The 54,624-nt window shown below is 59.7% G+C and carries 57 protein-coding genes and 1 pseudogene (1 of these 58 only partly in view); 34 read left to right on the top strand and 24 right to left on the bottom strand.

The features are described from left to right. From fimI to FUU19_RS20145, 3 genes are all read right to left on the bottom strand, one after another. Nucleotides 1-457: the 5' portion of a type 1 fimbrial minor subunit FimI gene (gene fimI, locus FUU19_RS20155; protein ID WP_060441103.1), read on the bottom strand. The gene continues 83 nt to the left of window position 1, outside the view; the window shows 457 of its 540 coding nt (coding positions 1-457); it begins with the start codon at nt 455-457; the stop codon falls past the left edge of the window. Nucleotides 458-526: 69 nt separating this feature from the next. Next, complete coding sequence (gene fimA / locus FUU19_RS20150) at nt 527-1,075, bottom strand: type 1 fimbrial major subunit FimA (protein WP_089186389.1); 549 nt, start codon at nt 1,073-1,075, stop codon at nt 527-529. A gap of 430 nt (nt 1,076-1,505) precedes the next feature. Beyond that, nucleotides 1,506-2,066, bottom strand: a complete 561-nt coding sequence (locus tag FUU19_RS20145) for a tyrosine-type DNA invertase (protein ID WP_072271062.1) — start codon at nt 2,064-2,066, stop codon at nt 1,506-1,508. A gap of 577 nt (nt 2,067-2,643) precedes the next feature. Between FUU19_RS20145 and FUU19_RS20140 the strand changes: the two are divergent. Then, a pseudogene (locus FUU19_RS20140) lies at nt 2,644-2,763 on the top strand (transposase); the annotation flags it as partial. Nucleotides 2,764-3,027: 264 nt separating this feature from the next. Here the strand turns inward: FUU19_RS20140 and FUU19_RS20135 are convergent. The 3 genes from FUU19_RS20135 to FUU19_RS20125 form a co-directional block, all read right to left on the bottom strand. Next, nucleotides 3,028-4,689, bottom strand: a complete 1,662-nt coding sequence (locus FUU19_RS20135) for a DUF2534 family protein (protein ID WP_230507334.1) — start codon at nt 4,687-4,689, stop codon at nt 3,028-3,030. Between the two features lie 71 nt (nt 4,690-4,760). After that, on the bottom strand, nt 4,761-5,177 hold the full coding sequence (locus tag FUU19_RS20130) for a DUF2946 domain-containing protein (RefSeq protein WP_230490012.1): 417 nt from the start codon (nt 5,175-5,177) through the stop codon (nt 4,761-4,763). A 112-nt stretch (nt 5,178-5,289) separates the two neighbouring features. After that, nucleotides 5,290-5,742 (bottom strand): GNAT family N-acetyltransferase, encoded by a 453-nt coding sequence (locus tag FUU19_RS20125; RefSeq protein ID WP_080440182.1) that lies wholly within the window; start codon nt 5,740-5,742, stop codon nt 5,290-5,292. 98 nt (nt 5,743-5,840) lie between these two features. Here FUU19_RS20125 and FUU19_RS20120 point away from each other — a divergent pair, with 98 nt between their 5' ends. Beyond that, entirely contained in the window at nt 5,841-6,575 is a 735-nt protein-coding gene (locus FUU19_RS20120; RefSeq protein WP_230490011.1) for a class I SAM-dependent methyltransferase, read from the top strand. Between the two features lie 62 nt (nt 6,576-6,637). Here the strand turns inward: FUU19_RS20120 and FUU19_RS20115 are convergent, their stop codons facing one another. After that, nucleotides 6,638-7,135, bottom strand: coding sequence for a GNAT family N-acetyltransferase (locus FUU19_RS20115; RefSeq protein WP_141967070.1), 498 nt, complete (start codon nt 7,133-7,135; stop codon nt 6,638-6,640). Between the two features lie 85 nt (nt 7,136-7,220). Here FUU19_RS20115 and FUU19_RS20110 point away from each other — a divergent pair, with 85 nt between their 5' ends. Next, complete coding sequence (locus tag FUU19_RS20110; RefSeq protein WP_049209584.1) at nt 7,221-8,147, top strand: LysR substrate-binding domain-containing protein; 927 nt, start codon at nt 7,221-7,223, stop codon at nt 8,145-8,147. Here the strand turns inward: FUU19_RS20110 and FUU19_RS20105 are convergent. Further along, nucleotides 8,142-8,657, bottom strand: coding sequence for a DUF1543 domain-containing protein (locus FUU19_RS20105; protein WP_038872776.1), 516 nt, complete (start codon nt 8,655-8,657; stop codon nt 8,142-8,144). The two genes, FUU19_RS20110 and FUU19_RS20105, sit on opposite strands and share 6 nt — an antisense overlap. Before the next feature lie 120 nt (nt 8,658-8,777). Between FUU19_RS20105 and FUU19_RS20100 the strand changes: the two genes are divergently transcribed. Continuing rightward, a complete protein-coding gene (locus FUU19_RS20100) occupies nt 8,778-8,960 on the top strand; it encodes a YodC family protein (RefSeq protein WP_025303973.1) in 183 nt (60 codons plus the stop codon). Between the two features lie 32 nt (nt 8,961-8,992). Here the strand turns inward: FUU19_RS20100 and FUU19_RS20095 are convergent, their stop codons facing one another. Beyond that, nucleotides 8,993-9,271: a GNAT family N-acetyltransferase gene (locus FUU19_RS20095; RefSeq protein WP_049209586.1), complete on the bottom strand. Its 279-nt coding sequence runs from the start codon at nt 9,269-9,271 to the stop codon at nt 8,993-8,995. A 1-nt stretch (nt 9,272) separates the two neighbouring features. Beyond that, on the bottom strand, nt 9,273-9,503 hold the full coding sequence (locus FUU19_RS20090; RefSeq protein ID WP_089196194.1) for a (4Fe-4S)-binding protein: 231 nt from the start codon (nt 9,501-9,503) through the stop codon (nt 9,273-9,275). Nucleotides 9,504-9,695: 192 nt separating this feature from the next. Between FUU19_RS20090 and FUU19_RS20085 the strand changes: the two genes are divergently transcribed. After that, a complete protein-coding gene (locus tag FUU19_RS20085) occupies nt 9,696-10,109 on the top strand; it encodes a DoxX family protein (RefSeq protein WP_016929826.1) in 414 nt (137 codons plus the stop codon). A gap of 50 nt (nt 10,110-10,159) precedes the next feature. Here FUU19_RS20085 and smrA read toward each other — a convergent pair whose 3' ends face one another. Beyond that, nucleotides 10,160-10,732: a DNA endonuclease SmrA gene (gene smrA / locus FUU19_RS20080; protein WP_230490010.1), complete on the bottom strand. Its 573-nt coding sequence runs from the start codon at nt 10,730-10,732 to the stop codon at nt 10,160-10,162. A gap of 184 nt (nt 10,733-10,916) precedes the next feature. On the opposite strand from smrA, the gene FUU19_RS20075 reads away from it, so the two are divergent. Both FUU19_RS20075 and FUU19_RS20070 read left to right on the top strand, forming a co-directional pair. Further along, nucleotides 10,917-11,252, top strand: a complete 336-nt coding sequence (locus FUU19_RS20075; protein ID WP_004928976.1) for an MbeD/MobD family mobilization/exclusion family protein — start codon at nt 10,917-10,919, stop codon at nt 11,250-11,252. 67 nt (nt 11,253-11,319) lie between these two features. Further along, nucleotides 11,320-11,766: a DUF1198 family protein gene (locus FUU19_RS20070; protein ID WP_025303978.1), complete on the top strand. Its 447-nt coding sequence runs from the start codon at nt 11,320-11,322 to the stop codon at nt 11,764-11,766. 26 nt (nt 11,767-11,792) lie between these two features. Here the strand turns inward: FUU19_RS20070 and FUU19_RS20065 are convergent, their stop codons facing one another. The 3 genes from FUU19_RS20065 to FUU19_RS20055 form a co-directional block, all read right to left on the bottom strand. After that, nucleotides 11,793-12,131 (bottom strand): DUF2002 family protein, encoded by a 339-nt coding sequence (locus tag FUU19_RS20065; RefSeq protein WP_038872785.1) that lies wholly within the window; start codon nt 12,129-12,131, stop codon nt 11,793-11,795. 102 nt (nt 12,132-12,233) lie between these two features. Further along, a complete protein-coding gene (locus tag FUU19_RS20060) occupies nt 12,234-13,406 on the bottom strand; it encodes an MFS transporter (protein ID WP_230490009.1) in 1,173 nt (390 codons plus the stop codon). A gap of 94 nt (nt 13,407-13,500) precedes the next feature. Next, nucleotides 13,501-14,505 (bottom strand): helix-turn-helix domain-containing protein, encoded by a 1,005-nt coding sequence (locus FUU19_RS20055; protein WP_197834638.1) that lies wholly within the window; start codon nt 14,503-14,505, stop codon nt 13,501-13,503. Nucleotides 14,506-14,655: 150 nt separating this feature from the next. On the opposite strand from FUU19_RS20055, the gene FUU19_RS20050 reads away from it, so the two are divergent. Continuing rightward, nucleotides 14,656-15,696 carry an alpha/beta hydrolase family protein gene (locus FUU19_RS20050; RefSeq protein ID WP_197834639.1) on the top strand — a complete coding sequence of 347 codons (1,041 nt, stop codon included), beginning with the start codon at nt 14,656-14,658 and terminating at the stop codon, nt 15,694-15,696. Here FUU19_RS20050 and FUU19_RS20045 read toward each other — a convergent pair. Beyond that, nucleotides 15,656-16,552: a LysR family transcriptional regulator gene (locus tag FUU19_RS20045; RefSeq protein WP_197834640.1), complete on the bottom strand. Its 897-nt coding sequence runs from the start codon at nt 16,550-16,552 to the stop codon at nt 15,656-15,658. The two genes, FUU19_RS20050 and FUU19_RS20045, sit on opposite strands and share 41 nt — an antisense overlap. A 105-nt stretch (nt 16,553-16,657) precedes the next feature. Between FUU19_RS20045 and FUU19_RS20040 the strand changes: the two genes are divergently transcribed. Together FUU19_RS20040 and FUU19_RS20035 are read left to right on the top strand one after the other, a co-directional pair. Beyond that, complete coding sequence (locus FUU19_RS20040) at nt 16,658-18,040, top strand: MFS transporter (protein WP_149570362.1); 1,383 nt, start codon at nt 16,658-16,660, stop codon at nt 18,038-18,040. Further along, the gene (locus tag FUU19_RS20035; RefSeq protein WP_230490008.1) at nt 18,037-18,417 is read left to right on the top strand and encodes a DUF4440 domain-containing protein; all 381 of its coding nucleotides are present in this window, start codon (nt 18,037-18,039) and stop codon (nt 18,415-18,417) included. Before FUU19_RS20040 ends, FUU19_RS20035 begins: the two co-directional genes overlap by 4 nt. 195 nt (nt 18,418-18,612) lie before the next feature. Here FUU19_RS20035 and asr read toward each other — a convergent pair whose 3' ends face one another. Next, the gene (gene asr, locus FUU19_RS20030) at nt 18,613-18,963 is read right to left on the bottom strand and encodes an acid resistance repetitive basic protein Asr (protein WP_004928953.1); all 351 of its coding nucleotides are present in this window, start codon (nt 18,961-18,963) and stop codon (nt 18,613-18,615) included. A gap of 200 nt (nt 18,964-19,163) precedes the next feature. Here asr and FUU19_RS20025 point away from each other — a divergent pair, with 200 nt between their 5' ends. Beyond that, entirely contained in the window at nt 19,164-20,138 is a 975-nt protein-coding gene (locus FUU19_RS20025) for a nickel/cobalt transporter (protein WP_230490007.1), read from the top strand. A 95-nt stretch (nt 20,139-20,233) separates the two neighbouring features. Next, nucleotides 20,234-20,542 (top strand): ElaB/YgaM/YqjD family protein, encoded by a 309-nt coding sequence (locus FUU19_RS20020; protein ID WP_004928950.1) that lies wholly within the window; start codon nt 20,234-20,236, stop codon nt 20,540-20,542. 61 nt (nt 20,543-20,603) lie between these two features. Here FUU19_RS20020 and pdxR read toward each other — a convergent pair whose 3' ends face one another. Then, entirely contained in the window at nt 20,604-22,037 is a 1,434-nt protein-coding gene (pdxR, locus tag FUU19_RS20015; RefSeq protein ID WP_197834643.1) for a MocR-like pyridoxine biosynthesis transcription factor PdxR, read from the bottom strand. Between the two features lie 95 nt (nt 22,038-22,132). Between pdxR and FUU19_RS20010 the strand changes: the two genes are divergently transcribed. The 5 genes from FUU19_RS20010 (at nt 22,133) to nrdF (ending at nt 26,587) form a co-directional block, all read left to right on the top strand. Next, a complete protein-coding gene (locus FUU19_RS20010) occupies nt 22,133-22,564 on the top strand; it encodes a carboxymuconolactone decarboxylase family protein (protein WP_141967042.1) in 432 nt (143 codons plus the stop codon). A gap of 272 nt (nt 22,565-22,836) precedes the next feature. Beyond that, nucleotides 22,837-23,067, top strand: coding sequence for a glutaredoxin-like protein NrdH (gene nrdH / locus FUU19_RS20005; RefSeq protein ID WP_004928934.1), 231 nt, complete (start codon nt 22,837-22,839; stop codon nt 23,065-23,067). 9 nt (nt 23,068-23,076) lie between these two features. Then, entirely contained in the window at nt 23,077-23,481 is a 405-nt protein-coding gene (nrdI, locus tag FUU19_RS20000) for a class Ib ribonucleoside-diphosphate reductase assembly flavoprotein NrdI (RefSeq protein WP_004928930.1), read from the top strand. Continuing rightward, the gene (nrdE, locus tag FUU19_RS19995; protein ID WP_255703226.1) at nt 23,463-25,607 is read left to right on the top strand and encodes a class 1b ribonucleoside-diphosphate reductase subunit alpha; all 2,145 of its coding nucleotides are present in this window, start codon (nt 23,463-23,465) and stop codon (nt 25,605-25,607) included. The genes nrdI and nrdE overlap by 19 nt, the downstream gene beginning before the upstream one ends. A gap of 8 nt (nt 25,608-25,615) precedes the next feature. Continuing rightward, nucleotides 25,616-26,587, top strand: a complete 972-nt coding sequence (gene nrdF / locus FUU19_RS19990; RefSeq protein WP_033639549.1) for a class 1b ribonucleoside-diphosphate reductase subunit beta — start codon at nt 25,616-25,618, stop codon at nt 26,585-26,587. A gap of 62 nt (nt 26,588-26,649) precedes the next feature. Here the strand turns inward: nrdF and FUU19_RS19985 are convergent, their stop codons facing one another. From FUU19_RS19985 to FUU19_RS19975, 3 genes are all read right to left on the bottom strand, one after another. Then, nucleotides 26,650-26,853 carry a DUF1289 domain-containing protein gene (locus FUU19_RS19985; RefSeq protein ID WP_202670647.1) on the bottom strand — a complete coding sequence of 68 codons (204 nt, stop codon included), beginning with the start codon at nt 26,851-26,853 and terminating at the stop codon, nt 26,650-26,652. Between the two features lie 64 nt (nt 26,854-26,917). Beyond that, complete coding sequence (locus FUU19_RS19980; protein WP_141967038.1) at nt 26,918-27,658, bottom strand: SDR family oxidoreductase; 741 nt, start codon at nt 27,656-27,658, stop codon at nt 26,918-26,920. Between the two features lie 152 nt (nt 27,659-27,810). Continuing rightward, nucleotides 27,811-28,755 carry an MBL fold metallo-hydrolase gene (locus FUU19_RS19975; RefSeq protein ID WP_230490006.1) on the bottom strand — a complete coding sequence of 315 codons (945 nt, stop codon included), beginning with the start codon at nt 28,753-28,755 and terminating at the stop codon, nt 27,811-27,813. 206 nt (nt 28,756-28,961) lie between these two features. On the opposite strand from FUU19_RS19975, the gene FUU19_RS19970 reads away from it, so the two are divergent. After that, nucleotides 28,962-29,933 carry a patatin-like phospholipase family protein gene (locus FUU19_RS19970; protein WP_048234592.1) on the top strand — a complete coding sequence of 324 codons (972 nt, stop codon included), beginning with the start codon at nt 28,962-28,964 and terminating at the stop codon, nt 29,931-29,933. A 98-nt stretch (nt 29,934-30,031) separates the two neighbouring features. On the opposite strand, the gene FUU19_RS19965 is transcribed toward FUU19_RS19970, so the two are convergent. Continuing rightward, nucleotides 30,032-31,387, bottom strand: a complete 1,356-nt coding sequence (locus FUU19_RS19965) for a 2-hydroxycarboxylate transporter family protein (RefSeq protein ID WP_033635692.1) — start codon at nt 31,385-31,387, stop codon at nt 30,032-30,034. A gap of 326 nt (nt 31,388-31,713) precedes the next feature. Here FUU19_RS19965 and FUU19_RS19960 point away from each other — a divergent pair, with 326 nt between their 5' ends. The 5 genes from FUU19_RS19960 (at nt 31,714) to proX (ending at nt 37,805) form a co-directional block, all read left to right on the top strand. After that, nucleotides 31,714-33,306 (top strand): ATP-binding protein, encoded by a 1,593-nt coding sequence (locus FUU19_RS19960; protein WP_230490005.1) that lies wholly within the window; start codon nt 31,714-31,716, stop codon nt 33,304-33,306. A gap of 32 nt (nt 33,307-33,338) precedes the next feature. After that, complete coding sequence (locus FUU19_RS19955; protein WP_025303996.1) at nt 33,339-34,025, top strand: response regulator; 687 nt, start codon at nt 33,339-33,341, stop codon at nt 34,023-34,025. 406 nt (nt 34,026-34,431) lie between these two features. Then, nucleotides 34,432-35,634, top strand: a complete 1,203-nt coding sequence (gene proV, locus FUU19_RS19950; protein WP_197834650.1) for a glycine betaine/L-proline ABC transporter ATP-binding protein ProV — start codon at nt 34,432-34,434, stop codon at nt 35,632-35,634. Further along, complete coding sequence (gene proW / locus FUU19_RS19945; protein ID WP_141967031.1) at nt 35,627-36,733, top strand: glycine betaine/L-proline ABC transporter permease ProW; 1,107 nt, start codon at nt 35,627-35,629, stop codon at nt 36,731-36,733. The genes proV and proW overlap by 8 nt, the downstream gene beginning before the upstream one ends. A gap of 70 nt (nt 36,734-36,803) precedes the next feature. Continuing rightward, nucleotides 36,804-37,805 (top strand): glycine betaine/L-proline ABC transporter substrate-binding protein ProX, encoded by a 1,002-nt coding sequence (gene proX / locus FUU19_RS19940; protein ID WP_197822410.1) that lies wholly within the window; start codon nt 36,804-36,806, stop codon nt 37,803-37,805. Nucleotides 37,806-37,834: 29 nt separating this feature from the next. Here the strand turns inward: proX and FUU19_RS19935 are convergent, their stop codons facing one another. Next, nucleotides 37,835-38,713, bottom strand: coding sequence for a LysR family transcriptional regulator (locus FUU19_RS19935; RefSeq protein ID WP_167324557.1), 879 nt, complete (start codon nt 38,711-38,713; stop codon nt 37,835-37,837). 105 nt (nt 38,714-38,818) lie between these two features. Here FUU19_RS19935 and FUU19_RS19930 point away from each other — a divergent pair, with 105 nt between their 5' ends. The 7 genes from FUU19_RS19930 (at nt 38,819) to emrB (ending at nt 46,136) form a co-directional block, all read left to right on the top strand. Then, nucleotides 38,819-40,018, top strand: a complete 1,200-nt coding sequence (locus FUU19_RS19930; protein ID WP_141967026.1) for an MFS transporter — start codon at nt 38,819-38,821, stop codon at nt 40,016-40,018. A 121-nt stretch (nt 40,019-40,139) separates the two neighbouring features. Beyond that, nucleotides 40,140-40,886: an AzlC family ABC transporter permease gene (locus FUU19_RS19925; RefSeq protein ID WP_202670640.1), complete on the top strand. Its 747-nt coding sequence runs from the start codon at nt 40,140-40,142 to the stop codon at nt 40,884-40,886. Next, the gene (gene ygaH, locus FUU19_RS19920; protein ID WP_197834652.1) at nt 40,876-41,223 is read left to right on the top strand and encodes an L-valine transporter subunit YgaH; all 348 of its coding nucleotides are present in this window, start codon (nt 40,876-40,878) and stop codon (nt 41,221-41,223) included. The genes FUU19_RS19925 and ygaH overlap by 11 nt, the downstream gene beginning before the upstream one ends. 162 nt (nt 41,224-41,385) lie before the next feature. After that, on the top strand, nt 41,386-41,904 hold the full coding sequence (mprA, locus tag FUU19_RS19915; RefSeq protein WP_025160249.1) for a transcriptional repressor MprA: 519 nt from the start codon (nt 41,386-41,388) through the stop codon (nt 41,902-41,904). A 28-nt stretch (nt 41,905-41,932) separates the two neighbouring features. Further along, nucleotides 41,933-43,384: an efflux transporter outer membrane subunit gene (locus FUU19_RS19910; protein ID WP_230490004.1), complete on the top strand. Its 1,452-nt coding sequence runs from the start codon at nt 41,933-41,935 to the stop codon at nt 43,382-43,384. A 23-nt stretch (nt 43,385-43,407) separates the two neighbouring features. After that, nucleotides 43,408-44,580: a multidrug efflux MFS transporter periplasmic adaptor subunit EmrA gene (gene emrA / locus FUU19_RS19905; protein ID WP_063990641.1), complete on the top strand. Its 1,173-nt coding sequence runs from the start codon at nt 43,408-43,410 to the stop codon at nt 44,578-44,580. A 17-nt stretch (nt 44,581-44,597) separates the two neighbouring features. Then, nucleotides 44,598-46,136, top strand: coding sequence for a multidrug efflux MFS transporter permease subunit EmrB (gene emrB, locus FUU19_RS19900; protein ID WP_063990642.1), 1,539 nt, complete (start codon nt 44,598-44,600; stop codon nt 46,134-46,136). A 60-nt stretch (nt 46,137-46,196) separates the two neighbouring features. Here emrB and FUU19_RS19895 read toward each other — a convergent pair whose 3' ends face one another. Then, complete coding sequence (locus tag FUU19_RS19895) at nt 46,197-47,285, bottom strand: tRNA/rRNA methyltransferase (RefSeq protein WP_230490003.1); 1,089 nt, start codon at nt 47,283-47,285, stop codon at nt 46,197-46,199. A 207-nt stretch (nt 47,286-47,492) separates the two neighbouring features. On the opposite strand from FUU19_RS19895, the gene trxC reads away from it, so the two are divergent. From trxC to pssA, 4 genes are all read left to right on the top strand, one after another. After that, nucleotides 47,493-47,912 carry a thioredoxin TrxC gene (gene trxC, locus FUU19_RS19890; RefSeq protein WP_004928868.1) on the top strand — a complete coding sequence of 140 codons (420 nt, stop codon included), beginning with the start codon at nt 47,493-47,495 and terminating at the stop codon, nt 47,910-47,912. Between the two features lie 114 nt (nt 47,913-48,026). After that, nucleotides 48,027-48,716, top strand: a complete 690-nt coding sequence (locus FUU19_RS19885) for a tRNA-uridine aminocarboxypropyltransferase (protein ID WP_141967016.1) — start codon at nt 48,027-48,029, stop codon at nt 48,714-48,716. Between the two features lie 173 nt (nt 48,717-48,889). Next, nucleotides 48,890-51,538 carry a bifunctional acetate--CoA ligase family protein/GNAT family N-acetyltransferase gene (locus FUU19_RS19880; RefSeq protein ID WP_197834653.1) on the top strand — a complete coding sequence of 883 codons (2,649 nt, stop codon included), beginning with the start codon at nt 48,890-48,892 and terminating at the stop codon, nt 51,536-51,538. A 152-nt stretch (nt 51,539-51,690) separates the two neighbouring features. Further along, the gene (gene pssA / locus FUU19_RS19875) at nt 51,691-53,046 is read left to right on the top strand and encodes a CDP-diacylglycerol--serine O-phosphatidyltransferase (protein ID WP_230490002.1); all 1,356 of its coding nucleotides are present in this window, start codon (nt 51,691-51,693) and stop codon (nt 53,044-53,046) included. A 36-nt stretch (nt 53,047-53,082) separates the two neighbouring features. Here pssA and FUU19_RS19870 read toward each other — a convergent pair whose 3' ends face one another. Continuing rightward, complete coding sequence (locus tag FUU19_RS19870; protein WP_141967010.1) at nt 53,083-54,393, bottom strand: MFS family transporter; 1,311 nt, start codon at nt 54,391-54,393, stop codon at nt 53,083-53,085. Nucleotides 54,394-54,624 lie beyond the last annotated feature (231 nt).

Raw genomic sequence — 54,624 nt, 5'->3', positions numbered from 1 at the left:
CAAATTGCAAGATACGCGTTCCTTTAGTCAGCGGTTTCCAAGACTGAGGTTCTGAATTAATGGGTATGAGTTGCCCCTGTTCATCGAACAGGGCGATGCCGACGCCAGACGCAATTCCCTCGCCTTCGCCAACCGACAGAACATCAGGGTTTTTGCCATCGGCTACGCCGTGAAAGACGATACCGACGCGATCGCTGACATTGGGATTACAATCCTGGAGATGCAAACTGAACGGCACCGGATCGGCGTCATCCCCTGCATCCTTGAAACGGTTACTGCTAACCTGTCCCATGCGAACAACCAGTTGCCTGTCACCCGCCTCAACCGTACAGGCTTCAGCGATGAGCTCCCCCTGAAAGCGCATCTGTCCTCCAGGAAGCGTGACGTTCCACTTGTTGCCGGCGATAGACAGAGGAGCAATGAAAAGCAGGCAGAGTCCCAGTCTGGTTTTGAGCATCGCTTATTCCCTCTTCGATAGCTGAAAACAGGCCGTCCTGGCCTGATTAAGCATCCTTGCAGACCGGTATTACTGGTACTGAACTTTAAAGTTGGCGTTCGCGTTGGCAGTACCAGGAGTGGCAGCACCGGTGGCGATGTAACGCGCCTGGAATGGCAGAGTGTTGGTACCGTCAGTCAGAGTGGCAGCAGTACTGAAGGTTGCACCGTCGAATGCCAGCGCTTTGCCTGCACTGTCCAGCACCTGCACACCCACGTTGGTAGCACCACCCGCAGAGGAGCTTTCCAGTGCCAGAGCAGTTGGGTTCTCAGCATTGACAGCAACACCAGAGAATGCAATGGCCGCTTTGGTAGCAACGGTGGTATCGCAATCGTTCAGCTGAATGTTGAAGCCTACAGCAGAGCTGGTTTTACCCGCCTCGCTCAGCGTGGCAGTTTTGACCTGGCCCAGCTGGACGGTTTGGTCTACAGAACCGGCATCAACGGCGCAAGCAGCGTTAACTACTTCACCTTTAAAGTGAACGGTACCACCGTTAACGGTAGTAGTTGCTGCATGAGCCAGGCCAGCAGTCATCAGAGAGGCGGCAATCAAGGTGTTGATAAGACGGATCTTACGCATAAGTTCAAAACTCCATGTCTTGGTAAAAGGCCAATAATTGGCATAACAACTTGATTCAAATGAGCATTTTTTCTGTTTGTCTCGCGCCAAATCGAACACGGCAAGACAAAAAAAGTAGTCAAAATGAACCAAATTGTATCATTTGGAGTTAAATATCGTTTTTGGCATAATTACAGTTAAATGTTTCGAAATAAATATGTATTGCAGTCAAACAAGCTGGAGAGGCGATTGATGGGATAATATAAGAATGGATAAAGTATGGATTGCGACTGCAAAGAATTTTGCACTCTCAGATGTTTCTGCTGCGGTTGGCTAGTTAGGTAACTAATAAAAGCGGATATTCTGTTAAAAAAAAGAATCCAAGAAGAATTGACTTGGCGCAAATTATAGACGAAACTAATTACAATTTGGTTCATTTTGACTAATTCCTCTACAATTCCTTTTGCCAAACCTCTGCAAACCGACGATGATTGCTCGAGGTATATAACACTGTGTGTTGAATGTTTCTATGTCCCAAATAGTCCTGTATCAGCCGCGTATCTGTCCCCCTGTTAGCCAAAGCATATCCGCATGAATGCCTCAACATATGTGGATTAAGAGAGACGGCGATACTTGCCAAGGAACCGAACTTCTTCATCATGTTATAAACTTGTTGGCGAGAAAGAGGACCGCCTTTTTGCGAGAGAAATATCCAAGGTGATTCGCAGCCACGCCATGTTACTCTTTCCTCTAGCCAAGCTTTTAGAAGCTTTATCTCTGAAGCCAAAAGTGGATGCGTTGTTTTTAAGCCGCTTTTTAGCCTGTTTACGTGCACGACTTTATCAATGAGATTGATATCCGAAAATTTTAAGTGGCAGAGCTCACTAACCCTGAAACCATGAATAAAACACATTTGAATAAAACACTCATCTCGCTTAGGGAAACTTCCTTTACGAGATGCCTCAAGCAAGCGATCTATTTCATTTTGTGTAAGATATTTTCTTTTCTTCACAGAAACACCTCCATATTTTAGGCCGTGTGAAAAATTACCGTCGATTTTCAAGCTTCTTGATATCAATAGTATTATCTCAAGTGAAACATAGTTAGGCAATATAATTAAGGTATAAATCAAGATAGTTTAATCCGTGTATTAATATCACAGCCTATTTATTGAACGACATAACTTAATTGCGGACACCATCTATTTTTCAAGCTATCTTTTCCATGCATAATAACTTTTAAATAAAAAACGAATCACATTCCAATATGGAAACATCTGATTTCATCATGTCAATAAAAATGACTATACATACTACTTATCACTCTCCCGTCTATTAAACCCGACTAAGAATGTATTTCACATCAGCATTGACCTGTTCGCGTCGTTGGCTAATACACTGCGACCTGGGTGATCCGCTAATACGTTCTTCTATTTATCTCATATACTGAGCACAAAAAGATTGTGTGGTGTGGAAGTGGCTGAAGTGAAAATCTCAAAGCTCCTGTGCAAGTGTAAGCATCCAGTAAATCGAATTATTCAATTTTAGAGATCTTTCGGCATATAGAATGTGTCCTTTAAAGAGATCATCATGCGCAAAGCCCATTTTACTGAGCATCAGATCATCCTCGTACTGAACTCCGTCGAAGCAGATTGGACCGTCAAAAATGTTTGCCGCGAAGCAGGAATATCTGAGGCCTCGTACTACAACTGAAAAGCAAAGCGCGGCGGGAATTCACCCTATGATATTAAATAAATAAAATATTTTAAGGAGGAAATAAAACGAGTATGCTTACATTTTCTGGTATTAGGTTTCTTTGTTGTGCAATTTCCTCGCGGTTATCGCCTTGTCCCTTCGTTATTCAAACGTCATCGTTCGCTTCCTTTCAGTGGCGATTACCCTTTGGTGAGCTGATACGTGCTTAAGCCACATTCCCAAATATCCGGCATGCCCGCAGGCATGCCGGACGCTACCTCACCGCCCCTCTTTCTCTCCCAGGAAGAAATACCACAGCGGAATGGAAAGCAGCAGGGTGAACACCAGCGTATACAGCAGCACCATCAGGCTCTGCATGATCACCATCTGGGGGCTCCAGGCGCCGATTGGCAGCTGGAATTGCTCGACGGTGCCACCGAGGATCGCCCGGCCCATCACGCAGCCAACCGCCACCGCCACGGTCGCCACCGCCGCGCGGAACTTGCGCACCTCGGCGCGGCGGGCGGCCGCTTCCGGCGTTTCGTCCCGGTGGCTTTGCCGTTGGCCGCGCCAGCGCCATACGTCCACCAGCAGCAACGCCGCGAGGCTCACGCCCATTACCGGCAGGCAATAACCCAGCGCCGCTGCTACCAGCAGCGTGCCGGCGCGCGCCGGCAGGGAAAGCGCCAGCCAGGCGGCGACCAGCGTATGCACCGGATGCTGCGCCCCCGCCGCCGGGCGGCGACTCCACCACATGCGGTAACCCAGCACGATCATCAAGCACAGCCCAAGGCCAAACGCCGCCAGCAGCAGCTGATTCGGCAAGCCGAACAGAATGCCCATGTGGGCGTCGATGCCCCAGCGGGTCAGCTTGGCGATGAGCGGGAAGGTGTCGAACCGCACCTGATCGATGACGGCGAAGCTTTGCGGCGCGATGGCAACCGCGTCCACCTGCGTCGGCCAGCTGCGATCCACTTCGGTTACCGTCCAGGCTTTGCCCTCGCCTTTCGGCTGGCGCAGCTCGACCTTGGCGGCGTCGATCCCGGCGGCGCGCGCAGCGTGCAGCGCCCGCTCCCAGTCGCCGTTCAGCGCATTGGCCTGCACGGCAGGGTTCATCTTCATGCCCGGCATCATCCCGCGGTGCTCGGCGTGCGGATCGGCCGGCATCTGCGGCGCATCGGCCTGCAGGCTAGTGTTGACCTGCGGCGTCAGCCAGCCCAGGTTGGCCCGCAGCGCGTCGATGTTGCCACCGGCCCACTGCGACCAGGTCAGCCCGGTAGCCGAGAAAAACAGCAGCCCGGCCAGCAACGCCACGCCCAGCGTGATATGCCAATGGCGGCTGGCGGCGAAGCCCCCTTTTGCTCTTTTCAGCCTGCGCTTCGGCCGCGTCGCCAGCCACAGCGCCACGCCGCCCAGCGCGGCCACCCACAGCCAGGAGGCCGCCAGCTCGCTGTAGTTGCGCCCCAGATCGCCAAGCAGCAGGCTGCTGTGCAACTTATCCAGCCAGGTGCGCAACGGCAGCACGCCGGAGGTGCCGTATACCGTCATATCGCCCTTGATCGCCAGGGTGTAAGGGTCGACAAACAGCGCGCGCGACTCGGAAGCACCCAGATCGGCGCCCGCGAACTGCACTCGCGTGGTGTCCATTACGCCGGGTGCCGAGCGCACGGCGTAAATGCGTGCCTCGTCACCCACCGCGCGGCGGGCGGCGGCGATCTGGTCAGCCAGCGATCTCGCCTGCCCGTGCGGTTCAGTGAAAAGCGCATCGCGATACAGCGCCTCTTCAAGCTGCGGCGTCAGCACATACAGCGTGCCGGTCAGTGCTGCGACAAAAATAAAAGGAGCGACCAGCAGGCCGATATAAAAATGCAGCCGTCTGATCAGGTTCAGCATCGCGCCACGCGGCGATGCGGCAGGTGGAGTTTTAGTTATTGAAGACATGGCCTTTCTCGTTTTTCAAACTGTGCGCGCAGGCAAACCGTCCGCAGCGATACGGACGGCGTTACCCATGATCAAGCAATAGGGAAAAACGGTTGGCCGGGCGGCCCGCGCGGGCTCGGCCGCAGAGTCAGGCGCCGAAGGGGCGGAGAAACGATGCGCGGCGCGCAAGGCAGGCGCGCGATGCGCGCCATCAGCCACAGCAGCGGGACGAATGCCCACAGCAGCAGCGGCACGTGGATCAGCAGCTCGCAATAGCCGCAGAAAATCATCTCCGCAGGATCCATGCCGTGGTGGCCGGCATGCTCGGCGGCGGGCATCGCCATCGCGTGCATGTCGTGCGGCATGGCGGCTGCCGGCTGCGTCATGCCGCCCATCATCGGGTGGTGCATCAGCGATTTCGACACCACCGGCGCCACAAACAGCAACAGCACCGCCATAATGGCGATGCAGGCGGTAAAGCGTTGCTGTAGCTGACGTGGCACTCTCATCGCGGCGGCGAATTAACCCGGTCGGTGGCGAACAAGCGGCCAGTGTAACCCGCGATGCGCGATGAGGTGAAAGAAAAGTCAGGTTTGTCTTACGCGCCCCCGACGGCGGCGATCACAGCACCCGCGAATAGACCCGCGAGGCTTCGCCCCAGGGGTGATACCCGAGCCCGTTATAAACGAAGCCGTTGCGCTCGTAGTAGCCCTCCAGATCGGTGCACAGGTGCAGCTGCGGGAAGCCCAACCGGCGGGTTTCCGCCGCCACATGCTCAATCAGTTTGGCGCCGTAGCCCCGGCCGCGCTGCGTTTCCTCTACGTAGAGCGCACACAGCCAGGGATACAGCTCGCCACGGCTGATAAAGTCGTTGGTGATGAGCCCCGCACAGCCGAGGATCTGGTCATTTTCCATCAGCAGGTACCACTGCGGCAGCGGGTTGGCGGCGCCGAGGCTGCGGTTGATGGCGTCTTCATACATCATCAGCGTCTCTGCCGTGGCCCAGTGCCGCTGAAAATACGCAATGGCGCGCGGCGCCAGCTCGGGCGCTTGCCGCACCGAAATCATGTCCATCGTCATTCCCGTTATCCATGTTGTCAGCGTAGAATTATGCAGCAATATGCAGGGTATGGCAGCAGCATTCCGCCGCCGTCATTCACTAAAGAGTCATCATGACGCAAAACATCTATGACAATCAGGCTTTCTTCGACGGCTATGCGCAGCTCAGCCGCTCGCAGCACGGCCTGGACGGCGCGCCGGAATGGGCCGCCATCCGCCGCATCCTGCCGGATTTGCAGGGCAAAAGCGTGGTCGATCTCGGCTGCGGCTACGGCTGGTTTTGCCGCAGCGCGCGCGAACAGGGCGCCGCCGACGTGCTGGGATTGGACGTCTCGGAAAAGATGCTGGCCAAGGCGCGGGAGATGACCGCCGACGCGGACATCGAATACCGTCGGCAGGATTTGGCGCAGCTGCAGCTGCCTGTAAACCGTTACGATCTGGTCTACAGCTCGCTGACGCTGCACTACCTCGAGGATTTGTCCACCCTGTTCGCCACGGTGTATGCCGCGCTGAAACCTGGCGGGCAGTTCATCTTCACCGCCGAGCACCCGATCTACACCGCCCCGGCGCAGCAGGGCTGGCTGACCGACGGCAACGGGCAGAAATCCTGGCCGGTCAACGGTTACCAGCGAGAAGGCCAGCGCGTTTCCAACTGGCTGGCGGAAGGCGTCATCAAGCAGCACCGCACGCTCGGCGGCTATATCAACCCGCTGGCGCAGCAAGGGTTTATCATCCAGCATTTGAACGAATGGGGCCCCAGCGCGCAGCAAATCGCCGCTAATCCGGCGCTGGACGAAGAGCAGGAGCGCCCGATGATCTTCATTCTCGCCGCCCGCAAACCCGCCTGATTGATCCGCAGTAAACCGTTCACACCACCACAGTTGGGGAGGCCGCCTCCCCCCAACGGCTATTATGCCGGCAACGCCACCCCGTGCGCCGCGAAGTGCGTCAGCGCCTCGCCTTCCATACGATAGCGCACCCACTCGCCCTGCGGCTGCGCGCCGATGCTGAGGTAGAAATCGATGGCCGGTTGGTTCCAGTCCAGCACGCTCCACTCCAGGCGGCCGCACTGCCGTTCGCACGCCAGCTGGGCGATGTGCCGCAGCAGCTTTTTACCTGCGCCCGCGCCGCGATGCTTCGGCGCCACGTACAGGTCTTCCAGATAGATGCCGTTTTTACCCAACCAGGTGGAGTAACTCATAAAGAACACCGCATAACCCGCCGGCTCGCCGTTCACCGTACAAATCAGCGCTTCGGAACAGGCGCCCGGCCCAAACAGGCTGCGTTCGATATCTTCCACGCTGGCCAGCACCTGCTCGCGCGCCTTTTCGTACACTGCCAGCTCGATAATCATATCCAGAATCAGTTTGGCGTCGCTTTTTTGCGCCGGGTAAATCTCAATGGTCATGGCAAATCCTGAGTGTGTTAATGACTGTGCTTGCCAGCATATCGCGCCTCCAATACTGTATGAACTGCATTTTCATCAACAGGTAATGAATATTATGCATCTGGATTTGAAACGCCTCGATCTCAACCTGCTGCTGGTGTTCGAAGCAGTGTATCGGCTGCGGTCGGTGACGCGCGCCGCGGCAGAGCTGGCCCTCAGCGCGTCGGCGCTGAGCCACGCGTTGATTCGGCTGCGCAAGGCGCTGGCGGACGAGCTGTTCTACCGGGTCGGCAACGACATGCACCCGACGGTGTATGCCGACAGCCTGGCCCCGACCGTCAGCGAAAGTCTGGCGCTGCTGGCCAAAGGGCTGCATCCGCGCCCGCGCTTCGTCCCCGCCGAAAGCCGGGAGAGCTTCACCTTCGCCATTACCGATTACACCGCCTTCGCGGTGTTTCCCGCGCTGATGGCGCAGATGCAGCGCCTGGCGCCCGGGCTGTCGTTTCAGCTGCGCTATTCCGAGCGCAAGGTGGCGCTGAACGATCTGCTGGCGGGGCGCATCGACTTCGCGCTGGGCTTTACCGAAACTGACGGCGAAAGCTACCCGGAGATCGACGAGGTGAACTGGCTGGAGGATGAGTATGTGGCGATTTGTTCACCCGCCTTCAGCATAAAATACGGCGAACTGACGCTGGAAAACTACCTGCGGGCGCGCCATCTGGTGGTGACGCCGTGGAACGAACAGCGCGGCGTCATTGACTACCAGCTCGATAAGCTGGGGCTGCAGCGCGATATCGCCATCCGCACGCCTTCGCTGCTGGGGGCACCGTTCATCGTCGCCGACAGCGAACTGGTGATGAGTATGCCGCGTTACGCCGCGCAAAAATTACGGCAGGCGGTGGCGCTGGATATCCACCCCCTGCCGTTTCCGGTGCCGCCGTATCAGATCAAAATCTACCTGCACCGCAAGAACGGCCGGCCGGAGGCCTGCCGCTGGTTGCGGCAACAGCTGCAAGCGCTGGCGACGTTATAACGCGGGTTCGCCGATCGGCAGATACCCCTGCCACAGCGGCCGGGCCGGTTTGCCGTGCGGGTTGGCCCGCAGATGCACGTGGTAGCCCTGCAGCGCCTGCAGCAGCAGGCAGTCGTCCACCTCGGCCAGGTCATCCTTGTGCTGCTGCGCACTGTCCGTTAGCAGCACCCGTTTGGCTTTCTCCTTCGCCTCGTCGGCGGAACGCGCCACAAACAGGCCGAACTGGTGCAACTCCGCCAGCTCATCGCTGCGATAACCGCCCACGTTGACGAAAAACAGCTTCTCTTCACCGGCGAATGGCGCAGGCTCCAGGCTCACGTCGTAACCGTCCGCCCAGTCGATGCGCGCATAGCCGTCGACATGCACCTTGCGTTTATCGCCGAACCACTTTTCACGCAGCAGCGGATACGCCTCTTCCGGCCGATCCGCCGCCGCGAACTGCACGTCGTGCAACTCAATATTGGCGCCCGGCGCCGTACCGCCCACATAAAACATCAATAATCCCGGCATGTTAGTCTGCTCTCCTTAGTGATAATCGCTGTATAAATTAATACATAACGAAACTCCTGCCAACGGCGGCGGCATTCTGTGTTATCAATAGATGAGGTTTAATCTGTTGTGGAGGAACGCATGGCATTCAATATCGGTGATTTTGTTCAACGCACCACCGGCGGCCCAAAGATGACCGTGGTAGCGATCGACGGCGAAACCCTGGTTTGCAGCTGGAATGAACTGGGCAAAGAGCAGCGCACGGAAGTGCAGGCCAGCGACGTGGCGCTGTACCACGAAGACGGCGATTTCGGCGTCTGCTGAATGACCGGGGCGCGCCGCGCCCCGTTATCGCCTCAGGCGCGAATGTCCTGATAGGCTGGGGTGGTATCGAACTCATGCTTGGCGAACGGGCATAGCGGAATGATTTTACGCTGCTCCGCACGCATTTTCTCCACCACCAACGCCACCAACTTTTTGCCGATGCCCTGCCCCTTCAATGACTCATCCACCCAGGTGTGATCGATAATGGTCAGTTTGTCGCCGCTCGGCACGAAAGAGATCTCGGCGATCAGCTTGCCTTGCTCATCATTGATATAAAAACGCTTCTCGTCTGCCAGTATTTTATGTTCCATATTATTTCTCCCTATATTTAAGTGCGCCGCTGGGGCAGGTGTCGATAACGCGTTTCACCTCGGCTGGCTCGGCATTGTCCGGCATAATCCACGGGCGGCGGTTCAGGGTGAATATAGCCGCGTTGCCGCGCACGCAGTTGGCGGAATGGCGGCATAGCGCGCTGTTAAAATAAACGTCAATCTTGTCGCCGGAATAACGGCGGTAACCGGCGGCAGTCAATTCCTCGTCCATCTTGGCCTCACATTGCCTGTTTTATTGTTTTTGCTCCAGGCTCAAGTATAGGCAATGCCACCGGCTTCACCACGCGTCTCGCTCACCGAAAAAAGTGGCGCAACCGCCCGTCACCGCTAGAAAAAACCGTAAATTGTTCTAATCTTTAATCAGCAAGACAACATCATTCCGACAGTGGCTAAGGAGTTCGAAATGGGTGATAGCTCAAAAGACGGCGTAATTCTGCTGTCCCGCATATTACTGATGGTTCTGTTTATCATTTTCGGCTGGATGAAACTGGTCAACTTCGGTGCGACCGTCACGGCGATGGAAGGCTATGGCACGCCGATGCCTTATTTGGCGGCGATCGTTGCCGTGGTGGTGGAGTTTATTTTCGGCATCGCGCTTATTCTCGGTCTGTTTACTCGCCCTATCGCGGTCATTTTCGCCCTGTACGTGTTGGGCACCGCGTTTATCGGCCATCCGTTCTGGAAAATGACCGGCATGGAAATGATGGGTAATGAAATCAACTTCTTTAAAAACATCAGCATCATTGGCGGCTTACTGTTGCTGGCGGTAACCGGCGCCGGCCGTTATTCGCTGGACTATAAAATATTTAATAAATAATTCATCGATGGCCGGCGATATTCGCCGGCCATTTTATTTCGGCTATCCCTTCAACGGCTGCGCTTGGCGTGGCGCTCAAAGTTTTCCGCCTTGGCCTGCGCCGATTTACGCAGCGTGACATAGCAGGCGCCCTCGCCGCCGTCGCGCGGTAAGGCGCGGCAAAACGCCTGTACCTGTTCAAACTGCGCCAGCCATTTGGCGATGTAACTGCGCACGATATTCGGATGGCTTTCGTTCTGCCGCCCGCGGCCGTGCACGATCAGCAGCGAACGCAGGTTTTGCGCCTCCGCCTGCACGATAAAGCGAAACAGCGCCTGCCGGCTGGCTTCGACCGACTGACGCAGCAGGTTCAGCGACGCCTGCGGCGGATAACGCCCGTTGCGCAGCTTGTCCAACACGCCCTGTTGAATGCCTTCCCCTTTAAACTCCAGCGGCTGTTCGCAGGGGATCACCTCGAGAAAATCGGTACTGAGGAAGTTTTCCTGCATCAGCCGCTGCGCTTCGCGCCGCGCGCTTTTGTCCATCGCCTCCTGCGGCTTGAGGTACAGCGTCTGCCGTCCGCTCGCCAGCGGCACCACGTCCGCCATCGCCTGTTCAAAAAAGTCTTTTTCCTGCTCGCTCATCTTCCACCTCTCTTGAACGGCAGCCTTTACGGCCGGGAATGGGGTCGATTGTAAGACGCCTTGGCGCGGTTGCAAGCCGGGAATTGTCAGCGGCATTTGTCTCATTTGTCGTCAACGGGTGAGCTTGCGAACAGTTTTCGCTATACTGCTAAGCCATCATTGAGTGCCGCAAAGGATCGAGCCCATGACAATGCGCGAGCTGGAAATCCAGTTTCAAAATGCGATGAATGAGTTGCAGAGCAGCTTCGAACGGCAACACCGCGAATGGCAGCAGAGCTACCAGGCGCTGCAGCAACTGCTGGAAGAAGCCAAACAGCGCGAAGCCGCACTGCGGGCGCAGAATGAACAACTGGCGCGCAAGCTGAGCACCGCCAGTTCGGTACCGGAACAGCATGCGCTGGTGAAGCAGATCAAAATGCTCGGCGCCCATCTGGACGCGCTGGCCAAAGACGCGGCCACCTTCAATCACCACCTGCGCCAACAGAGCGCGGTCGGTAATTTCAGCGGCGAACAGCATTGATAGCGGGCGCTGTCGCACAGCGCCTCCCGCCCCTCTTCTGGCGTATTGAGAGTGTAATAAAGCCTAAATGACCTGGATCATCCTCGCCGCCCTGATCGTCGTATTCATTATCGGTTACCGCATCCTGACGTCCGACACCCGCAAAGCCATCGATTCGCTGGCCCATCTGCTGAGGGTCAAACCAATGCTGATCGAATCGATGATCCAGGAAATGGGCGGCCGCCAAAGCCAGACCTTTATTCGCATGCTGAACAACGGCTACACCGAAGAGATGCACCAGGCGGCTTATCTGCTGTTCATCTACCTGACGTTCATCAAACAGGCGGACGACGAACAGATTGCCCTGTGGCGCGACGTGCTGCTGCGCGCCGGGCTATCGCCGGAGCTGCACGCCGAGCACACCGAAGCGGCGCTGTTTTACTTCGCCGAACTGGATATCGATGCGTTTGAACTGGCGCAGTTCCGTCGCGCCTACAACGAGCGTTTCAACCGCGAAGCGTTGGCCCACGGCTGATCGCGTCCCCCAAGGCGGGGGACCGATTACAGGAACATGCTGAAGAGGTAGCGCGACAGCGCTTCGCGCGAGCTGAAGCCGTGTGCGATGCCGTAACGCAGGTTCGGGGCGTCGCCGCTTAAATCCAGGGGAAACTCCAGATACTGCTCGCTGGTGCGCACCGGGGAGGTTGGCGTGGCGAAATGCACGCTTCTCTCTTTCAACGCCGGGTGGATCACCAACGCGGTTCTGCCCATCCGCGCTTCGCGATTCACATACACGTAGTGTGCACCCTTGCGGTAGCCATAGGCCTGATCGGTGACATAATCACGCTCAAAGCCGGTATTCTCCAACACTTTAGCCACTTCATCCGGCCGTAAATACATCGATTCCTCCTCTCATTCTGGACCGCTGAGCGACCTTACCGTAATCATTCACCGAAACAATGATTTTCTGGGGAGGAATCCGGGTTTCGGACTATTCCTGAATCAGCTCCGGCTGCGCTGCAGCAGGCGCAGAGTGAGCAACACCCCGAGCGCCACCAGCAGCGCCGCCGCCAGATAGATCGACGGCACGCCCGCTTGCCCAATCAGCAGCCCGGCCAGCGGGCCGGTGATGCCCAGCGCCAGGTCGAGGAACGCCGAATAGGTGCCGAGCGCCGTGCCCTGATTCTGCGGCGGCACCTGTTTCACTGCCTCGACGCCCAGCGCCGGGAACACCAGCGAGAAACCGGCGCCGGCCAGCAACGCGCCGGTTTGCACCATCCAGGGCTCGCCGGCCTGCCAGATCAACAGCAGCCCGACGATCTCGACCAGAAACGACGCCAGCGTCACCTTCAGACCGCCGTGGCGGTTGATGACGTTGCTGAAGATCAGGCGGATGCCGACGAAGGCGCAGCTGAACAGCGTCAGCGAAAACGCCGCGCCGCTCCAATCTTTGTCGGCATAGTAAAGCGTGATGAACGTGGCGATCACGCCGAAGCCGACGGTGCCCATCGCCAGCCCGAGACCATAGGCCCAAATGCGACCGAACACCGCGCGAAAGGCGATGCGCTGCCCGGCGGCGATCGAGACGTCCGGCTTGCCGCTCGCCAACAGCAGCGCCACCGCGACCGCCAGCACGATCAGCGCCGCCACCCCGGCCAATCCCCACTGTTGATTCAGGTACACGCCGAGCGGCGCCCCGGCCGCCATCGCCCCGTAGGTGGCAACGCCGTTCCAGGAAATCACCCGCGCGGTATGCATCGCTCCGACCCGGCCGATACCCCACAGCGTGGAACCGGTGCTGGCGAAGCTTTCGCCGACGCCGAGAAACACCCGCCCCACGCACAGCAACAGCAGGCTGAGCCACGGGTAACCGTCAACGCCGAATGCCAGCGCGTAAAACAGGCCGCTGGTGCCGCAGCACGCCAGGCCGAACAGCACCACCTTCTTCGGCCCCAGCTGATCGGCATAGCGCCCAGCGTGCGGGCGGCTGAACAGCGTGGCGAAGTACTGCGCGCTGATGATAAGGCCCGCCAGCACCGAGTTGTAGCCCAGATGCTCATGCACAAATCCCGGCAGCACCGCCAGCGGCAGGCCGATGGTCAGGTAGCAAACGAAGGTGAACATCACCACGGACAGAATGCGTCGGTTCAGCTGGAGGTTATTTTCTGCGGTCATCGAAGGTGGCTCGCATCGGACGGGGTAGACGAAGCGTTCCAGCATACCCCGATGAGATTTGATGATAAATGAGAGAGTGATAACGAATTATTATTTAACTAAGCGTTTGCTGCCTGCGCCATTCGCTGGGGTTGGCACCGTATACGCGCAAGAATTCGCGATTAAAATTCGATTTGGTGGTAAATCCCGACTCATGCATGATTTCGGTTATCGGGCGGTCGCCGACAAGCAGCCTTCGCGCCGCCTCACGGATACGCAATTGGTTCACGTATTGCGAGACATTCATCCCGGCATACTGATTGATGGCCTGCGACACCCGGCGTGCCGGTAATCCGCTTTTGCGCGCCAACAGCGCCAAATTCAGCTCCGGTTGCAAATAAAGATCGTCTTTCAGCAATCGCTGTTGCACCTGAACAAACCAGTGGTGGATCAGGTCATCGTTCACCACGCCGGCTTTAACAGGCTCCGGCGTTTCCTCGACCGGTTGCTCCGCCGGCCGGGTGCGGGACAAGACCAGGTACACGCCCAACGTAAGCAGGAAAGTGTCGACCGTCACCAACAGGCCGGCATGTCGCCCGCCAAACCAGGCAAAATCGAGGGTAATGATCAGCTCCGCTATCGCGACGGTGAACAATAAAATGGCTAACCCACGCCACAGCCGGCAGCAGAGCCAGCTTTCCGCCAACGCCACCTGCTTCAAACTATTCTCACCGCCACGCAGTGCATACCACAAGGCCACGCCGTAACCCGCATCGGCGACAATAATCAACGCATCCAACCAAACTGGCGCATACCGACTGGCCAACAACGTCAGGCACAAGGGCGTCAGATGCCAAACATCAGCCAGCCGCAAGCGCCCCTGTGTGCTCATCCGGAAAGTCAGCCAGACCAGCACCGGGATCATGACGGCGCCAATCGGCTGCAATCGGTTGAACTGCGTTAAGTCGTAACCGTAACGCAACCCCACCAGCAGGCTTTGCCATGCGCACAGCAGCAGCAACAGCTGGAAAACCCAACGCCGGGCGCTGGGCCGGCCAAGGCGAAGCAACAGCCCGCAGCACAGCAAGCTGAACAAAAAGGTAACGGGAATGAGCGGCATGCATTACGCCTTATCCAAAGAGACGAAGCGGAAAAGTGTAGGGTGTGAAGTCTATTAAAACAATAATTTAACGACCTTGATCGCGATCGAGGTCGCCGAGAGGCACCGCCGATGTCACCTTTGCGCTTTTGTCGTAATGAGGATGTGAGGATGAAAAAATTACTGTCTCTGTGGCTGCTGCTGTGCACGACGGTCAGCGCATCGCCTTATCAGATCGCCATACATGATGAAGCGTTCTCCAGGGATTCACGCACGCTCGCCAGCCGTATTTATTATCCCACGGATGCCGAAGGCCCACGACAAAGTGTCGGAGCCAATCCGGTATTCACCGGTATTGCCGGCCAAGTTGACGCACCACCGGCCAAGGGCACCTTTCCGTTGGTGGTGTTCAGTCACGGCAGCGGAGGGAACCATGCCAGCCAGGCCTGGCTGGCGGCAGCGCTGGTTCGCCATGGCGTGGTGGTGATCGCCGCCAACTCACCCGGCAGCACCACCGGCGACTCTATCCCGGCGCAGTCCGTCAATCTTTGGCGGCAAACCGAAGATATCTCCACGCTGATTGACGCTATCCGCGCCTCTCCTCGCTGGGCTGCGCTCGTTAACCCCGATGCCATCGGCGTTGTCGGCCACTCCAAGGGCGGTTACAGCGCCATCGCGGCCATCGGCGGCAGAGTCAGGCTGGCAGATTTCATCGCCGGTTGCCGGCAACGGCCGCAGTCACCCAACTGCCGGTTCTATACCCAGGCCAGGGTTGACCTGACGCAGGTCGCCGCCGATCGGTTCGATGCCGATTATACCGACCCGCGCATCCGCTTTGCCGTCGCCCTCGATCCCGGCATGGTGCCCTATCTGCAGCCGGAGAGTCTGCGTCACCTAAATGCCCCGTTATTGATTATTGAACCGCAAAACTATCTGCCAGACGAGAAAGGCACCCGTTTGGGTGGCGCGTCTCTGGCAGCTAATGGCGGTGAACAGCCTATCCATGCGCAGCGATTAACCCACGGCAATCATTTCGATTTTTTGCCCATTTGCCAACCCAACGGCCGCCACATTTTGGCGTCCGAAGAAAAAGACGCGGAAGTCCTGTGCGCAACCACGCCTGCCCAACGGGAATGGGTACATCAGCAAACGGTGGCGGCCATATTGCCGTTCATTCGCCCCTGGCTACCCGCGCACGCAGAAAATCGATAAAGGCTCGTACCTTCTCCGGCACATGGCGGGTGTTCGGGTAGAGCGCATAGATGCTCTGCTCAGGGAAACGGTGATCCGGCAGCAACCGCTGCAGCCGGCCGGCGTCGATGTCGGGCTGCGCCAGCCACGCCGGCAGCAGCGCCACCCCGGCGCCATGCAGGGTGAACGCCAGCAATGCCGCGGCGCTGTCGCCGGTGAGCGTAGCGGCGTCCGCGACCTTGAACAGCACCGCTTCGCGCTGCGGCGTGACCACCTGCCAGCTCAGCGGCGAACTGAGCCGGCTGTGGGCGATCCACTGCGCCTGCGCCAGATCCGTCAGCGAATGAATCGGCCGGTCGGCCAGATAATCCGGCGACGCCACCGGAAAAATGGCAAAGCTGTCGATCAGCGCCGCGCGGTGGCTGGAATCCGCCAGTTGGCCCAGACGGATCGCCACGTCGAAGCGCTCAGAGATCAGATCGGCATGATAAGAAGAAGAGACATGCTGGATGCGCAGCCGCGGATGCTGTCGCGAAAATGCCGCCAGCGCCGGCACCACCACCTGCGCGCCGTACTCCGGCGTGCTGGTGATGCGCAGCACGCCGCTCAGCCCGTGATGATCGCGACGCACGTCGTCCAGCACGTTTTCCGCCTCCTGCAGCAGCTGCAGGCTGCGCTGGTAAAAGCGTTCGCCGGCATCGGTCAGCGACAGCCGTCGGGTGCTGCGCGCCAGCAGTGACACCCCCAGCTCGTTCTCCAACTGCTTGACGTTAAAGCTCACCACCGCCTTGGTTTGCCCCAGCGCCGCCGCCGCCGCGGTAAAGCTGCCCGCTTCCACCACCGCCGCGAAGATCGCCAGGCGCTGCAAATTCAGCATTTCGCCGCCCTTATTGTCAAAATCATTTTGACAGTGTAATCGCCCGCCGCCGATTTATCCGCACTTTTCCCCCCGATACACTGCTCGCCTTCAACCGGAGGCACCATGTCTTATCGCAGCAAAGTGGCAATCGTCTATCTGCTCGGCTTTTTCGTCGATCTGATCAATATGTTTATCGCCAACGTCGCCTACCCCGCCATCGGCCAGGCGATGCAGGCGTCGGTCAGCCAACTGGCGTGGGTCAGCAACGGCTATATTCTCGGCCTGACGCTGGTGATCCCGCTCAGCGCCTGGCTGGCGCAGCGCATCGGCGGGCGGCGAGTGTTCCTGCTGTCGCTGGCGCTGTTCATGCTGGCTACCCTGGGCGCGGGCAACGCCGACAGCATCGGCGCGCTGATCGGCTGGCGCACCCTGCAGGGCATGGGCGGCGGCTTGCTGATCCCTATCGGCCAGACGCTGACCTACCAGCTGTACCGCAGCCATGAACGCGCCGGGCTGTCTGCGGCCATCATGCTGGTGGGCCTGCTGGCGCCGGCGCTGTCACCGGCGCTGGGCGGCTGGCTCGTCGATCGGCTGGACTGGCGCTGGGTGTTTTTCGCTAACCTGCCGCTGGCGGCCCTGGCCCTGGCGCTGGCGGCGCTGTGGCTGCGCGCGGAAACCTCGACGGCGGTGCGAAAACCGCTCGACGGCAAAGGACTGCTGAGCGCCTGCACGGCGTTGACGCTGCTGCTGCTCGGCCTGACCCGGCTGAGCGAGGCCGGTCATCAGGCTTCCGGCGCGGCGCTGCTGGCCGCCGGTCTGCTGGTGCTGGCCTATTATCTGCGCCATAGCCTGCGCACCCCGCAGCCGCTACTGAACCTGCGACTGGTCTCCGATCCGCTGCTGCGCAACGCCATGGCGGTTTATTTGTGCATTCCCGGCCTGTTCATCGGCGTCAGCCTGGTGGCGATGCTGTATCTGCAAAACCAGCTGGGGATGCCCGCCGCCCAGGTCGGCGGCCTGATGCTGCCCTGGGCACTGGCGTCGTTCCTGGCCATCACGCTGACCGGCAAAACCTTTAACCGGCTCGGCCCACGGCCGCTGCTGATCGCCGGCTGCCTGTTACAAGGCGCCGGCATGCTGACGCTGGCACAAATCGATCAGGCCGGGCAGCACGCATTGCAGATCGCCGCCTTCGCCCTGATGGGGTTTGGCGGCAGCCTGTGCAGCAGCACCGCGCAGAGCAGCGCGTTCCTGCAGATCCCCGACGCTCAGTTAGCGGATGCCAGCGCGCTGTGGAACATCAACCGCCAGCTCAGTTTTTGCCTCGGCGTGGCGCTGCTCAGCCTGCTGCTGAATTTGCTGCTGACCGTGTTGCCACCCGCGGCGGCCTACCGTACCTGCTTCATTCTGGCGGGCGCCAGCGTATTTATCCCGCTGCTGCTGTGTCTGCGCCTCGCCAACCGCGCCATCGTGCGCCAACTTAACGCTCAACAGGATGCTTTATGAACCCATATTTTACCGAAGTGATCGACGCCCACATCGCCATTGAACGCTGGTTAGGCAAAGGCGCCGGAGAAGAGCAGGCGCTGCTGGCGCGCTTTACGCCGGATTTCAGCATGATCGCGCTGAGCGGCGCTCCGCTGGATTTTGCCGCGCTGTGCGCCTTTTTCCGCGCGCATCGCGCCGCCAAACCGGGATTGGAAATCGAGATAGAAGAGATGAAGCTGGTGGCCGAATGGCCGACGGGCGCGGTAGTCAGCTACCGGGAAAAACAGAGCCTGCCGGGACAAAGCGCTACGCTGCGCTATTCCACGGTGGTCTTTGAACGTCAGCCCAACTTACTCAGTTGGCGGCATTTGCACGAAACCGCCGCGGCGCAATAATTACAAAAAGCTGCCGGCCAAAAACAGTTCCCAACCGACGATCACCCCGCACAGGGTTACCGCACTGAAAATGACTTCAAACAGATAGCGATTGATCATCGTTCGTCGCCTCAAAAGAAGACACCCGGAAGAACCGGGTGTCTGGAGTACGGGCTGGAGAGTGCGGAACCTTTCGGTTCCGCAAACATCACTTAATTAAGCTTTTTTACCGGCTTTTTTGTGGTGTTTTTTAGCGGCCTGAGCTTTCTGCACTGGCGCTTTTTTGTGGTGTTTTTTAGCAGCCTGGGCTTTCTGAGCTGGCGCTTTTTTGTGGTGCTTTTTAGCGGCCTGAGCTTTCTGGGCTGGCGCTTTTTTGTGGTGCTTAGCTTTCTTGTGGTGCGTTGCTTTAGCTGGCGCTTTTTCAGCAGCAGCCGCTGGCGCAGCGGTAGTGGTGGTCGCAGCTGGCGCGGTGGTGGTAGCCGGAGCAGTAGCTGCAGTATCAGCAGCGAAAGCAACAGAAGACAGACCCATAGTGGCAGCAACGATCAGCGCTAATACTTTTTTCATCTTTAAATCCTCAGAGTGTTGTTTCGGTAAGCTCCGGTGGAGCCGTTGAAACAGATACTAGTGGAATCAAACTGCCGTTTCCGTGAGTGATTGGTTTCGCCGAGTAACCAAATGTACAACGTTTGTGAACGGCGCTTGTGAACCGCATCGGCGGGTATATGCTGAAGGAAGACGCCCCTCGGTACAGGCTCGCTCACGCTATGAAAACCGTCTCGCTGAAACACGCGCCGGGCCGCTACGCCGGCCTGGCCCTCGCCGGTCTGCTGCTGCTGACGCTGCTCTATCTGTTCGTGCGGCACTGGGCCGAGTTTGTACAGTACTGCATCAACTTCCAGATTTACATGCACCGCTATCTGGTGCTCTATCTGCTGCAGCAGCGCAACCAGCAATACAGCGGCGGGCTGATGCTGACGCTGGCCAGTTTCGCTTACGGCTTCCTGCACTCCATCGGCCCCGGCCACGGCAAGTTCGTCATCACCACTTATCTGGCCACCCACCGCGAACGGCTGAACGCCAGCCGGGCGATCACCCTGCTGGGCAGCCTGATGCAAGGCGTGGTCGCCATTGTGTTCGTGGTGGTGCTGGCGGTGGTGCTCAACCTGTCGATGGGCGATCTCAGCCTCAGCCGTTACTGGGTGGAAAAAGGCAGCGCGGTATTCATCGCCGCCTTCGGCCTGGTGGTGATCCTGCGCGCCGGTGGCTGGCGCTGGCGTCGACGTCGCTCACCGGTCATTCAGGCGCTGCACCCGGCGGACCACGCGCATAGCGCGGCGTGCGAGTGCGGCCACCGGCATCAGCCCGGCGCGACCGAACTGACCGGCGGCTGGCGTAACGCGCTGTGGCTGATCGTCTCCATCGGTGTTCGTCCATGCAGCGGCGCCATCCTGATTCTGGTGTTCGCCAACGCCATCGGCATGTTCACCTGGGGGGTGATCTCCGCCATGAGCATGGCACTGGGCACCGGGCTGTCGATCATGATCCTCGCCACGCTGGTGCACCACGCCCGCGAGCGCTTTCTGGCTCATCAACCCGGCCTGACGGGCTATTATCTGGCACAGGCGTCGCGCATCGCCGTGATGCTCGGCGGCGTGATCCTGATCCTGTTCGCGCTGGTGCTGTTCAATTCGGTGATCCCGGTCAGCGCCAACGGCGATTTTATCGCCGCCGGCTGCTAACTAACGCCGGTAAATCGTCGTTTTTTTTCGTGATCGGCCACACAAATCTCGGCATGGTCTACACTTAGAAGACATGTGTCGAAATGGAGAGCTGAATGTTTAAGAAAGCGGAAAGAACAGAACGCGATATCGATCAGGATGTGACTCTGTTGGCCGATACGCTGGATGAAGTGTTACGCGAGTCCGGTGACAAGACCAAAGAGGAACTGAAAGAGCTGCACAGCAAGGCGAAAGGCGTGCTGCGCGACGCGCGAGCTCGGTTCAATGGCTCCACCAGTCTGACACAGCATGCGCGCGACGCGGTCGATCAAGCCGACAGCTATGTGCGTGACAAACCTTGGCAGGGCGTAGGGATCGGTGCCGCCGTCGGTATCGTGCTCGGCGTGCTGCTGGCCCGGCGTTAACACCCCTGCAGTCATAAAGATAAAACAGATGTGCGTCTGGCCCGCGGAAATCGCGGGCCGTTTAATTTGCGCGCTTGAACAGCTGCGCCAGCCCCTGCACCGCCCGCTCCGTTTCCTCTCGCCGGCTGAAATTGGCGAACCCCAGCAGTAAACCTTGCCCCGCCGGATGGTCGATTCGCCAGTCCGACAACGCCTGCGCCGCCAGCCCCTGTTGCCATGCCTGCGCCGCCAACGGCGCATCCGCCAAGCCGTCGTGCAGCCGAGCCAACAGCTGAATGCCGCCCTGCTGCGGCACCACCGTCAGCCACGCCCCCAGTTGCCGTTCCAACGCCTGCGTCAGCCACTCGCGCCGCTGGCGGTACAACGGCCGCATGCGTTTCAGGTGGCGGTAGAAATGCCCTTGCCGGATAAAGTCCGCCACGCCGGCCTGCAGCAGCGGTGGGCAACCGCAGCCACGCAGCCGACTGCTGCGTGCGAATGTCTCCGTCAGACCGGCGGGCACCACCAGATAAGCCATGCGCAGCGCCGGGAACAGCGTTTTGCTGAAGGTGCCGGCGTACAACACCCGCCCCTGAACATCGAGGCTTTTCAGCGGCGGCAATGGCCGCCCGTGATAGCGAAACTCGCTGTCGTAGTCATCCTCGAGGATCCAGGCCCTGCGCTGCTGCGCCCAGTCGAGCAGCGCCATGCGCCGCGCCAGGCTGAGCGAGACGCCGAGCGGGCTTTGATGGGTTGGCGTCACCACCGCCAGCCGCGCCTCAGGCGCCGTCAGCATACCCGCGGCCACGTCCATGCCCTGTTCATCCACCGGCACGGCGATCGGCCTGACGCCGGCGGCCAGCAGCAGCGGACGCGTGACCGGATAGCCAGGATCTTCGATCCATACCGCGTCGCCGGCATGTAACAGCGTCTCCGTCACCCAGTCCAACAACGCCGGATAACCGGCGCAGAGGAAAATCTGCTCCGGCCGGCAGCTGATGCCGCGCGACAAATGCAGGTAATGGGCGATCGCCTCACGCAGCTCAGACAGGCCGCCGGCCGGCGGCAGCGCCAGAGAAGCCACCGTGGAACCGCGCAGCTGGCGGGCGACAATGCGCTGCCACAGCGCCCGTGGAAACGCGTCCAGCGCCGGTACCCCCAGCTGGAAAGGCTGCAGCATGCCCTGCGGCTGCAGCGGATCGGGCGCCATTGCCACCAGCGGTGGCACAGCGGAGACCGCGCCCGGCGGCATGTGTGGCAGCTGCGGCGAGACGTAGGTGCCCGCCTGCCCGCGGCTCTGCAAGAAACCTTCGGCAATAAGTTGCGCGTAGGCGCTTTCCACCGTAGCGCGCGCCACGCCCAAATCGCTCGCCAACCCGCGCACTGAGGGCAACCGGCTGCCTGCCGCCAGGCTGCCCTGGGTAATGGCGTCTTTAATCCGCTGGTAAATCTGCCGGTACAGCGGCTCGGCAAGCCGGCTGTCCAGCCGCAGCGAGGTCAGGAAAGTTGGCATCATGGCCCGGTTAAATAATCATTTTATGGCCCTATAGCATAGACCATAAGGCCGCTAAAGTAGCGGCATGATTTCGTTACTACCGATTGAGGTTGACCATGATTAAGCAACGTTTGAACTATGCCGAGCTGGCGCCCGCCCCGTACAAAAATATGGTGAGCGCGCTGATGGCGCTGGAGAAAGGTGCCCTGGACAAGGCGACCATCGAGTTGATGTTTATGCGCGTTTCGCAGATCAACGGCTGCGCCTACTGCCTGGACATGCACGGCAAAGCGCTGCGTGAAAGCGGCTTCAGTCATGCCAAGCTGGATACGCTGGCGGGCTGGCGCGTCAGCCATGAATTCAGCGAGCGCGAGCGCGTCGCGCTGGAATGGGCCGAGTCGGTGACGCTGATCGCCGCCACCGGCGCGCCGGACAGCGCTTTCGAGGCGCTGAAAGCGCACTTCAGCGATACCGAGATCGCCGATCTGACTTTCGCCATCAGCATCATGAACGCCTTCAATCGTCTGGCCGTCAGCATGCGTCAGTAATGCGCTCGACTCCCCCTCTTGACTGAGAGGGGGAATTTCTCACCCGCAAAAAATTTTTCCCTCGCCTTTCCCAGCCCCGGCGCGGCCTGCGCACCCAACCCCACAAAACACCATATATAGCGTGGTTGATAAAACAAATATCTACATATAGTATTTTATGGGTCAGCCGCAGGGAATGTCGTTCGGTTGATAACGCCGTCAGAAACGCCAGGAACGATGCTCCGTTATCTGACTTGCCCGCCTTTCCTTCAGCCTAAAGGTAAATGCGAATCATGAGCATTATTATTTACAGTAAGCCGGACTGTGTCCAGTGCAACGCCACTTATCGCGCATTTGATAAACAGGGGATTGATTATCAGGTGATCGACCTCACCCAGGATCAGCAGGCGCTGAACCACGTTAAATCCTTAGGTTATCAGCAGGTTCCGGTCATTATCGCCGGTGACGACCACTGGTCCGGTTTCCGGCCGGACAAAATCGGCGCGCTGGCGCTCACCTGCTGAGGCTCGACGATGAATCCGCTGGTCTATTTCTCCAGCAGTTCGGAGAACACCCATCGATTCGTTGAGAAACTGGGCCTGCCGGCGATCCGCATTCCGATCGCCGGCGCCCGCAGCAAATTGCTGATGGAACAACCCTATATCTTGATCGTACCCAGCTATGGCGGCGGCAGCGCCGTCGGCGCGGTGCCGATCCAGGTGATCCGCTTTCTCAACGTTCCGCAAAACCGTTCATACCTGCGCGGCGTCATCGCCGCCGGGAACACCAACTTCGGCGCAGCGTACGGCATCGCCGGCGACATCATCGCCAAAAAATGCCAGGTGCCTTTTTTGTACCGCTTCGAGCTGCTCGGCACGACGCAAGACGTTGAAAACGTTAGACAGGGAGTAACCGCATTTTGGCAACGACAGAACTGACCAGGCCCGAGACGGGCGCGCTGGATTACCATTCGCTCAACGCGATGCTCAATCTTTACGATGCGGAAGGCCGGATCCAGTTCGATAAAGATCGGCTGGCGGCGCGGCACTACTTCCTGCAGCACGTCAACCAAAACACCGTGTTCTTCCATAACCTGGAGGAAAAGCTGCGCTATCTGGTGGAGGAAGGCTACTACGAGCCGCAGGTGCTGGCGCAGTATGAATTCCCGTTTATCAAGCAACTGTTCCAGCAGGCCTACGCCAAGAAATTCCGCTTCGAGACCTTCCTCGGCGCCTTCAAGTACTACACCAGCTATACGCTCAAAACCTTCGACGGCAAGCGCTATCTGGAGCGTTACGAAGATCGGGTGTGCATGGTGGCGCTGACGCTGGCGGCGGGCGACACCGGGTTGGCGCAGGATCTGGTGGAGGAGATGATTTCGGGCCGCTTCCAGCCGGCCACGCCGACTTTCCTCAACTGCGGCAAACGCCAGCGCGGTGAGCTGGTCTCCTGCTTCCTGCTGCGCATCGAAGACAATATGGAGTCGATCGGCCGGGCGGTGAACTCCGCGCTGCAGCTGTCGAAACGCGGCGGCGGCGTGGCTTTCATGCTGAGCAATATTCGCGAAGTGGGCGCGCCGATCAAGCGCATCGAGAACCAGTCCTCCGGCGTCATTCCGATCATGAAAATGCTCGAAGACGCCTTCTCCTACGCCAACCAGCTCGGCGCGCGCCAGGGGGCCGGCGCGGTGTATCTCAACGCCCACCACCCGGATATCCTGCGTTTTCTCGACACCAAGCGGGAAAACGCCGACGAGAAGATCCGCATCAAGACGCTGTCGCTGGGGGTAGTGATCCCGGATATTACCTTCGAGCTGGCGAAGAACAACGAAGAGATGTACCTGTTCTCGCCCTACGACGTCGAACGGGTGTATGGCACGCCGCTGTCTGAAATCAGCGTCAGTGAAAAATACCGCGAGATGGTGGACGACAAGCGTATCCGCAAGTCGCGCATCAACGCACGCGAGTTCTTCCAGGTGCTGGCGGAGATCCAGTTCGAATCCGGCTATCCCTACGTGATGTTCGAGGACACGGTCAACCGGGAGAATCCGATCGCCGGGCGCATCAACATGAGCAACCTGTGTTCGGAGATCCTGCAGGTCAACCGCGCCAGTACGTATCACGAAGATCTGAGCTACGATCGCATCGGCAAGGACATCTCCTGCAACCTCGGCTCGCTGAACATCGCCAAAACCATGGATGCGCCGGACTTCGGCAAGGCGATCGAGACCGCGATCCGCGCGCTGACCGCGGTGGCCGACATGAGCGATATCCGCTCGGTGCCGTCGATCGCCGAGGGCAACCGCAGCGCCCGCGCCATCGGCCTCGGCCAGATGAACCTGCACGGTTACCTGGCGCGCGAGCGCATTTTCTACGGCTCGGAAGAAGGCATCGACTTCACCAATCTCTATTTCTATACCGTGGCCTATCACGCCATCCGCGCCTCGAACCGGCTGGCGATCGAACGCGGCGGCACGTTCGACGGCTTTGAGCACTCTCGCTATGCCAGCGGCGAGTACTTCGACAAGTACACCGAGCGCGACTGGCTGCCTCAGACCGAGCGGGTGCGCGAGCTGTTCGCCGCCGCCGGCATCGCCATTCCGGGCCGCGACGAGTGGCGCGCGCTGCGCCAGTCGGTGATGATGCACGGGCTGTACAATCAGAACCTGCAGGCGGTGCCGCCGACCGGTTCCATCTCGTACATCAACAACGCCACCTCCAGCATCCATCCGATCGTCTCGCGTATCGAGATCCGCAAGGAAGGCAAGATCGGCCGCGTTTACTACCCGGCGCCGTACATGACCAACGACAACCTGGCGTATTACCAGGATGCCTACGAGATTGGCCCGGAAAAAATCATCGATACCTATGCCGCCGCGACGCAACACGTCGATCAGGGGCTGTCGCTGACGTTGTTCTTCCGCGATACCGCCACCACCCGCGACATCAACCGCGCGCAGATCTACGCCTGGCGCAAAGGCATCAAGACCATTTACTACATCCGCCTGCGCCAGATGGCGCTGGAAGGCACCGAGGTGCAGGGCTGCGTGTCCTGCGCGCTGTGAGGCAACTTATGACGACCGTAACATCGGCGCCGCTGGTGCGCGCCATCAACTGGAACATCATCGAAGACGACAAGGATCTGGAGGTGTGGAACCGCCTGACCTCCAACTTCTGGCTGCCGGAGAAGGTACCGCTGTCCAACGATATCCCGTCCTGGGCCACGCTGACGCCGAAGGAGCAGCAGCTGACCATTCGGGTGTTTACCGGGCTGACGCTGCTGGACACCATCCAGAACACCGTCGGCGCGCCGGCCCTGATCGCCGATGCGCTGACGCCGCACGAAGAGGCGGTGTACTCCAACATCAGCTTTATGGAGGCGGTGCACGCCCGCTCTTACAGCTCAATCTTCTCCACCCTGTGCCAAACGCCGGACGTGGATGACGCCTATCGCTGGAGTGAGGAAAACCGCGCGCTGCAGAAGAAAGCCGGCATCATTCTGGCGCACTACCGCAGCGACGATCCGCTGCTGAAAAAGGTCGCCAGCGTGTTTCTCGAGTCGTTCCTGTTCTATTCGGGCTTTTATCTGCCGATGTATTGGTCCAGCCGCGCCAAGCTGACCAACACCGCCGATCTGATCCGCCTGATCATTCGCGACGAGGCGGTGCACGGCTACTATATCGGCTATAAGTTCCAGAAAGGGCTGGAGAAAGTGGACGCCGCACGGCGCCAGCAGGTGAAAAACTTTGCCTTCGACCTGATGCAGGATCTGTACGACAACGAGGTGCGTTACACCGAGGAGCTGTACGACGGCGTCGGCTGGACGGAAGACGTGAAGACCTTCCTGCACTACAACGCCAACAAAGCGCTGATGAACCTGGGGTATGAAGCGCTGTTCCCACCGGCGATGGCGGAGGTCAACCCGGCGATCCTGTCGGCGCTGTCGCCGAACGCCGATGAAAACCACGACTTCTTCTCCGGTTCAGGTTCGTCTTACGTCATCGGCAAGGCGGTCAACACCGAGGATGAGGACTGGGATTTCTGAGGACTGGCTGGCCGTATCAGGAAAAGGCTTTCGCGGGAGTGTGACGTGTCGTGCTCCCGCGACTATGTGTTTTGCTTGAAGTCCGCACGCAGCTCAAGCCGCCGCCAGATGGCGCGTTTCTCCGCGTCGCTGGCGGTCGGCCAGGCGGCGATCTCCGCCCGCGTGCGCCGGCATCCCCGGCACCGCTGGGTTTCGTCGTCGATGCGGCACAGGCTGACGCAGGGCGATCTCACGCCGTGCTGGAATTGCTGATTGTCGCCCGCCATAAACCGCCCTTGATGTGATGTGTACCGCCACAGGATACCCGATCCTGCGGCGGCGCGTCGTCAATCAGACGATGCCGCCGTTGGCGCGCAGGGTTTGTCCGTTGATCCAGCCGCCGTCAGCCCCGGCAAGGAACGCCACCGCCGCGGCAATATCTTCCGGCGTGCCCAGGCGCTCCAGCGGCGCCATCTTCGCCAGCCGCTCAATAAGCTCCGGGGTTTTACCGTCGAGGAACAAGCCGGTGGCGGTTGGCCCCGGCGCGACGGCGTTCACCGTGATATTGCGGCCGCGCAGTTCTTTCGCCAGCACGCTGGTCAGCGCCTCGATCGCCGCCTTACTGGCGGCATACATACCGTAACCCGGCTGCAGCAACCCCACCACGCTGGAAGAGAAGTTGATGATGCGGCCGTTGTCGCGCAGGCGCTTCGCCGCCTCGCGCATCGCATTGAAGCTGCCTTTCAGGTTGATATCGAGCAGGCGATCCACGTCTTCATCACGCATGTCCGCCACCGGCGCCAGCGCGATCACCCCGGCGTTATTGACCAGAACGTCGACGCCGCCAAACGCCTGTTCGGCGCTGTCGAACAGCTGGGCGACCGCAGCCGCATCGCTGACGTCGGCCTTGATGCTCAAGGCGCGGCCGCCGCGCTGTTCTATCTTGCCCACCAGCTCATCGGCCGGCGCCGGGTTGCCCGAATAGTTGATGATGACGGCAAAGCCGTCGGCGGCCAGACGCTCAGCGATGGCGGCGCCGATACCGCGCGAGGCGCCAGTGACGATGGCGACGGAGTGAGTTTTCTGGTTCATCGGGAGCTCCTTAAAGAAAACGACAGGCATGACGTTAATCATGCACTCTTTATCACGGCGAATAAGCCCCGATTCTCTGGCATCATAATCCCAAATTATCGAACAATGCGTCTGGGCTCGTTCGATGGCCGCCCAACGGGCGGCCATCACTATTACAGCGCGCCGTAGTTCAACGGCACCCAGGTGTAACCGTCGCCCTGGCGATTCAAATACCCCAATCCCGGGAACGACAGGTGTGCGCCGCCGACCAGTTCGTTCTGTCGCGCGCTGTCGCCAAATATCCGCAGCCGTTGAGCGACCGCCGCCTTGGCGTCGCTGTCAAAGCTAATCGCCACCTTCGGATGCGGCAACTGCACCGCTGCCACGTGGATAAGATCCCCCAACAGCAACAGCTTCTTGCCCTGGCTGGTCACCTGATACACGCTGTGCCCCGGCGTATGGCCGTGGGCGGCGAAGGCGGCAATACCCGGCGACAGTTCACCGTCGCCGCTGAACGGCTTAAAGTGGCCCAGCGCCTGGTACGGCTTGATCACCGCCTGGGCCCGTTCGAAGTTGCTTTTACTGCCCGCGCTGGCCTGTTTCAGTTTGTCCGCGCTTAGCCAGAAGTCCGCGTCCTGACTGGCGGCGCGCACCACCGCATTGGGGAATACCGCCTTGCCGTCGTGCGTCAGGCCGCCGAGGTGGTCCGGGTGCATGTGGGTCAGGTAGATCTCATCCACCTGCTCCGGCTGGTAGCCCGCCGCACGCAGGTTATCCACCAGCTTGCCCAGGCCGTCGCCCAGCAGTTGGCCGGCGCCGCTGTCGATCATCACCAGCTTATCGCCGGTATTGATCAGATAGGCATTGACCGAGGTGACCACCGGCAGGCTTTGATGCCGCTCGGCCAACCCGGCGGCGATCTGCTGCGGCGTGGTGTTCAGCAACAGCTTGTCCGCCGGCAAACGAATGATGCCGTCGGACAACGCGGTCACTTCAAAATTGCCCAGCATGATGCGGTAAAATCCCGGCGTCGGGGTTTTGGCCTGCGGCGCGGCGGCCCCGGCCTGTAATGACATAACGGCCAGCGCCGCGCCCAGCAGACAACGTTTCCAGAACATGATGACTCCTTGCGAGAATTGAACAGCGCTAAGTATTGACGCAAAAAGCCCAATGCGCCTGTTTAATAAATGCCTTTGATAAATATATAAATAATATATTTATTATGAATGATTTTGTTTGCCGAGCCACACAACCCCAATCCATATTTTCTCGCTCGCCACTTGGTTATTTTTCTTACTCCCTAAACCACGAGTAAGGAAATATCATGAACTACCAATTCGAAAACCTGGTCTTTGAAGGCGGCGGCGTAAAAGGCATCGCCTATGGCGGCGCGCTGGAATTGCTGGAAGCCAAAGGCATCATGCCGCAGATCAAGCAAACCTCCGGCGCCTCGGCGGGTGCCATTGCCGCGCTGCTGGTCGGCCTGGGCTGCAGCTCGGCAGACGTCACCAAAATCCTGTCGGCGATGGACTTTAAAAAATTCCTCGATTATAACGGCGGCTTTTTCGGTACGCTTCAGGACGCCTATCGCCTGTTCAATCAATACGGCATCGCACCCGGCGATTATTTCTATCAATGGTCGCGCGATATTATCAAGCAGTATACCGGCAAGCCGGATATTACCTTCGAGCAGTTCGAAGCGATGAAGGCGGCGAAAGGGTTCAAGTCGATTTACTTTATCGGCGCCAACCTCAACAGTGGCCAGCGCGAGGTCTATTCGCATCGCACTACGCCACGCATGAAAGTGGCGGACGGCCTGCGCATTTCGATGTCGTTCCCCTTCGCCTTCGTGGCGAAGAACAATACCCTGGGCGACCTGTGCATCGACGGCGGCATGATCGACAACTACCCGGTGCGGCTGTTCGACTATGACTTCTCCGCCACGCCGCCTTACATCGACAGTTCCAGCCAGCGCATCAACACCCGCACCCTGGGGCTTCGCCTGGACTCCGCCGGCGAAATCGCCCAGGCCGCCGGGCAGGCCGGCCCGCGCACGCCGGTCAACAACCTGTTTGATTTCACCCTGGCGGTGGCCAACGTGATGCTGGACATCCAAACCAAGGTGCATCTGGACAGCGACGATTGGAAGCGCACCGTGTATGTCGATACGCTCGACGTCGGCACGCTGGAGTTCGGCATCAGCGAGGAGAAGAAACGCGCGCTGATCGAATCCGGCCGCCGCGGCGTAGAGCGCTACTTCGCCTGGTACGATGCCGCCATGAAACAGGCCGCGTAACCGGTATTATCCCTGCCCGCGCGTACGGCCGGCGCGCGGGCAAAAAAAATCCCCGCGGGGGCGGGGAAAGGCAAAGTAACGCTAAGGATTTATAGGAGTTATACGAAGAACTTGGCTAATACCAGCAGCGACAGCGAGACGTTGATAGCGCCCCCGATACGCGTCGCGATCTGGGCGAACGGCATCAGCGACATGCGGTTGCCGGCGGTGAGGATCGCGACGTCGCCGGTGCCGCCCTGTCCGCTCTGGCAGCAGGAGACAATTGCCACGTCGATAGGATGCATGCCGATTTTCTTGCCGACGAAGAAACCGGTCGCCACCAGCGCGCTGACGGTTGTGACGATCACGATCAGATTCTGTACGGTGAACGCGTCCACCAGCTCCTGCCACGGCGTGATGGCCACCCCGACCGCGAACAGGATCGGATAAGTCACGGCGGTGCGGAAGAATTTGTACACCACCTGCGAGCCTTCCTGAATGCGCGGCGACACCCCGTGCGCCAGCTTCACCGCTACGGCGGCGAACAGCATGCCCACCGGCGCCGGCAGGCCGATCAGGCGGTGCAGCAGCATACCCACCATATACAGCAGGATGGCCAGCAACGCGCCGCAGGCGATGGTGCTGACGTCCACCTTGCCGCTGATTTTTTCCACGGCGTTCATGTCGCTGTCGCCCTGCTTGCTCGGCATCAGGCTGCCTTCACCGGTCAGGTGCGGATAACGCTTGCCCAGCTGGTTGAGCAGGCCGGCGATGACGATGGCGGTCAGGCTGCCGAGCATCACGATCGGCAGAATGCGCCCCAACGCCACGCCCTGCTCCATGTGCAGGATCGCCGCGTAGCCCATCGACAGCGGGATCGCCCCTTCACCCACGCCGCCGGCCATGATCGGCAGGATCAGGAAGAAGAAGATCTGGAACGGCTCCAGGCCCAGCGCCATGCCGACACCCATCCCCACCAGCATGCCGACGATCTCGCCGCATAGCATCGGAATGAAGATGCGCAGGAAGCCCTGGATCAGCACCTGGCGGTTCATGCTCATGATGCTGCCGACGATAATGCAGCAGATGTAGAGATAAAGAATGTTGGTCGATTTGTAGAACTTGGTGGTCGACTCCACCACCACGTCCGGCAGCAGGCCATAGTGCACCAGCGCGGAAGGAATGAAGGTGGCGCAGATCGCCGCCGCGCCCATTTTGCCGATCAGCGGCAGGCGCTTGCCGAATTCGCCGCAGGCGAAACCGAAGAACGCCAGGGTAGCCACCATCACCACGATATCGCTCGGCAATTTGCCTTCCAGGCAGTCGAGCAGAATCAATACGCCGGCCAGAATAAAGAACGGTAACGGAATAATCCCTACTTTATAATTGTCCAGTATCCGCCACCATTTCTCACGCAGAGGAATATCGGCGGCCTTGTCTTTGGCTACGAGGTAAGAATCATCTGTTGTGCTCATAATCTGGCCTCTTATTAGTTTGTTCAGCCATCATAGAGAAGCGCACGGATTATCTGCTGTGATTATGTTCAAAGTTAAAAAGGGTTTTTAATGGTGGTTATGGTTTCTATGGGGTTAATTAAGATTATGTAAAACCCGGCGTGGTTTTAATGGTGTTAATACCGCTTTTATTTTAAAGCTTATCAACTTTATCGCAGGCGAACAATTCTCGTCCGGTTCACTCTAATCCCGTGTGAGGGATCACAAGTTGATCGGGCGCAATATTACAGACCCCGCTTCTCGTGATAGGGTAAGGTTTCAGGATCTCTTTACGGTGAAGCACCGCCATGCGCCTCAAACTTTCATTTCAAATCAAGCTGTTTCTGTGCCTGGTAGCCTTCTCCTGCCTGTTGCTGACCTGCATCGGCGCCTATACCTATTACCAGTTGGATGCGCAGCTGCACCGCGATCTTGGTGCCCGCGCCCAGGTGCAGGCGCGGGAAATCGCCCTCATCCCTTCGCTGGTGGACGCGGTCGAAAACAACGATGCCGCCAGAATTGCCGCACTGATGAAAAAAATCCGCGCCAGCAGCGACGCCAGCTATATTGTCATCGGCGATAATCATGCCCGCCATCTTTATCATTCCGAATACGAAGGCCGCCTGGGCACGCCGATGATCGGCGGCGATAATAAAGAGGTGCTGGAAGGAAAAAGCATTATTTCCATTCGCAAGGGCGGCATCGGTGTTTCATTGCGCAGCAAGGCGCCGATCCTGGATGAAAATAATCGCGTGATCGGCATCGTTTCCGTCGGCTACTTGAAATCGCACATCGATAATTTAAATGCCAGGACGTTGACGCAAATTATCGGCTCCATCGTCCTGCTGCTGATCGCCCTGTTCGTGTTTTCCTGGCTGCTGTCGAAAAACCTCAAACGCCAGATGTTCTGGCTGGAGCCGAAAGAGATCGCTCTGCTGGTGCGCCAGCAAAAAGCGCTGCTGGAAGCCATCTATGAAGGGGTGATCGCCATCGATCCGCAGCTGCGGATCATCACCATCAACCATGCGGCGCGCGAGCTGCTGGATCTGCACCAGCCCGCCGCCGGCTTGCTGGGCCGGCCGATCGGCGACGTGATCCAGGCGCAGCCGAACTTCTTCGTCGCCGCGCAGCTGGGCCAGGATACGCATGACGAGGTGTGCCGCTTCAACCACGTGCGGGTGATCGCCAGCCGGGTGCGCATCATGCAGGAACAGGAGCTGCAAGGCTGGGTGATCAGCTTCCGCGACAAGAACGATATCAATACCCTGAGCAGCCAGCTCAGCCAGGTGAAACGCTATGCCGACAACCTGCGTATCATGCGCCACGAGCAGCTGAACTGGACCGCCACGCTGGCCGGGCTGCTGCATATGCAGCGCTACGACGAGGCCATCCGCTACGTGGAGGCTCAGTCGGAGGGGGCGCAGGAGATCCTCGATTTCATCTCGCAGCGCTTCAGTTCGGCGGCGCTGTGCGGCCTGCTGCTGGGCAAATACTCCAGCGCCAGAGAAAAAGGCATTGAGCTGCGCTTCGATCCGGCCTGCCAGCTGCGGCAGATCCCGGCGGCGCTGAATGAGACCGAACTGATGTCGATCGTCGGCAACCTGCTGGATAATGCGGTGGAGGCGACGCTGCACTACCCGGCCCCGCACGAAGCGATCGAGCTTTATATCAGCGACGGCAGCGACGAGCTGGTGATCGAGGTGGCGGATCGCGGCACCGGCATCGCCGAGGAGATTCGTGATACGCTGTTTGAACAGGGCGTCACCACCAAAGCGGATAAAAGCGACCACGGCATCGGCCTGCATCTGGTCGCCAGCCACGTGGCGCAGGCGCACGGCAGCATAGAAGTGTCGGACAACGAGCCGCACGGCGCGATATTCTCTATATTTATCCCTAAATAAAACCCATAACCCGATTTTTTGAGCACCCGATTATGTCACACCAAGCACTGGACGTTCTGATCGTGGAAGACGAGCCGCAACTGGCGACGCTGCACGCGGAGTTCATCGAGAAAAATTTCAACCTGCGGGTGGTGGCTTACGCCGCCACGCTGGCCGAAGCGCGGGCCAAAGCCAACGCGCATCAGCCGCGGCTGATCCTGCTGGATAACTTCCTGCCGGACGGCCAGGGCATCGAGCTGATGGAAGAACCGGCGGTGAAGAACCCCGCCTGTTCGGTGATCTTCATCACCGCCGCCAGCGACATGCATACCTGCAGCCAGGCGATCCGCAACGGCGCCTTCGATTACATCATCAAGCCGGTGTCCTACAAGCGGCTGCGCAATTCGCTCGAGCGCTTCATGCAGTTCGTGCAGACCCAGCGCACCTTCAAGATCATCGATCAGGACAACGTCGATGCGCTGTATAACCTGCAGTCGAAGCAGTTTTCCAGCGAGCCGAGCGCCAAGGGTATCGAAACCAACACCCTCGAGCTGGTGCAGGCGCTGTTTATCGCCCAGCCGACGGTGGCGCATGCGGTGGAAGACGTGGTTGAACAGGTCGGCATCAGCAAGACCACCGCCCGCCGTTATCTGGAATATTGCGTCGCCACCCAGTTCGTGCGGGTAGAGATGTTGTACGGCAATATCGGCCATCCGCGCAGGCTGTATCGCAAAGCCTGAGGCTGCCATCTGGCTGTCATATTACGGCGATAATATAACGCCCGACGATATCCCCTCGATATCGGCACCTGTCGTTAAAACTGATGAAATACTGATGACTTTTACCCGGCCTCTGGTCGGGTTTTTTATTATCCGAACGGCAGATGCAGAGTCGAAATATCCCACTGCTTTATGCCACATTATTTTCACCGAAAACCCACTCATGACGGCGAATAACGGTCGTCAATTTTGAGTCACGGGCCAAATTACCATAACCAATTAAAACCTTGATGTAAACCACTAATATCCCATTTAAACGACATTCAGGGTTGTCTCAGATATTCACTGTGTTAGGGTAAAAAGCTCTTTTATTTTGCTAAGGACAGCTCATATCGCGTTAATTAAACCAGAGGAAACAGCAAATTGCATGGCAATTAAACTCGAAGTAAAGAACCTGTATAAGATATTTGGCGAACACCCGGAACGCGCATTCAAACTGCTGGATAAAGGCCTGACAAAAGATCGGCTGTTTGAAAAAACCGGCTTATCGCTCGGCGTAAAAGACGCCACTCTGGCCATTGAAGAAGGCGAGATATTTGTCATCATGGGGCTCTCCGGTTCCGGCAAGTCCACCCTGGTACGCCTTCTCAATCGTCTGATAGAACCCACTCGCGGTCAGGTACTGATCGACGGTGAGGACATCGCCAAAATATCCGACGCCGCGCTGCGCACCGTGCGGCGAAATAAGATCAGCATGGTATTTCAGTCATTCGCGCTAATGCCGCACATGAATGTCCTGAATAATACCGCTTTCGGTATGGAATTAGCCGGCACACCGCTGCAGGAGCGCCAGGAAAAAGCGCTGGATGCCCTGCGTCAGGTCGGACTGGAGAATTACGCGCTGTCTTATCCGGATGAATTATCCGGCGGCATGCGTCAGCGCGTAGGATTAGCCCGCGCGATGGCCAACGATCCGGATATATTATTGATGGACGAAGCCTTCTCGGCGCTCGATCCGTTAATTCGCACCGAAATGCAGGATGAGCTGGTGAAATTACAGGCCCAGCATCAGCGCACCATCGTATTTATTTCCCACGATCTGGACGAGGCGATGCGCATCGGCGATCGCATTGCCATCATGCAGGGCGGTGAGGTGATCCAGGTCGGCACGCCGGACGAGATCCTGAACAACCCGGCCAATGACTATGTGCGCACCTTCTTCCGCGGCGTGGACATCAGCCATGTGTTCAGCGCCAAGGATATCGCCCAACGGCGCCCGGTAACGCTGATCCGCAAAACCCCCGGTTTTGGCCCCCGATCGGCGCTGCAGCTGCTGCGCGATGAGGACCGTGATTATGGTTATGTGGTTGAACGCGGGAAGAAATTTATCGGCGTGGTGTCGATAGAGTCGCTGAAAAAGGCGCTGTCCGCCAATCAAACGCTGGACGATGCCCTGCTCGAGGCCCCCGCCGCCGTGCCGGCCGACACGCCGCTCAGCGATCTGATCTCCCTAGTCGCCCAGGCTCCGTGCGCGGTGCCGGTGGTATGCGAAGAACATAACTATCTCGGCATCATCTCCAAGGCCATGCTGCTGCAGGCGTTGGACAAGGAGGGCTCCGCCAATGAGTGATACCACGCAAACCCAAGATCCCTGGGCTACCGCACCGGCCGATACCGGCGCCGCACCCGCTCACGATGCCGCCGCCAACGCCGGCGACGCCTGGTCCAGCGCGCCGCCGCCGGCCGCCCATGACGCCGCCGCGTCAGGCGCAGATTGGCTCAGCAGTGCCCCGGCGCAGCCGGAGCACTTCAGCCTGCTCGATCCGTTCCACAAAGCCTGGGTGCCGTTCGATACCTGGGTCACGCAAGGCATCGACTGGCTGGTGCTGCACTTCCGCCCACTGTTCCAGGGCATCCGCGTGCCGGTCGACATGATCCTGAGCGGCTTCCAGCAATTGCTGCTGGGCATGCCGGCCCCGATCGCCATTTTGGTGTTCTCGCTGCTCGCCTGGCAGGTCTCGGGCCTCGGCATGGGCGCCGCGACGCTGCTCTCCCTGGTCGCCATCGGCGCCATCGGTGCCTGGTCGCAGGCCATGGTCACGCTGGCGCTGGTGCTGACCGCGCTGTTCTTCTGCATCCTTATCGGCCTGCCGCTCGGCATCTGGCTGGCGCGCAGCAAACATGCCGCCAAGGTGATAAGGCCGCTGCTCGACGCGATGCAAACCACCCCGGCCTTCGTCTATCTGGTGCCGATCGTCATGCTGTTCGGCATCGGCAACGTGCCGGGCGTGGTGGTGACCATTATCTTCGCGCTGCCGCCGATCGTGCGCCTGACCATTCTGGGCATCAAACAGGTGCCGGAAGATCTGATAGAGGCCGCCGAATCCTTCGGCGCCAGCCCGCGTCAGCTGCTGTTCAAGGTGCAGCTGCCGCTGGCGATGCCGACCATCATGGCCGGCGTGAACCAGACCCTGATGTTGGCGCTGTCGATGGTCGTCATTGCCTCGATGATCGCCGTCGGCGGTCTGGGCCAGATGGTGCTGCGCGGCATCGGTCGGCTGGACATGGGCCTGGCCGCCGTCGGCGGGGTCGGCATCGTGATCCTGGCGATCATTCTCGATCGCCTCACCCAATCGCTGGGGCGCGATCGCCGCAGCAAGGGCATCGGCCGCTGGTATCGCCGCGGCCCCATCGGGTTGCTGACTCGCCCGTTCATCAAACAAGCCTGACGCTTTTCCCGCCGGCGGCTGCGGCCCCGGCGGGCTATGACACCACCACATCGAAAAAAGGGGAAACACTATGCGCACTACGGGCATCTGGGCTCTCGCCCTGACGACGCTGATTGGCTCACAGAGCGTGAGCGCAGCAGATTTACCCGGCAAGGGGATCACGGTTCAGCCGGTGCAAAGCACCATTTCCGAAGAGACTTTCCAGACGCTGCTGGTCAGCAAGGCGCTGGAGAAATTGGGTTACGACGTGAAGGAACCGCGTGAAGTGGATTACAACGTTGCCTACACCTCGATCGCCTCCGGCGACGCGACCTTTATCGCGGTCAACTGGGACCCGCTGCACGCCGATCAGTACAAGGCCGCCGGCGGCGACGCCAAGTTCTACCGCGAAGGCGTCTACGTCAACGGCGCCGCGCAGGGTTACCTGATCGACAAGAAAACCGCCGAGCAGTATCACATCACCAACGTCGAACAGCTCAAGGATCCCAAGATCGCCAAGCTGTTCGACACCAACGGCGACGGCAAGGCCGATCTGACTGGCTGCACCCCGGGTTGGGGCTGCGAAGCGGTGATCAACCACCACATCAAGGCCTATGGCCTGAGCAATACCGTCGAGCACAACCAGGGCAACTACGCGGCGATGATCGCCGACACCATCACCCGCTACAAAGAGGGCAAACCGGTGCTGTATTACACCTGGACACCGTACTGGGTCAGTGATGTGATGGTGCCGGGCCGCGACGTGGTCTGGCTGCAGGTGCCATTCTCTTCGCTGCCGGGCGAGCAGAAGAACGTCGACACCAAGCTGCCTAACGGCGCCAACTACGGCTTCCCGGTCAACACCATGCGCATCGCCGCCAACAAGCAGTGGGCCGAAGCCAATCCGGCGGCCGCCAAGCTGTTCGCCATCATGAAGCTGCCGATCGCCGACATCAACGCGCAAAACCTGCGCATGCATGAAGGCCAGGCTTCGGAAGCCGATATCCAGAACCACGTTAACGGCTGGATCAAGGCGCACCAGGCGACCTTCGACGGCTGGGTGAAAACCGCCGCCGAAGCGGCGAAGTCGTAATCGTTCGGGGCGCCGCCTTTGCCGCGCCCCTACCCCGCCATATCGATGCCGCTGAACTGTAAAAAACGTGCGGCGGCATTTGACAAGGGCTGCGGCCAGATACAGTACACCTGGCGCCGCGGCCCGTCTTCAATCGGAATCGACACCAGCGCGCTTAAGCGTTGCGCGGTCGAAACAGGTACGATACCCGCCGCCAATCCGCGCCGCACCAGATTCTCCAGCCATTCGATATGATCGATTTCAAAACTGACGTGCCGGCGGATACCCGCCGCCTGGAAGGCGCGATCGGTTTGGCGTCGCGCACCGGTGCCGCTGTAGAAATCCACCAGCGGCACTGCCGCCAGCGCCTGCAGGTTAACCCGCTCGCGGTTGGCCAGCGGGTGCTGCGGCGCCACCAGCGCCACCAGTGGCTCATCGGTCAACTGCCGGTGCGACATCGGCAGCAGATCGACATCGCCGGGCCAGATGCCGACGAACGCCATATCGCACTTCTGCTGACGCACATCCTCCAGCAGGGCTTCGCTCATGCCAACGTACAGGCGGATGTTCACCGCCGGATAGTGGCGATGAAACTTGTCGAGCTTTTCGGTCAGATCAATCGCGTTTATGGTTGAAATCGTGCCGATGGTCAGGGTGCCGGACACCGCATCGCCGGCGGCGGTCACCTCTTCCACCAGCGCCTGCTGCGCCGCCAACAGGCGCTGCGCCGACGGAATGAAAGCCTGGCCGGCGGGGGTCAACCGCACCCGGCGCGAGGTGCGCTCAAACAGCGTACAGCCCAGCTCTTCTTCCAGTTTGGCGATCTGGTGGCTGAGCGCCGACTGCACCGTATGGCAACGCTGCGCCGCCCGGGTGAAACTCTGTTCTTCCGCCACCGCCAGCGCATAGCGGATCTGTTTCAGGTTCATGGCATCTATCTTGAAATGAGATAAATCAAATGAAAATTATACATTGGTTTCCGCAGACGCGTTGCCGGATACTGCGCGCTATCTTCTTCCCGTGATGAAAAAAACATGAACCAACAAAACGCCCATCCGGGCCTCAGTCCGGCGCTGACCGTGCTGATTGCCATCGCAACCGGTCTGGCGGTCGCCAGCAACTATTACGCGCAACCGCTGCTGGAAACCATCGCCACCGGTTTCAACCTGTCGGTCAACCAGGCCGGCTTTATCGTCACCGCCGCGCAGCTCGGTTACGCCACCGGCCTGCTGCTGCTGGTGCCGCTTGGCGACATGTTCGAACGCCGCGGCCTGATCGTTTTCATGACGCTGCTGGCCGCCGGGGGCATGCTGATCACCGCCACTTCCGCCACGCTGCCGATGATGATCCTCGGCACCGCGCTCACCGGGCTGTTCTCGGTGGTGGCGCAGATCCTGGTGCCGCTGGCCGCCACGCTGGCCCACCCGGAAAAGCGCGGCAAGACCGTCGGCATCATTATGAGTGGCCTGCTGCTCGGCATCCTGCTGGCGCGAACCGTCGCGGGCGCGCTGGCATCGTTCGGCGGCTGGCGCACCATCTACTGGGTCGCCAGCGTGCTGATGATCCTGATGGCGCTGATCCTGTGGCGCGCACTGCCGCGCTATAAGCAACACTCCGGGCTGAACTATCCGCAGCTGCTGGCCTCGATCTTCAGCCTGTTCTGCCGCACGCCGCTGCTGCGCACCCGCGCCATCCTCGGGGCCCTGTCGTTCGCCAACTTCAGCGTGCTCTGGACCTCAATGGCCTTCCTGCTCGCCGCGCCGCCATTCAACTATTCCGAGGGGGTGATCGGGCTGTTCGGCCTGGTGGGCGCCGCCGGTGCGCTGGCCGCTTCGCGCGCCGGTCATCTGGCGGACAAAGGCAAGGCCGGGTTGACCACCACCGTCGGCCTGGTGCTGCTGCTGCTGTCCTGGATCCCTATCGCATTGGCCAAACAATCGCTGTGGGCGCTGATCGCCGGCATTCTGATCCTCGATCTGGCGGTGCAGGCGGTGCACGTCACCAACCAGAGCGTGATGTACCGCATCATGCCGGACGCGCGCAACCGCCTGACCGCCGGCTACATGACCAGCTACTTTATCGGCGGCGCCCTCGGTTCACTGCTCTCCGCCTCGGCCTATCAGCATGCCGGCTGGTACGGCGTGGCCACCGCCGGCGGGGTGCTATGCCTGCTCAACCTGCTGACCTGGTGGCTCGGCAAGCACCACGATCCGCAGGGGCCGGCGACAATCTGATTATCGTGCAAATAGTCACTTAAGAAATTTATTAGCGGTGCAGGGTATAAACATTACTTACTCTCTGGTAATGTTCTGGGCATAAACTATTGAAGTCCTATCTACCCTGCGACCCACAACCATGCAAAGCCAAGCTGCAGACAGCCTCAATCCGCCCGCCGTCAGCGCCACCTTCGCCAACGGCGTCGTCGACAGTTTGCCAATCGTCATCGGGTATGTCCCGGTGGCGTTCGCCTTCGGCCTCAGCGCCGTCAAGCTGGGCTTTTCCCCGCTGGAAAGCATTTTCTTCTCCTGCATCATCTACGCCGGCGCCAGCCAATTCGTGATCACCGCCCTGCTGAGTGCCGGCATGTCGCTGTGGGTCTCCGCGCTGACGGTGATGGCGATGGACGTGCGCCACCTGCTGTACGGCCCGGCGCTGCGTCACCGTATCGTCTCGCGCATGTCGCCCGGCAAAACGGCGATATGGGCCTTTGGCCTGACCGATGAGGTCTTCGCCGCCGCGACCGCCAAGCTGATGCGCAATAACCGCAGCTGGAGCGAAAACTGGATGCTGGGCATCGCGCTCTGTTCCTGGCTTTCCTGGGTAGCCGGCACCGCGCTCGGCGCGCTGTTCGGCAACGGCCCGCTGGAGCAGTTCCCGGTGATCGAGGCCTCGCTGGCCTTCATGCTGCCGGCGCTGTTTCTCAGCTTCCTGTTGGCCGCCTTCCGGCGTCCGCAGAGCCTGACCATTGCTGCCTCATTGGCCGGCGCGCTGCTCGGTGTGGTGCTGTTCTCCATCCCGGTCGCCATTTTGGCCGGCATCGGCGCCGGTTGCGTCGCCGCCCTGTTCCAGCCCGCGCCTGCGGAGGCCAACCATGAACACTGATGTGCTGGTGATCGGTCTGGTGGTGGGGTGCGCCAATTACCTGTTCCGTTATCTGCCGCTGCGGCTGGCGCCGGCGCGCGCCCAGCCCGGCCTCAAACGCGGTAGAGCCGCCCTATTGCTCGACAGCATCGGCATCGCCTCGATCTGCGCCCTGCTGGTGGTCTCCAGCACGCCGGTGGTGATGCGCGAACCGGATAAGCTGCTGCCGACGTTGGCGGGCTTCGCCGCGCTGGCGCTGTGCTTCTACCGTAGCAAAAGCATCATTCTGTCGACGCTGCTCGGCGCGACGGCCTTTGGCGTCACATTAAAGCTGTTAATGCTTTTCGGTCCGGGCTGACGCCGCTCCCGATCGTTTGGCTTCACTTTGGCGTTTTCATGCGTCACATCTTTACAAACACTGACAAATGACACGAATTGCTAAATTATCCGCACGGCTGAACATTTACATTATTAGTCACCGTCGTTACTATCTCGAACGAAATTAATGAGGCCCTAAATTATGGAAAGCTCGTTTGCCCCCATAGAACAAATGCTGAATTTCCGCGCCACCCGGCAGAAAGATTTCCCGTATCAGGAAATCCTGCTGACCCGCCTGTGCATGCACATGCAAGGCAAGCTGCTGGAAAACCGCAACAAGATGTTGAAGGCGCAGGGGATTAACGAAACACTGTTTATGGCGCTGATCACCCTGGATGCGCAGGAGAGCCACAGCATCCAACCTTCTGAGCTAAGCTCTGCCTTAGGCTCCTCGCGCACCAATGCAACCCGCATCGCCGACGAGCTGGAGAAACGCGGTTGGATCGAGCGCCGGGAAAGCGACAACGATCGCCGCTGCCTGCATCTGCATCTGACGCCGCAGGGGGAAGAATTTCTCAGTCAACTGCTGCCGCCGCAGCACCAATGTCTGCATTTCCTGTGGTCCACGCTGACCGACGATGAGCAAAAACAGCTGGAACAGCTGACGCGCAAATTGCTGGCACGTCTGGATCAAATGGAAATCACAGAACAGTTATCCTAATTCACAATTTCTGTTCAGGTACCTACTTATGCGATCCCCATTCAACTGGAGATTCACCCCGCTGTTCGCCGTGTTGCTGCTGGCCGGGTGTGCTTCGACCGATAATATTGCCCCGCAATCCACGCTGATGGATCCGCAGAGCCTGCAGTTGGCTCAGCCGAAGGTCAGTTCGCTGGCCGTCAGCCCGCAGTGGTGGCGCGCCCTCAAGGATCCGCAGTTGGACACGTTGATGACGCAGACGCTGCAAAGCTCGCCGACCCTGCGTCAGGCCGCCGCCCGCGTGCGCGAAGCGCAGAGCGTGGTGGGCGAAGCCAACGCCGCCAATGGGCCGAACCTGGATCTGAACGCCAGCACCCAGCGCCAGCGCATACCGCAAAACGTCAATATGGGGCTGGGGTATCCACAAAAACCTATCTATGAAAGCTCCAACTCACTGGGGTTAAATTTGGCGTATGAATTCGACTGGTGGGGTAAATACCGCAACCAGGTGAACGCCGCCAAGGCGCAGGTCAACGCCGCGCGCGCCGAGCAGGAACAGGCGGCGCTGACGCTGACCAGTTCTGTGGCGTCCGCCTACTACCAGCTGCAGAGCAATCTGGCGCTCGAGAAGCTGCTGCAGCAGGAAGTGAACAACAATGAGCGCCTGACCGCGCTGCGCCAACAGCGCTACCAGGCCGGCCTGACCGGCGTCGACGTGCCGCAACAAACTCAGGCGCAGTCCGACGTCGCCAAGCAGCAGATCCTGCAGCTGCAATCGCAGATCGAGCAGCTCAGACACCAGCTCGCCGCGCTGGCGGGCCAGGGGCCAAACACCATGCAGCACCTGCGTCAGGTGCCGCTGCCCGCAGACAACCTGATGGCGCCGCAGGGCGAGCTGACGGCGGATCTGCTGGGCAAACGCCCGGACATCGCCGCGCAACGCCAGCTGGTGGAGTCCTACAGCCAGCGCGTCAGCGCCGCACGCAAAGAGTTTTACCCCAGCCTGACCATTTCAGCCTTCGCCGGTCTGATGACCACCAATGTCGGTGGCACCAACCCGAACCTGTTTGAAGCGGCCAGCCAGGCCTGGAACGTGATGCCGGCGATTTCGCTGCCGATCTTCCACGCCGGGGCGCTGCGCAGCAAGCTGGGCGAGGAATCCGCGCTGTATGACGAAGCGGTGGAATCCTATAACCAAACCATCCTGAATGCGGTACAGGAAACCGCCGACGCCATCACCATCCAGCAGAGTTCTGCGCAACAGCAGCTGCAGGCGGCGTCCGCGGCCCAGTCGATGCAACAGGTGTATCAGGTCGCCAACGCCCGTTACCAGGCAGGGATTATCGGGCGCGACGATCTGTTGACCAGCCAGACGCAGCTATTGCAGCAGCAACAGGCGGAGTTGAATGCCAGCAGCAATTTACTGCAGGCGAAGATAGGACTGATCCGCGCGCTGGGGGGTGGCTATCAGGCCCCGGCCGCAGCGGATTCGAAAGCATAATAATATAAGGCTTGGAGAACACCATGAGCGCAAGCGCGGAAATCCAAAACCCGCAGCAGCCGAGCGGCAAAAAGAAGCAGCGTAAATTTTGGCTGCTGTTGCTGACGGTTATTTTCATTGTTATAGGGGTGGCTTACTTAGTGTATTGGTTCCTGGTGCTGCGTCATCACCAGGAAACCGACGACGCCTACGTCTCCGGCAACCAGGTGCAGATCATGGCTCAGGTGTCCGGCAGCGTGAACAGCGTCAATTTTGACAACACCGACTACGTCAAGCAGGGCGACGTGCTGCTGACGCTCGATCCGACCGATGCCGAGCAGGCGTTTGAACGCGCCAAAACCGGCCTGGCCAACAGCGTGCGTCAGACCCACCAGCTGATCATCAACAGCAAGCAGTATCAGGCCAACATCGCCCTGCGCAAGACCGATCTGAGCAAGGCCGAGAACGATCTGAAACGCCGCGTGGTGCTGGGCAGCGTTGACGCCATCGGCCGCGAAGAGCTGCAACACGCTCGCGATGCGGTCGACAGCGCCAAGGCCGCGCTGGAAGTGGCGGTGCAGCAATACAACGCCAACCAGGCGATGGTACTGAATACCCCGCTGGAACAGCAGCCGGCGATCCAACAGGCCGCCGCGCAGATGCGCGATGCCTGGCTGGCGCTGCAACGAACCAAAGTGATCAGCCCCATTACCGGTTATGTCTCACGCCGCAGCGTGCAGGTCGGCGCGCAGATCGCCGCCGGTTCGCCGCTGATGGCGGTGGTGCCGGCCGATCACATCTGGGTTGACGCCAACTTCAAGGAAACCCAGATCGCCAACATGCGTATCGGCCAGTCGGCGACGGTGGTCAGCGACGTCTACGGCGACGACGTGGTGTATCAGGGCAAAGTGGCCGGTATCGACATGGGCACCGGCAGCGCCTTCTCGCTGCTGCCGGCCCAGAACGCCACCGGTAACTGGATCAAAGTGGTGCAACGTCTGCCGGTGCGTATTGAGCTCGACGCCAAGCAGGTGGCCGATCATCCGCTGCGCATCGGTCTTTCTACGCTGGTGACCGTCGACACCGCCAACCTGGACGGCCGCGTGCTGGCCGACGTGGTGCGCGACAAACCGCTGTACCAGAGCGACGCGCTGGCGTTGAATCTGGCGCCGGTTAACCAGCTGATCGCCGACGTGATCCATGCGAACGCCGGCTAAGCGCGCGGGAGGCCATCTTGCCACAGAAACCGCTTGAAGGCGCCCAGCTCGCCTGGATGACGGTCGCGCTCGCCATGGCGACCTTCATGCAGGTGCTGGACTCTACCATCGCCAACGTGGCGATCCCCACCATTGCCGGTAACCTCGGGTCTTCCAACTCGCAGGGCACCTGGGTGATCACCTCGTTCGGCGTGGCGAACGCCATCTCGATCCCGATCACCGGCTGGCTGGCGAAGCGCATCGGTGAAGTGCGGCTGTTCCTCTGGTCCACCGCGCTGTTCGTCATTGCCTCCTGGCTGTGCGGCATCTCCAACAGCCTCGGCATGCTGATCTTCTTCCGCGTGATCCAGGGCGTGGTGGCCGGGCCGCTGATCCCGCTGTCGCAGAGCCTGTTGCTGAACAACTACCCGCCCGCCAAGCGAGCGATGGCCCTGGCGCTCTGGTCGATGACCGTTATCGTCGCGCCGATCTTCGGGCCGATCCTCGGCGGTTACATCAGCGACAACTACCATTGGGGTTGGATCTTCTTCATCAACATCCCAATCGGCGCCTTTGTTATTATGGCGGCGATGGCGACGCTGAAGGGGCGAGAAACCAAAACCGAGATCAAACCGATCGATACGGTCGGCCTGGTGCTGCTGATCGTCGGCATCGGTTCGCTGCAGGTGATGCTCGATCAGGGCAAGGAGCTGGACTGGTTCAACTCGACCGAGATCATCACCCTGACCGTCGTGGCGGTCGTGGCGCTGCTGTTCCTGGTGGTCTGGGAGCTGACGGACGACCACCCGGTGGTGGATCTGTCGCTGTTCAAGTCGCGCAACTTCACCATCGGCTGCCTGTGCATCAGCCTGGCCTACATGCTGTACTTCGGCGCCATCGTGCTGTTGCCGCAGCTGCTGCAAGAGGTGTACGGCTATACCGCCACCTGGGCGGGGCTGGCGTCGGCGCCGGTCGGGCTGATCCCGGTGCTGCTGTCGCCGATCATCGGTAAGTTCGGCAACCGGCTCGACATGCGCAAGCTGGTGACCTTCAGCTTCATCATGTATGCCGTGTGCTTCTACTGGCGCGCCTATACGTTTGAGCCAGGCATGGACTTCGGCGCTTCGGCCTGGCCGCAGTTCGTCCAGGGGTTCGCCATCGCCTGCTTCTTCATGCCGTTGACCACCATCACGCTGTCCGGCCTGCCGCCGGAACGCATGGCGGCGGCATCGAGCCTGTCGAACTTTACGCGAACGCTGGCGGGTTCGATCGGTACCTCGATCACCACCACCCTGTGGACGCAGCGCGAATCACAGCACCATTCGCAACTCACGGAGTTCGTCAATCCGTACAACCCGCAGTCGCAGGAGATGTACCGGCAGTTGGAGCAGCTTGGCATGAGCAAGCAGCAGGCGTCGGCGTATATCGCCAACGAGATCACCGCGCAGGGCCTGATCATCTCCGCCAACGAGATCTTCTGGCTGTCGGCCGGGGTGTTCCTGGTGCTGCTGGTGCTGGTATGGGTGGCGAAACCGCCGTTCAGCTCCGGCGGCGGTGGGGGCGGCGGCGCCCACTAAGCTTCAATAAACGAAACGGGCGCCCTGAGGCGCCCGTTTTTTTATCCGACGTAGAACTGATTACACCTGATTCTGACGCCACCAGTCCGCCAGCAGAATGCCGGTCGCCACGGAAACGTTCAGGCTTTCCACTTTACCGGTGCCGCCGATCGAGACGCTCATGTCGCCCTGCTGCCAGGCGCTGTCGCTCAGACCGTCGCGTTCCTGGCCCAGCACCAGCACCATCTTGGCCGGCAGCTTGGCCTGCGCCAGCACGGTGCCTTTGTGGCTCGAGGTCGTGACGATGGTGTAACCCGCCTTGCGGAAGGTATCCAGCACCGACAGGAAATCATCGGCGTTGATCGCCTTGATATGCTCCGCGCCGCCTTCTGCGGTGCGCACCGCCGCGCCGGACTCCAGCAGCGCCGGATCCTGCAGCAGCACGCCGTTGACGCCGAAGTGGGCGCACGAACGGACGATGGCACCCAGGTTATGCGGGTTACCCACTTCTTCCAGCGCCAGCACGCAGTCGGTCGCCGGTGCGCTTTTCAGGTAGGTCTGCGCATCCAGGCCCTGACGCTTTTTGATCAGGAAGCAGACGCCGCCGTGGTGCTCGGTGCCGGAAGCCTTGGCCAGCTCTTCCTCATCCACCACGTGGTAAGCCTTGCGGTTAGCCGCCATCCAGCGCAGCGCTTCGCGGAAACGCGGGGTGACCGACTGCACGAACCAGGCGCGCACGATCGCTTCCGGGCGGCTGGCGAACAGCGCCTGACAGGCGTTTTCACCGTAAACGCGGGTTTCTTCCGCGCGCTGGCGGCGCAGCTGTTCCGGATCGATAAAGCTTTTGCCGCTGATACCACCGTGATCGAACGCCGGCTCTTCATTCGGCGCGCGCGAAACGGTTCTCCACGGCGACTCGTTGCCACCGCGATCTTCAGTGCGCGCCGGACGGCGAGGACGATCGCTTTCACTGCGGCGGGAGTCGGCGCTGCGGCGATCGTTGCCGCCGCGCGCCTTGTCTTGACCAGCGCGGCCCGAGCGCGCACCGTCAGCCGGACGGCCTTTGCCGGCCGGACGTTTATTCTTGTTGCGGTCATCGCCATTGTCGTCGTCATTGCGGACGTACATCACTTTGACTTTACCGTTCTTGCCACTAAATGAATCGTTCATTGTCTTCTCCACCAACGCGCAGGGCGCGAAGATTACCTGATGTTGGTGCACGAAGCCACCAACTTGCGCTAAAAGCTCCCAACTATCACATCCATTGAACAAACCTCATTGTTCACGCGCCGGGTTTTGCCGATAATTGTCAGCATTAAAGAAACATCTCCGCAACCGCGTTGCGGGGACCATGCTTTCTCTGTACCCGAGGTCAACATGAATACAGTTTGTGCAGCTTGCAATGCCACCAACCGCGTACCGGAAGAACGTCTGGCGGACAACGCGAAATGCGGCCGCTGCGGCCATGAGCTCTTCGACGGTGAAGTGATCAACGCCACCGCCGCCACGCTGGACCAGTTGCTGCAGGACGATCTGCCGGTCGTGGTCGATTTCTGGGCGCCGTGGTGCGGCCCATGCCGCAGCTTTGCGCCGATCTTTGAAGACGTGGCCGAAGAGCGCGCCGGCAAAGTGCGCTTCGTGAAAGTAAATACCGAAGCCGAGCCGGAGCTGAGCGCCCGTTTCCGCATCCGCAGCATCCCGACCATCATGGTGTTCCGTCAGGGCAAGATGGTCGACATGCTCAACGGCGCGATGCCAAAAGCGCCGTTTGACAACTGGCTCAACGAGTTAGTGTGATTCGGCAAGTATAGGCCGTATCCCGCCATCGCGCGCGAACGCGCCCCGATCGAGCCCGCCCCTCCCGGCGGGCTTTTTTCTGCGTTACAATGGCGGTTTTTCCCCAGGATCGTTATGACCGACAACGCCGTACTTCGCCTGCGCCAGTTCCGTTTAGACCGCGCCACCCGCCCCTTTCTGGCGCGCGGTTGCCGGGTGGCGCGTTGTCAGGGTTGCCTGCTGCCGCATAAAAACTGCCTGTGCGACACCATTCGCCCGCAGCAGGCCGGCAGCCGTTTCTGCCTGATCATGTTCGGCGCCGAGCCGCTCAAGCCCAGCAACACCGGCCGCCTGATCGCCGATATCCTGCCGGACACCCAGGCGTTCCTCTGGTCGCGTACCGAGGTCGATCCCGCCCTGCTGGCGGCCATCAACGATCCGACGCGGCAGCCTTATGTGGTGTTCCCCGCGTCCTACGCCGACGCCGAACGGCCGGTGTTCAGCGAACTGCCCGTCGGCGGTAAACCGCCGCTGTTCATCATGCTGGACGGCACCTGGGCGGAGGCGCGCAAAATGTTCCGTAAAAGCCCGTATCTCAATCAATTCCCGGTGTTTTCCCTCAACGTCGACGCCGCATCGGACTACCAGCTGCGTGAAGCCAGCCGCGCCGAGCAACACTGCACGGCGGAAGTGGCCGCCGCTCTGCTGCAACAGGCGGGCGATCTGCCGGCCGCCGACGGATTGAATCAGCATTTCCGCTATTTCCGTCAACAGTATCTGGCGGGAAAACCGACCCGGCCGGAGGCACCGGTCACAGCAATGTAGCCATAAAGCGCCTAAAATCAGGCGTAACGTTGCCTATAGCCAATAGCATTCAAAAGACAGGTAGGCGGCAACTGAACGAATCCCTGGGAGCTTAGTTAACTAAGTGACCTGGGTGAGAGAGGGCAGCCAACACCCCTGTCTTTTGAAGGATGACGGATATAAAGGAGCCGTGCATGAGCCAGCGAGGGTTAGAAGCGCTACTACGTCCAAAATCGATCGCCGTGCTGGGTGCTTCGCAGCAGCCCGGCCGCGCCGGCAACCTGATGATGAGCAACCTGCTGGCAGGCGGTTTCGGCGGGCCCATCTTGCCGGTCACGCCGCGCTACAAGGCGGTATGCGGCGTGATGGCCTACCCCGACGTCGCCAGCCTGCCGCTGACGCCAGATCTGGCGATCATCTGCACCCACGCCAAACGCAATTTGGCGCTGATTGAAGCGCTGGGCCAACGCGGCTGCAAAGCCGCCATCGTACTCTCTTCGCCGCCGGAACAGTTCGCCGAGCTGAAGGCCTGCGCGCAGCGCTACGCCATGCGGCTGTTGGGCCCCAACAGCCTGGGGCTGCTGGCACCGTGGCAGGGCATCAACGCCAGCTTCTCGCCGGTGCCGATCCAAAAGGGCAAGCTGGCGTTTATCTCGCAGTCCGCCGCCGTGGCCAACACCATTCTCGACTGGGCGCAGCAGCGCGAAGTCGGCTTCTCCTACTTCATCGCGCTGGGCGACAGCCTGGACATCGACGTCGACGACCTGCTCGACTTTTTGGCGCGCGACAGCAAGACCAGCGCCATCCTGCTGTATCTGGAAAACATCAGCGACGCACGGCGCTTTCTCTCCGCCTCGCGCAGCGCCTCACGCAACAAGCCCATTCTGGTGATCAAAAGCGGCCGCAGCCAACAGGCGCAACTCTTGCTCAATAGCCAGCTGGGGCTGGACGCCGCCTATGACGCCGCCATCCAGCGCGCCGGCCTGCTGCGCGTGCAGGATACCCATGAACTGTTCTCGGCGGTGGAAACCCTCAGCCATATGCATCCGCTGCGAGGGGAACGGTTGATGATCGTCAGCAACGGGGCGGCGCCGGCGGCGATGGCGCTGGACGAACTGCTCGGGCGCAACGGCAAACTGGCGACGCTGAGCGATGAGAGCCTGGCGAAACTGAGCGATGCGCTGCCGGATTTCATCCGCGCCGGCAACCCGCTCGACCTGCGCGATGACGCCACGCCGCAACGTTTCCTGGCGGCTATCGAAGCGCTGCTCGACAGCCACGACTATGACGCGCTGCTGCTGATCCATGCGCCGAGCGCGGCGGCGCCGGGCACCGCCACGGCGGAACGGCTGATCGACGCGCTGCACCGCCATGCGCGCGGCAAGCGCATCACGCTGCTGACCAACTGGTGCGGCGAATACTCTTCGCAAGAGGCGCGCCGGCTGTTTACCGAGGCCGCCATTCCCACCTACCGCACGCCGGAAGGCGCGGTGACCGCCTTTATGCATATGGTGGAATACCGCCGTAACCAGAAGCAGCTGAAGGAGACGCCGGCGCTGCCGATCGGCCTGACCGCCAACACCGCCGATGCCCACCGGTTGATCCATCAGGCGCTGGCCGAAGGCGCCACCCAGTTGGATACCCACGAGGTGCAATCCATTCTGCAGGCCTATGACCTGAGCACCCTGCCGACCTGGATCGCTGAAGACAGCGCCGAAGCGGTACATATCGCCGAACAGATCGGCTACCCGGTGGCGCTGAAGCTGCGTTCGCCGGATATCCCGCACAAATCGGAAGTTCAGGGCGTCATGCTCTACCTGCGCACCGCGACCGAAGTACAGCGCGCGGCGGAAGCAATCCTCGATCGCGTGAAGCGCACCTACCCTCAGGCACGCATCCATGGCCTGTTGGTGCAGAGCATGGCCAACCGCGCCGGCGCCCAGGAACTACGCATCGCGGTAGAGCAGGATGCGATTTTCGGCCCGCTGATCATGTTGGGCGAAGGCGGCGTAGAGTGGCGCCAAGAAAATCAGGTGGCGGTCGCGCTGCCGCCGCTGAACATGGCGCTGGCGCGTTATCTGGTGCTGCAGGCGGTGAAAGGCGGCAAGATCCGCGGGCGCAGCGCGCTGCGGCCTTTGGATATCCCTGGACTAAGCCGCCTGCTGGTGCAGGTCTCCAACCTGATCCTCGACTGCCCGGAGATCGCCCGGCTGGATATTCACCCGGTGTTGGCCTCCGGCAGCGAATTTACCCTGCTGGACGTTTCGATGCAGCTCGCGCCGTTCAGCGGCGATCCTCAGGCGCGGCTGGCGATCCGCCCTTATCCGCACGAGTTGGAAGAGACCATCGCGCTGAAAGACGGCAGCCAATGCCTGTTCCGCCCGATCCTGCCGGAAGACGAGCCGGCGCTGAAGCATTTCATCGACCGAGTGACCAAGGAAGACCTCTATTATCGCTACTTCAGCGAGATCAACGAGTTTACCCATGACGATTTGGCCAACATGACGCAGATCGACTACGATCGAGAAATGGCCTTTGTGGCGGTGCGCGCAGACGAGATCATCGGCGTGACCCGCGCGCTGTCCGATCCGGACAACACCGACGCCGAGTTCGCCGTGCTGGTGCGTTCCGACCTCAAAGGCGTGGGCTTGGGCCGTCAGCTGCTGGAGAAAATGATCGCCTATGCGCGCGCTCATGGCCTGACCCGCCTGAGCGGCATTACCATGCCGAATAACCGCGGCATGATCGCACTGGCGCAGCGGCTGGGCTTTGGCATCGAGGTGCAGCTTGAGGACGGCATCGTCAATCTGACGCTGCCGCTGCAGGCCGCCGACGCGCAGTGACCTGCGTCGCAATGCGCTACGAATCCACCACTTAACGCCAAAACATACGCACAATCGAGGCAACTAATGGTATTATCGCCCGATTATTCGGTTTATTGTTTTTAAGCCTGTGGCGTTCCGGCCATCAATCATGAGAGAAGAAGCGCACTGTGATGTTGTCAAAATTTAAACGTAGCAAACATCAACAACACCTTGCACAACTGCCCAAACTCCCCCAGACGGTTGCTGATGTTCGTACGCTGTACGCGCCGTCCGACTTTCGCACCACGCTGCTGGATTCCATCGCCAACGCCACCCAACGCATCTATCTGGTGGCCCTGTATCTGGAGCATGACGACGCCGGGCGTGAGGTCCTCAACGCGCTGTATCAAGCCAAACAGCGGCACCCCGAGCTGGAAATCTGCGTGCTGGTTGACTGGCACCGCGCACAGCGCGGGCGCATCGGCGCCGCCGCCGCCAATACCAACGCCGACTGGTACTGCGCCATGGCCAGCCAGCATCCGGAGCAATCGGTGCCTATCTACGGCGTGCCGGTCAATACCCGCGAAGCGCTGGGCGTATTGCATCTGAAGGGCTTTGTGGTCGACGATACCGTGATCTACAGCGGCGCCAGCATCAATGACGTCTATCTGCATCAGCATGAGAAATATCGTTACGATCGCTACCAGCTGATCACCAATGAGGTGTTGGCCGATACCCTGATCGATTACATCAAGCAGCATCTGCTCACCGCCGGCGCCGTACAGCGCCTCGATCGCAGCGATCGACCGAAAAGCCCGGAGATCAAAAACGAGACCCGTCTGTTTCGTTTCGCCCTGCGCCGCGCCGGTTACCACTTCCGCGGCAAGGCCGGCAACGATGAGCTGGCGGTGACGCCGCTGGTTGGGCTTGGCAAGCAAAGCGTGCTGAATAAAACCATTCATCACCTGATGTCGTGCACCGACCAGAAACTGACGCTGTGTACCCCTTATTTCAACCTGCCGGCGCTGCTGGTGCGCAACATCATTTATCTGCTGCGCCAGGGCAAACAGGTGGAGATCATCGTCGGCGACAAGACCGCCAACGACTTCTATATTCCGGAAGACCAACCGTTCAAAATCATCGGCGCGCTGCCCTACCTGTACGAGATCAACCTGCGCCGCTTCCTGAGCCGATTGCAGCGTTACGTCGACACCGGCCAGCTGATCGTGCGTCTGTGGAAGGATGGCGATAACAGCTATCACCTGAAAGGCATGTGGGTAGACGAAGAGTGGCAGCTGGTCACCGGCAATAACCTCAACCCACGCGCCTGGCGGTTGGATCTGGAAAACGCCATTCTGATCCACGATCCCAAGCAGGAAATGCGCGAGCAGCGGCAAAAAGAGCTGGAATGCATCCGCACTCACACCACCGTGGTCGGCCACTATCAGGAGCTGCAAAGCATTCAGCAGTATCCGATCAAGGTGCGTAAGCTGATTCGCCGTCTGCGGCGTATCCGCATCGACCGGCTGATTAGCCGTATCCTGTAAGATGCACTCTGACCCCGGCCAAGGCCGGGGTTTTTATTACAGCTGTATCTCCTTGCCTTTGCGATGCAACCGGAGCGAGACCAGCAACGCCAGCAGGCACATGCCGGAAACGTACCAGAAGAAAGCGTTTTCCACGCCAAACGATTTAAGCGACAACGCGACATATTCCGCTGAACCGCCGAACATGGCATTCGCTACCGCATAAGACAAACCCACCCCTAGCGCACGCACCTCCGGCGGGAACATCTCGGCTTTAAGCAGCCCGCTGATCGCGGTGTAAAAGCTGACGACGAACAACGCCAGCACGATCAGGCCGAACGCCATAAAGGGGTTGGTCACCTCTTTCAGGGCGAACAGGATCGGCACCGTCAGCACGGTGGCCAATGCCGAGAAGATCAGCATCGAGCTGCGACGGCCGATTTTATCCGAGAACGCGCCGACCGCCGGCTGCAGCAGCATGAAGACGAACAGCGCGACGGTCATGATGGCGCTGGCCAGCTTGGCGTCCATACCGGCGGTGTTCACCAGATATTTCTGCATGTAGGTAGTGAAGGTGTAGAAGGTCAGCGAACCGGCGGCGGTAAAGCCCAGCACCATCAGGAAAGCTTTGCGGTTCTTCCACAGTCCCGTCAGCGAACCGGCATCTTTGTGGTTACGCGTCTTCGCATCGGAGGTTTCATTCAGCGAACGGCGCAGGTACAGCGCCACCACCGCCAACACCGCCCCCAAGGCAAACGGAATACGCCATCCCCAGGCCTTCAGTTCTTCGCCGGACAATATTTGCTGCAGGATCACCAAAACCAGCAGCGCCAGCAGTTGCCCGCCGATCAGCGTGACATACTGGAACGAGGCATAAAAGCCACGTCGGCCCTTGATCGCCACCTCGCTCATATAGGTCGCGCTGGTGCCATACTCCCCCCCTACCGACAGCCCCTGGAACAGGCGGGCGATCAACAGCAGCGCCGGCGCCCAGCTGCCGATCGATTCATAAGTCGGCAGGCAGGCAATCACCAGCGATCCGGCGCACATCATGCAGACCGAAATCAGCATTGAGTTTTTCCGACCATGCTTGTCAGCGATGTATCCGAATAACCAACCGCCGATCGGCCGCATGAAGAAGCCGGCGGCGAATACTCCGGCGGTTTGCAGCAGCTGTGTCGTGCTGTTGCCCGCCGGGAAGAACGAGGCGGCAAAGTAAATGGAGCAGAAGGAGTAAACGTAAAAATCAAACCACTCCACCAGATTGCCTGACGAAGCCCCGACGATAGCAAAAATGCGTTTCTTATTATCCAGCGCTCCCTGTTCGGCGCCGTGCTCATCCCCAAGAGCCGAGGTTGTTTCTGTCATGATGTTTTCTCCGAGCCATAGCAATGATGAAGTTCGGCTTCCTGCCGCCCTGGTTGTTACTTTATTGTTACTTATAAGTTAACAGCCAAACTTAATAGCGGACGAAGAATATCTGACATTCAGAGAAACAATGCGTTGGTTTTGTGATGAATATTAAACAGTACGATGAAAGCTGAAGTGGATTACAACGGGGATTTTTCATTTTACGCACAGCAAAAAGCCCTGAACGTC

The sequence above is a fragment of the Serratia montpellierensis genome (genome assembly GCF_020858655.1).
Classification (GTDB): Bacteria; Pseudomonadota; Gammaproteobacteria; order Enterobacterales; family Enterobacteriaceae; genus Serratia; species Serratia montpellierensis.
Note: the sequence above shows the minus strand (reverse complement) of the source record. Positions and strands in the feature narration are given on the sequence as shown.

Excerpts from the sequence above, each read along its gene's own strand:
- FUU19_RS19975 (WP_230490006.1), bottom strand. The coding sequence starts at position 28,755 with ATGTTCTGGAAACGTTGTCTGCTGGGCGCGGCGCTGGCCGTTATGTCA.
- pdxR (WP_197834643.1), bottom strand. The coding sequence starts at position 22,037 with ATGATGCCAACTTTCCTGACCTCGCTGCGGCTGGACAGCCGGCTTGCC.
- FUU19_RS19960 (WP_230490005.1), top strand. The coding sequence starts at position 31,714 with ATGCGCCTCAAACTTTCATTTCAAATCAAGCTGTTTCTGTGCCTGGTA.
- emrA (WP_063990641.1), top strand. The coding sequence starts at position 43,408 with ATGAGCGCAAGCGCGGAAATCCAAAACCCGCAGCAGCCGAGCGGCAAA.
- FUU19_RS20120 (WP_230490011.1), top strand. The coding sequence starts at position 5,841 with ATGACGCAAAACATCTATGACAATCAGGCTTTCTTCGACGGCTATGCG.
- FUU19_RS20050 (WP_197834639.1), top strand. The coding sequence starts at position 14,656 with ATGAAAAAATTACTGTCTCTGTGGCTGCTGCTGTGCACGACGGTCAGC.
- FUU19_RS20075 (WP_004928976.1), top strand. The coding sequence starts at position 10,917 with ATGACAATGCGCGAGCTGGAAATCCAGTTTCAAAATGCGATGAATGAG.
- proX (WP_197822410.1), top strand. The coding sequence starts at position 36,804 with ATGCGCACTACGGGCATCTGGGCTCTCGCCCTGACGACGCTGATTGGC.
- FUU19_RS20095 (WP_049209586.1), bottom strand. The coding sequence starts at position 9,271 with ATGGAACATAAAATACTGGCAGACGAGAAGCGTTTTTATATCAATGAT.
- FUU19_RS20130 (WP_230490012.1), bottom strand. The coding sequence starts at position 5,177 with ATGAGAGTGCCACGTCAGCTACAGCAACGCTTTACCGCCTGCATCGCC.
- FUU19_RS20010 (WP_141967042.1), top strand. The coding sequence starts at position 22,133 with ATGATTAAGCAACGTTTGAACTATGCCGAGCTGGCGCCCGCCCCGTAC.
- FUU19_RS20105 (WP_038872776.1), bottom strand. The coding sequence starts at position 8,657 with ATGCCGGGATTATTGATGTTTTATGTGGGCGGTACGGCGCCGGGCGCC.
- FUU19_RS20125 (WP_080440182.1), bottom strand. The coding sequence starts at position 5,742 with ATGGACATGATTTCGGTGCGGCAAGCGCCCGAGCTGGCGCCGCGCGCC.
- mprA (WP_025160249.1), top strand. The coding sequence starts at position 41,386 with ATGGAAAGCTCGTTTGCCCCCATAGAACAAATGCTGAATTTCCGCGCC.
- trxC (WP_004928868.1), top strand. The coding sequence starts at position 47,493 with ATGAATACAGTTTGTGCAGCTTGCAATGCCACCAACCGCGTACCGGAA.
- FUU19_RS20035 (WP_230490008.1), top strand. The coding sequence starts at position 18,037 with ATGAACCCATATTTTACCGAAGTGATCGACGCCCACATCGCCATTGAA.
- ygaH (WP_197834652.1), top strand. The coding sequence starts at position 40,876 with ATGAACACTGATGTGCTGGTGATCGGTCTGGTGGTGGGGTGCGCCAAT.
- FUU19_RS19980 (WP_141967038.1), bottom strand. The coding sequence starts at position 27,658 with ATGAACCAGAAAACTCACTCCGTCGCCATCGTCACTGGCGCCTCGCGC.
- FUU19_RS19895 (WP_230490003.1), bottom strand. The coding sequence starts at position 47,285 with ATGAACGATTCATTTAGTGGCAAGAACGGTAAAGTCAAAGTGATGTAC.
- FUU19_RS19925 (WP_202670640.1), top strand. The coding sequence starts at position 40,140 with ATGCAAAGCCAAGCTGCAGACAGCCTCAATCCGCCCGCCGTCAGCGCC.
- FUU19_RS19885 (WP_141967016.1), top strand. The coding sequence starts at position 48,027 with ATGACCGACAACGCCGTACTTCGCCTGCGCCAGTTCCGTTTAGACCGC.
- FUU19_RS19880 (WP_197834653.1), top strand. The coding sequence starts at position 48,890 with ATGAGCCAGCGAGGGTTAGAAGCGCTACTACGTCCAAAATCGATCGCC.
- proV (WP_197834650.1), top strand. The coding sequence starts at position 34,432 with ATGGCAATTAAACTCGAAGTAAAGAACCTGTATAAGATATTTGGCGAA.
- FUU19_RS20135 (WP_230507334.1), bottom strand. The coding sequence starts at position 4,689 with ATGTCTTCAATAACTAAAACTCCACCTGCCGCATCGCCGCGTGGCGCG.
- asr (WP_004928953.1), bottom strand. The coding sequence starts at position 18,963 with ATGAAAAAAGTATTAGCGCTGATCGTTGCTGCCACTATGGGTCTGTCT.
- nrdF (WP_033639549.1), top strand. The coding sequence starts at position 25,616 with ATGACGACCGTAACATCGGCGCCGCTGGTGCGCGCCATCAACTGGAAC.
- FUU19_RS20070 (WP_025303978.1), top strand. The coding sequence starts at position 11,320 with ATGACCTGGATCATCCTCGCCGCCCTGATCGTCGTATTCATTATCGGT.
- FUU19_RS20090 (WP_089196194.1), bottom strand. The coding sequence starts at position 9,503 with ATGGACGAGGAATTGACTGCCGCCGGTTACCGCCGTTATTCCGGCGAC.
- FUU19_RS20045 (WP_197834640.1), bottom strand. The coding sequence starts at position 16,552 with ATGCTGAATTTGCAGCGCCTGGCGATCTTCGCGGCGGTGGTGGAAGCG.
- nrdI (WP_004928930.1), top strand. The coding sequence starts at position 23,077 with ATGAATCCGCTGGTCTATTTCTCCAGCAGTTCGGAGAACACCCATCGA.
- FUU19_RS19965 (WP_033635692.1), bottom strand. The coding sequence starts at position 31,387 with ATGAGCACAACAGATGATTCTTACCTCGTAGCCAAAGACAAGGCCGCC.
- FUU19_RS20065 (WP_038872785.1), bottom strand. The coding sequence starts at position 12,131 with ATGTATTTACGGCCGGATGAAGTGGCTAAAGTGTTGGAGAATACCGGC.
- smrA (WP_230490010.1), bottom strand. The coding sequence starts at position 10,732 with ATGAGCGAGCAGGAAAAAGACTTTTTTGAACAGGCGATGGCGGACGTG.
- FUU19_RS19930 (WP_141967026.1), top strand. The coding sequence starts at position 38,819 with ATGAACCAACAAAACGCCCATCCGGGCCTCAGTCCGGCGCTGACCGTG.
- FUU19_RS20100 (WP_025303973.1), top strand. The coding sequence starts at position 8,778 with ATGGCATTCAATATCGGTGATTTTGTTCAACGCACCACCGGCGGCCCA.
- nrdH (WP_004928934.1), top strand. The coding sequence starts at position 22,837 with ATGAGCATTATTATTTACAGTAAGCCGGACTGTGTCCAGTGCAACGCC.
- FUU19_RS19935 (WP_167324557.1), bottom strand. The coding sequence starts at position 38,713 with ATGAACCTGAAACAGATCCGCTATGCGCTGGCGGTGGCGGAAGAACAG.
- FUU19_RS20055 (WP_197834638.1), bottom strand. The coding sequence starts at position 14,505 with ATGCCGCTCATTCCCGTTACCTTTTTGTTCAGCTTGCTGTGCTGCGGG.
- FUU19_RS19910 (WP_230490004.1), top strand. The coding sequence starts at position 41,933 with ATGCGATCCCCATTCAACTGGAGATTCACCCCGCTGTTCGCCGTGTTG.
- FUU19_RS20110 (WP_049209584.1), top strand. The coding sequence starts at position 7,221 with ATGAATATTATGCATCTGGATTTGAAACGCCTCGATCTCAACCTGCTG.
- FUU19_RS19955 (WP_025303996.1), top strand. The coding sequence starts at position 33,339 with ATGTCACACCAAGCACTGGACGTTCTGATCGTGGAAGACGAGCCGCAA.
- FUU19_RS20040 (WP_149570362.1), top strand. The coding sequence starts at position 16,658 with ATGTCTTATCGCAGCAAAGTGGCAATCGTCTATCTGCTCGGCTTTTTC.
- proW (WP_141967031.1), top strand. The coding sequence starts at position 35,627 with ATGAGTGATACCACGCAAACCCAAGATCCCTGGGCTACCGCACCGGCC.
- FUU19_RS20025 (WP_230490007.1), top strand. The coding sequence starts at position 19,164 with ATGAAAACCGTCTCGCTGAAACACGCGCCGGGCCGCTACGCCGGCCTG.
- FUU19_RS19870 (WP_141967010.1), bottom strand. The coding sequence starts at position 54,393 with ATGACAGAAACAACCTCGGCTCTTGGGGATGAGCACGGCGCCGAACAG.
- FUU19_RS20060 (WP_230490009.1), bottom strand. The coding sequence starts at position 13,406 with ATGACCGCAGAAAATAACCTCCAGCTGAACCGACGCATTCTGTCCGTG.
- FUU19_RS19970 (WP_048234592.1), top strand. The coding sequence starts at position 28,962 with ATGAACTACCAATTCGAAAACCTGGTCTTTGAAGGCGGCGGCGTAAAA.
- fimA (WP_089186389.1), bottom strand. The coding sequence starts at position 1,075 with ATGCGTAAGATCCGTCTTATCAACACCTTGATTGCCGCCTCTCTGATG.
- FUU19_RS19985 (WP_202670647.1), bottom strand. The coding sequence starts at position 26,853 with ATGGCGGGCGACAATCAGCAATTCCAGCACGGCGTGAGATCGCCCTGC.
- FUU19_RS20115 (WP_141967070.1), bottom strand. The coding sequence starts at position 7,135 with ATGACCATTGAGATTTACCCGGCGCAAAAAAGCGACGCCAAACTGATT.
- FUU19_RS20020 (WP_004928950.1), top strand. The coding sequence starts at position 20,234 with ATGTTTAAGAAAGCGGAAAGAACAGAACGCGATATCGATCAGGATGTG.
- FUU19_RS20085 (WP_016929826.1), top strand. The coding sequence starts at position 9,696 with ATGGGTGATAGCTCAAAAGACGGCGTAATTCTGCTGTCCCGCATATTA.
- pssA (WP_230490002.1), top strand. The coding sequence starts at position 51,691 with ATGTTGTCAAAATTTAAACGTAGCAAACATCAACAACACCTTGCACAA.